Raw genomic sequence first — 55,604 nt, forward strand, 5'->3', positions numbered from 1 at the left:
AATCCCCGAGCCCACCGCAAAGCCCTTTTCCCCCGCGCCCACCCTCGCGCCCGAAGCGGCGCCGCGCGGCGAGGTGATCCTGTTCGTGGACACCTTCTGCCACCATTTCGACCCGGAGATCGCGGAGGCCGCGCAGACGGTGCTGGAAACCGCCGGCTACCGGGTGCGCATGGCCCGCCCCGCCGCCACCGACGCCGAGCCCCACCGGCCCTTGTGCTGCGGGCGCACCTATCTCACCACCGGCATGGTGGAGAAGGCGCGCGGCGAGGCGAAGCGCGTGCTGGCGGCCTTCCGCGACGAGATCGCGGCCAAGACACCCATCATCGGGCTCGAACCCTCCTGCCTCTTGTCGCTCCGCGACGAGCTCTACAGCCTGGGGCTGGGACCGGAGGTGGGCGACCTCGGCAAGCAGCTCTATCTGCTGGAGGAGTTTCTCGCCCGCGAGCATCAGAACAAGGGTCTGCGGCTGGAACTGAAGACCCTTGACCTGCCCAAGGCGCTGCTGCACGGCCATTGCCACCAGAAGGCGTTCGGGGTGATGAAGGCGACCCGCAAGGTGCTCGCCTGGATCCCCGGCTTTTCCTACGACATCGTGGAAACCAGTTGCTGCGGCATGGCCGGCAGCTTCGGCCTGGAGGCCGAGCATTACAAGGCATCCATGCAGATGGCCGAGCTGAAGCTGCTACCCTCCGTACGCGCGGCAACCGCCGATACACCGTTGATCGCCAATGGCTTTTCCTGCCGCCACCAGATCGAGCACGGCACCGGCCGCAAGGCACGCCACATCGCGCTGTTGCTGCGCGACGCTCTCGCCGCCCCGGTGCGCTGAGGCCCGGTCCGTCAGGCCGAAAGCACCGCCCGCGTCTCGGGAAGGCCCCGCGCTCCAGCCCGGCGACAGCCGCCACCGCCTCCCGCGCGGTCGCCAGCACATGCCGCGCCTTGTCCAGAAACACGCGCCCGGCCGCCGTGAGGCGTACCTGCCGGGTGGTGCGCAGCAGGAGTTGAGCGCCCAGCTCCACCTCCAGCGCCCGCACCGAATTGGACAGGGCCGATTGCACGATATTGATCGCCGCGCCGCACGCGTGAAGTGCTGTTCCTCCGCCACCGCGACAAAATGCTGAAGCTGCCGCAGCTCCATGGCCGACCACGTACCCAAGTGCATTCATATATAATAGAAATGAATGCCATCTTCATATTCCATTGGAAAGATTAATTGATCCGGCCCATGGTGCGCAAGCTTTCGAGCGGCAGCCCGCTCGCACAGGAGACATCCCGAAAGGAAAGCGCCATGCAGGTCGGGTTCATCGGATTGGGCCAGATGGGGGCGGGCATGGCCCGGAACCTCCTGAAGGCCGGGCACGCCGTCACCGTCTACAACCGCACCCCCGCCAAGGCCGACGCGCTGGTGGCGGAAGGCGCGGCGCGCGCGGCCACGGTGGCCGATGCCTGCCGGGGCGAGGCGGTCGTCACCATGCTCGCCAACGATCAGGCGGCGGAAGAGGTGGTGTTCGGCCCGCATGGTCTGCTTGCCACCCTGCCCAGGGGCGCCCTGCACGTCTCCGCCAGCACCATCGGCGTCGAGCTGTCCGAGCGCCTCGCGGCGGCCCACGGGGCGGCCGGGCAACTCTATGTGTCCGCCCCCGTGTTTGGGCGGCCGGATGTGGCGGCGGCGGGCCATTTGTTCGTGGTGGCGGCCGGCGCGGCCAGCGCCATTGCCGCCGCGGGGCCGCTGCTGGACGCGGTGGGCCAGCGCACCTTCACGGTGTCGGACATCCCCGCCCGCGCCAACCTCGTCAAGCTCTCCGGCAATTTTCTCATCGCCTGCGTCATCGAATCCCTTGGGGAGGCGCTGGCCCTGGTGGGCAAGGCGGGGATCGACAAGACCCAGTATCTGGACTTGCTCACGTCCACCCTGTTCGGCGCGCCGGTCTACAAGAATTACGGCCGGCTGCTGGCCGAGCCCGGCGATGCGCCGGTGGGCTTTGCCGCCCCGCTCGGTCTCAAGGACATCAAGCTTGCTTTGTCGGCCGCCGAGGCCTTGGGCGTGCCCCTGCCGCTGGCCAGCCTGCTGCGCGACCGGTTCGTGACCCTGCTTGCCACCGGCGGCGCGGACCAGGACTGGTCCGCCATCGGCCGGCTCGCCGCGCGCGATTCCGGCCAATCCTGAATCCACCTCGACCCAGGAGGAGAAATCCCATGGAACAGATCGAAATCGGCGCATCGGGCTTGAAGACGTCGCGCATCGGCCTTGGCACCTGGGCCATCGGCGGGTGGATGTGGGGCGGCTCCGACGAAAACGACGCCATCGCCACCATCCGCTCCGCCGTGGAACGGGGCATCACCCTCATCGACACCGCCCCGGTCTACGGCTTCGGCCATGCTGAGGAGATCGTCGGCAAGGCGCTCGCTGGCGGCCTGCGCGACAAGGTGCAGATCGCGACCAAGGTGGGCCTCGCCTGGAAAGACGGCAAGGTGTTCCGCGACAGCCGCCCGGCCCGCCTCCGCCAGGAGATCGAAGACTCCCTGCGCCGGCTCAAGACGGACGCGATCGACCTCTACCAGGTGCACTGGCCCGATCTCGAAACCCCGTTCGAGGACACGGCGCGGGTGCTGGCGGAGCTGAAGCGCGAGGGGAAGATCCGCGCGGTCGGCGTCTCCAATTATGCCCCGGCCCAGATGGATGCCTTCCGCGCCGTGACCCAGCTCGACGCGGTGCAGCCGCCCTATAATCTGTTCGAACGGGAGATCGAAGCCGACGTTCTGCCCTATGCGGCGCGCACCGGCCTCACCGTGCTGAGCTACGGCGCCCTCTGCCGGGGCCTGCTTTCGGGCCGCATGACCGCCACCACCACCTTCGAGGGCGACGACCTGCGCAAGGTGGACCCGAAGTTCACCGCCCCGCGCTTCCCGCACTATCTCAAGGCGGTGGAGGAGCTGAAGGCACTGGCCGCGGCGCGTTACGGCAAGTCGGTGCTGGCGCTGGCCCTGCGCTGGGTCCTGGACCAGGGGCCGACCATCGCACTGTGGGGCGCGCGCCATCCCGGCCAGCTCGATCCCGTGGGCGAGGTGGACGGCTTCCATATCGACGCCGATACCAAGGCCGAAATCGACGCCATCCTCACCCGCACCGTGACCGCCCCCATCTCGCCGGCCTTCATGGCCCCGCCGGTCAAGCGCCCACCCGAAGCGGCGTGAACCGCGCGGTGGCGGACGCATCCGCCGCCGTTCAGGCACGCGGCGATCCCGCCGTACAGCCCCACGCGGTCAACCACGCCGTCCCCCGCGCTTTCAACCGCGCGCGGCGGGCGGCCGCGGGAAGCCGCCGGGCTCCTGCAGGCGCCCCATGTGGGCAAGCTCGTCGAGAACGCCCTCGGCCAGGGCCGCAACCGTCGGCGTGGCGGCCGGCTGCGGCGGCGCCAACACGTCGCGCTCCTGCGGCGTCGCCGCGACATAGCGGGCGAGCTGGCGAAGGGCCGCCTCATCCTCCGCCGCGACCGACCGGCCCGGCAGCGCCGAGAAGGCGGTGATGCGATCGCACAGGCGCTCGGCACCGGCGACGATGGGAAACCAGGCGCCGGCCTCGGTGCAGGCCGGGGGTGGCTCCATCATGGCTGTGCGCAGCCCCGTGCGCATGTCGGCGAGGCGGCCATAGATCCGGCGGCGGTGGTCGGAAAGACCGATCGACGGACCCGACCCCGGCCTGAGCCCGCAAGCCGCCAGCAGATAGTCGGCCAGCAGCGCCTTGGCGCCGTGGAAGCTCCGGGCCAGGCGCCGGCCGCGGGCGCGCGGCCACAGGAAATAGCCGAACACCAGCACGATCGCCCCGCCGATGAAGGTGTCGAGGACGCGCTGCGCCGCATAGTCCATGTTCCGCGGGCCGGGCTCGATGATGTCCACCAGCAGCAGCACCAGCGGCGCCAGCACCACCGCTTGCAGCACATAGGAACGGCGCATGGTCCAGGGCAGCACCGCCGCCAGCGCCGCGATGACGAGGATGACCGGCTGGCCCTTCGGTAGCAGCACCAGCACCGCGGCGCCGAAGGCCGCGCCACCGATGGTGCCCACGCAGCGCAGCACCGCCCGCGCGAACACCGAGCCGAGGTCCGGCTTCATGACCAGGCTGACGGTGAGCGGAATCCAGAACCAGTGGCTCTGCCGGTCCACCCAATGGGCCGCATAGGCAAGGCCCATGCATAGGCCCAGCGCGAGCGCGGCGCGCAGATTGTCCCAACCCGGCGCGAGACGGTCGAGGGTCCGGCCGAGGGTCATGCCCAGCCTTCCGCCGGCGCGGACGCTCCCGCGTGCCGCGTCCGACGGCGGCGACGACTCGGCCACGGCGCGCATGGTCGCGGTGACGGCGCGCACGGTATCGGCCACCGGATCGCGCGCCCCTTCGGGCGGCGCCCCCTCTGGCGCGCGGCCATGGGCGACGGCGGCGGCGAGCGCGTCGAGCCGCGCGACGGCGGCCCGCAGGGTCTCCCGATCCGGACACCACAGGATGGCAGCAAAGAGCGTGTCGCAGCCCTGAAGCAGGGCGGCAAGGCGATCCGCCTCCCCATCGTGGCCGCCGTTGCTGGAGCGGGATTCAAGCATCAAGGCGGCGAGCGCGGAAAGGCCGTCCGTCACCTTCTGGCGGGCCGCCTCCACCGTGCCGCCCGCGGCCGCGGCGTCGCCCTGCGCCCGCACATCGGCCAGCCGCGCCAGGGCGCCGATGAGCGCGGCCTGCGCCTGCCGCTGCGGCCTTTGCGGAAAGAGCAGCGCTTCCACCGCCAGCACCGCCATGTAGAACGCCATGCCGACGAGATAGAGCACGCTCAGCCACCAATAGGGCCCGATGCCCGGCACGCCGATGGCAATGGAGGCGACCAACAGCGCCTGCATGGAGCCAAGGGACCAGATCGCCCCGTAGCCGCTGAGGACACCGCCCAGAAAGCCCAACGCCGCCATGGCCGCCACCGTGACGCCCCAGGGCAGGCCCGCGAGTCCGCCGGCCAGATAGCCGAGCGCCCCGATGAGGCCGGACAGCGCGAGCTGGCGGAAGACGAAGCGATAGCTGCCCGCCGGCTCGCCCGCCGCCATCATCAGCGTGCCCATGGAAATCCACATGCCGGTGATGATCGCGTCGCAGGCATAACCCACCGAGAACGGCGCCCCGACGCAGAACGCCGCGCGAACGGCGCGTCCCCAGGGCCAGGGCGCCGGCTTCATCCGCGCCAGCTCCCGCAGCCAGGTGCTGGGGTGGGACAGGCCGCTTTCCGGCGTGGCCTGCCGCGCCGCCGCTTCCGCCGTCTCCGCGCGCATTCACACTCTCCGCAATGAGGATCAGCGTGGCCCCATGGCCGGGCGCCCCGTGCGCCATTGCGCTTATACCAAGGGTCCGCGCCGCCGGCGCATCAGCCATTGGTCAAGGCCATGGATGAGACCATGACCGGGACCGGCCGCGCGGCGGGCCACAGCAAAAAGGCCCTGCGGTGCAGGCACCGGCAGGGCCTTTTTTTCACGCGCGGGAGCTTATTCCGCCGCGCTCACATAGAGCGCGCCGCCCTCGGCCAGGAACTCCTGCGACTTCTCCCGCATGCCCTGCTCGCGCGCCTCGGCGGACAGGGTGTCGTCCGCGCCTTCCATGGCGCGGACCTCGGCGCGCAGCTCCTGGGTGATCTTCATGGAGCAGAACTTCGGTCCGCACATGGAGCAGAAATGCGCCACCTTGTGCGCATCCTTGGGCAGGGTCTCGTCGTGGAACTTCTGCGCCGTATCCGGGTCGAGGCCAAGGTGGAACTGGTCCTGCCAGCGGAAGTCGAAGCGCGCCCGGCTCACCGCGTCGTCGCGGATCTGCGCGGCGGGGTGGCCCTTGGCGAGGTCGGCGGCGTGGGCCGCGATCTTGTAGGTGATGACGCCGGTTTTCACGTCGTCGCGGTCGGGCAGGCCCAGATGCTCCTTCGGCGTCACATAGCAGAGCATGGCGCAGCCGAACCAGCCGATCATGGCCGCGCCGATGCCCGAGGTGATGTGGTCGTAGCCGGGGGCGATGTCGGTGGTGAGCGGGCCAAGCGTGTAGAAGGGCGCCTCGCCGCAGGCCTTCAACTGCTTGTCCATATTGGCCTTGATCTTGTGCATCGGCACATGGCCCGGACCTTCGATCATCACCTGGCAGCCCTTGTCCCAGGCGACCTTCGCGAGTTCGCCCAGGGTCTCCAGCTCGGCGAACTGGGCGGCGTCGTTGGCGTCGGCGATGGAGCCGGGGCGCAGGCCGTCGCCCAGCGAGAACGACACGTCATAGGCCCGCATGATGTCGCAGATCTCGTCGAACCGCTCGTAGAGGAACGATTCGCGATGCCCGGCGAGGCACCAGCGCGCCATGATGGAGCCGCCGCGGCTGACGATGCCGGTGACGCGGCGCGCGGTGAGCGGCACATAAGCGAGGCGCACGCCGGCATGGATGGTGAAATAGTCGATGCCCTGCTCGGCCTGCTCGATGAGGGTGTCCTTGAACACCTCCCAATCGAGCTTGAGCGGGTCGCCGCCCACCTTCTCCAGCGCCTGGTAGATCGGCACGGTGCCGATCGGAACCGGCGAATTGCGCACGATCCACGAACGGATGTTGTGGATGTTGCGGCCGGTGGAGAGGTCCATCACCGTGTCCGCGCCCCAGCGGATGGACCACACCATCTTTTCCACTTCCTCGGCGGCGGAGGAGGTGACGGCCGAATTGCCGATGTTGGCGTTGATCTTCACCAGGAAGTTGCGGCCGATCACCATCGGCTCCAACTCGGTATGGTTGATGTTGGCCGGGATAATGGCGCGGCCCCGCGCGATCTCGGCGCGCACGAACTCGGGGGTGACGAAGGGCGGGATCTCGGCGCCGAAGCTCTCGCCATCGGCCAGCGCCCCGTCGGCCCGCTCCAGCTTCTCGGCGCGGCCGAGATTCTCGCGGGCGGCGGCGAAGATCATCTCTTCGGTGATGATGCCGGCGCGGGCAAATTCGTACTGGGTCGCCATCTGCCCCGGCGCGGCGCGGCGGATGGGCCGGACGGCCGGGCACGCCGCGACCAGCCGATCCCCGGCAAAGCCGTTGTCCTCGGGCTTCACCTCACGCGGGACGATGGCTTCGAACCCGCGCTTGGCCACCCACGCCTCGCGCTGGCCGGAAATGCCCGCCTCAAGGTCGATCGCCGGCGCGCACTCAGTGTAGAGGCCCGACGAATCATAGACATGGACCGGCGCCTCGGCCGGATCCGACAGCGCGATCTCGCGCACCGGCACCGCCATGCCGGCCTGTCCGGGAACCTCGATATAGACCTTGCGGGACCCCACGATGGGTCCGGTGGTGACGGTCCTGGGACCGCCCGCGCTCATTTGGCTGGGATCGACGGCTGTGTTCATGGCGCATCCTCTCGGGCTGACGAGCGGTCAGAATTCGCGTTTCGGAACTCTTGATCCGGTCTCGCCTGAGGCGGATTGGGGGCAGCTTGCGCCACTGCGATCGCGCATCCGCGTGCCGCAGGTTCCCGTCCCTCCGCCGGTATGAGCCGGATCAGGTTCAAGGGTCAGGGCCGCGCGCCCACTCTCAGCCCCCGCTCTGGGGCCCCCCTCGGAACATGCCGACTGTCCGCGTCGCGCGCGCCTTTGTCAATCGGCGCCGTGGGGAAACAGGCGCCCCACACCGCGCCGCGTTTGCGCTATAGGGACGCCCGACGCGGCAGAGCCGCCCCGCGAGGACATGAGGCATGGACGTCAAGACATTCGATGTGCCCGACGTGAAGCTGGTGACGCCGAAGCGCTTCGGCGACCACCGCGGCTTCTTCAGCCAGACCTGGACCGACCGGGAGTTCCGCGCCGAGGTGGCCGACATGGGCTTCGTCCAGGACAACCACTCCCTGTCGGTCCCCAAGGGCACCCTGCGCGGCCTGCATTACCAGAAGCCTCCCACCGCCCAGGGCAAGCTGGTGCGGGTGGTGCGCGGCGCCATCTTCGACGTGGCGGTGGATATCCGCCATGGCTCGCCCGCCTTCGGCCGCCACGTGGCGGTGACGCTCGATGCCGCCACCGGCGCGCAATTGTGGGTGCCGCCGGGCTTCCTGCACGGCTTCTGCACCTTGGAGGACAATTGCGAGGTGGTCTACAAGGTCACCGATTACTACAGCCCGGCCGATGACGGCGGTGTCGCCTGGGACGATCCCGACATCGCCATCGCCTGGCCCGTGGCGCCATCCGCCGCGGTGCTCTCCGACAAGGACACGAAGCACCCGCGGCTGAAGGATCTGCCCGCCTATTTCCAGTATCGCTGAAGCCTCAACGGGCAAACAGGAGGATGCCGGCGGCGAGCACCAGCTCGCCCACCAGCACCCCGGCGAACACCGAGCGGCGCAGCAGCGCGAACCCCGCGACGCCGCCCGCCACCGCCCCGAGCCGCACCAGCAGCGGCACCGCCACCAGGGGCGCGGCGGGGGCGAACAACAGCCGCGCCACCACCGCGGCCAGAAGCGCGGTCGCCACCGCCTTCACCCAATGGAACACCTCGCTGCCCGCCTCCACCCGGCGGCCGGCGAGCACCGCCAGCGAGCGCCACACCTCGGTCGGCAGGAACCCCACCAGCACGACGATGAGCACCGCCGCCCCTTCCGTCAGGGTCGGGATCATGGGCGCCTCCGATGCCAACGGCCGACGGCATAGGCCAGCGAACCGCCGCCCACCCCGGCCACCAAAAGGTCGAGCCCGCCGTCGAGCTGCACCGCGAACGGCATGATGAGGAAGCCGGCCGCGAGCGCCAGCCAGTCGGTGACCGCGGTGGCGTTGCGCACCATCAGCACCGAGAACGACAGCGGCGTCAAAAACAGCAGCACCGCCGCCAGCGGCCCCGAAAGGCTGCTCGCCATGAGATAGCCCACCACCGTGCCGCTCATGCTCACGCCGATCAGCATGTTGCCGAGGCCGAGGGTGAACGGCACCCGCGCTTCACCCGGCAGATGGGGCAGCAGGCGCAACCCCTCCACCCAAAGCGTCATGGCGACATAATGGGCGCACAAAAGCTCGAAGAAGGTGCTGCGGCGCCCCCCGCGCATATAGGGCGCCACCGAGACCACCATGGGCAGCAGCCGCATGGACGACAGACCGATGGCAAAGGCGAGCGCCGGCAAAGCGGTGCCGGCCACCAGCCCGCCCACCAGGATCACCTGCGCCGGCAGCGCCCAGATGAGCAGCGTCGAGAGCACCCCCGCGCCGAGCGGAAAGCCCACCCCCTGCAACAGGGCGCCAAAGCCCGTGTAGCTGGCGAACAGCACCAGCGCCGGTACCGAAATGCCATGGCGCGCGCCATGCACGAACCATCCGGGCCAGGAGCGCCTGGGTCCGGAACGCCTGGGTCCGGAGCGCCCGGGTCCGGCGACGGGAGGGGAAGGCGTGCGCTGGGACATGAAACGGTCGAACCAAAATCAGGGGAGCCGACAACAGTGTTGATAAGGCCGCCATACCATCCATGCAATGGAGCGGACGATCTCTCGTTCGCGGTCCGAGCCGGAGCGCTTTCCCGCGGCGGCGGGGTGCTGTAGGCAGGGTGGCGCATGCGGGAACCCATTGCGGGCGCCCCAACGCACCGTCATCCTTCCGGACCCGTTCCGAATCGGTCGCCTGCCCGTGCTCCGTCTCGACATTCCGTATGGCGACCCGTTCGCCGCCTTCCACGCCTTCGCCGACGTGCCCTTCTGCGCGTTCCTCGACAGCGCCGCCGCCGGTGATCCGCGCGCCCGCTTCTCCTATATCGCGCTTGATCCCTTCCGCGTCATCACCGCTGATGGGTCCGGAGTGCGGGTGGACGGGCAGCCGGTGGCCGGCACCCCGTTCGAGGTTCTGGCGCGCCAGCTCGCCGACCACGGCGCCCCGCGCGACGGAGCCACCGGCGCCGGAGCGATGCCGGTTCCGTTCCGGGGCGGTGCCGTGGGGTTTCTCGGCTATGAGCTCGGGCGCCACCTGGAACGGCTGCCCGCGCCCCGGAGCGGCCAACCGGCGGTGCCGGAAATGGCCGTGGGCCTTTATGATCTCGTGCTCGCCTTCGATCACGCCGCAGGCCGGGCCATGCTGTTCTCCTCCGGCCTGCCGGCGAGCAATCCGGCGGATCGCGCGCGCCGGGCCGAGCAGCGGGCGACCATGGTGCTTGATCGCCTCTCCCACGCGCCAGCCGCGGCGCCCGCGCCCGACTGGACCGTCACCGGCCGCTTCGCCCCCGACCAGCCGCGCGCGGCGGTGGAAGCCTCGGTCGCCCGCGTGATCGAATACATCCGCGCCGGCGACATCTTCCAGGCCAACCTGACCCAGCAGATGCGCGCCCCCATGCCCGAAGGTCTTTCCGACCTTCAGCTCTACGGGCGCCTGAGGTCTGTGAGCCCGGCCCCGTTCGCGGCTTTCCTGCGCTGCGGTGCGGATCTCTCGGTGCTCAGCGCCTCGCCGGAACGCTTCCTGAGCCTTGATGCCACCGGCCGGGTGGAGACGCGCCCCATCAAGGGGACCCGTCGCCGCTCGGCCGACCCCGAGACCGATGCCGCGCTGGCGCAGGCGCTGCTTGCCTCGGTGAAGGACCGGGCCGAAAATCTGATGATCGTGGACCTCATGCGCAACGATCTCAGCCGCGTGAGCAAGGTCGGCAGCGTCAAGGTGCCGGTGCTGTGCGCCCTGGAGACCTTCACCAGCGTGCACCATCTGGTGTCGGTGGTGGAAAGCCGGCTCAACGACGGACTGGGTCCGGTGGACCTCCTCACCGCCTGCTTCCCCGGCGGCTCCATCACCGGCGCGCCGAAGATCCGCGCCATGGAGATCATCCACGAGCTGGAGCCCTTCCCGCGCGGGGTCTATTGCGGCTCCGTGGCCTGGATCGGCTTCGACGGCGCCATGGATTCCTCCATCGTCATCCGCACCATCACCCGCGCCGGCGACACCCTGCTCGCCCATGCGGGCGGCGGCATCGTGGCCGATTCCGACCCCGCCGACGAATATGAGGAAAGCCTCGTCAAGCTTGCGCCCATGCTGCGCGCCTTGTCCGGAGACGGCCGATGAAGCTCTCACTCAACGGCACGCTTCTGGAGCCCGAAGCGGCCCGCATCGCCCCCGGCGATCGCGGGTTCACCCTGGGCGACGGCCTGTTCGAGACCCTCAGGGTGCGCGAGGGCGCCATCCGGCGCCTCAACGCCCATCTCGCCCGGCTGGCCCGCGGCGCCGAGGTGATCGGCCTGCCGCTGCCGCCCCTCGACCTCGCCGCCGCCCTGGAAGAGGTGCGCGCCGCCAACGCCCTTTCCGACGCGGTGCTGCGCCTCACCCTCACCCGCGGCGAAGGTCCGCGCGGCGTGCTGCCGCCGGCCGCGCCCCATCCCACGCTGCTCATCACGGCCGCGCCCATGGCGCCGACGGCCCCGCCCGCGCGGCTCATCATCACCACCCGCACCCGGCGCAACGAGCGCTCCCCGCTGGCGGGGGTGAAGTCCCTCAACTATCTGGACAACATCCTCGCCCGCCAGGAGGCCGCCGCGGCCGGCGCGGACGATGCCGTGCTGCTGAACACCCGCGACCGCGTGGCGGAAACATCGATCGCCAATCTGTTCGCCGTGATCGACGGACGCCTGTTGACGCCGCCCCTCGCCGATGGCGCCCTGCCGGGGGTGATGCGCGCGGCCGTGCTGGCCCTAGAGGGCGCGGAGCAGTCGCTTTCGGTGGACGACCTCGACCGCGCCGGGGAGATGTTCCTGTCGTCGAGCCTCGGCCTGCGGCCGGTGGCCACGCTGGCCGGGCGCCCGCTGGCCAGCGTGGCCACGGCGCGGCGCCTGACGGCCGCGCTGGGCGAGGCATGACCCCCGCCCCAGGCCCGCGCGTACGCCTGCGCGACTGGCGGCGGGACGACCGCGATGCCCTGTGGCGCATGCAATCCGATCCGCAGGTGATGGAATTCCTGATGCCGGTGCCCGATCGCGCGGCCAGCGACGCGGTGGCGGACCGCATCGAACGGCATCTTGCCGCCCATGGGTTCGGCCTGTGGGTGGTGGACGTGCCGGGCGTGACGGACTTCGCGGGCTATGCGGGTCTCGTCCATGTGCCATATGAGGCGCCTTTCACGCCCGCCGTGGAAATCGGCTGGCGCTTCCTGCGCGCCCATTGGGGCCAGGGCTATGCCACCGAAGCCGCCCGCCAGTGTCTCGCCTTCGGCTTCGAGGCGCTGGGGCTCGACGCGATCGTGGCGATCACGGTGCCGGCCAATCGCCGCTCTCGGGCGGTGATGGAGCGGCTCGGCATGACCCGCGTCGCGGGCGGTGATTTCGATCTGCCACCCATTCCCGAAGGCCACCCGCTGCGCCGGCAGGTGCTCTACCGCATCAGCCGCAGCCGTCACGCCGGCGATTGAGCCGCCGCTCTACGACCTGCCCCATCTGCCGAAGTCCAGCTTGTCCGGAATGCGGAGGGCGCGCCGGCGGTGGCGCTCCTTGATATCGGCGATATCGTCCAGCATGGCGCGCAGCCGATCGAGGGCACGCAGCTCATCCGCGTCAAGCTCTCGCTCGGGCCGAAAATGGGTCAGCAGCACCACCAGGGCGTCGCTGATGCGACCGATCTGCGTGCCATAGCTGGCAACGTTTTCGAGCACCTCTTGCTCGACCTCCGGCGCCTTGGATTGCCCGAGGTTGATGTTGATGAGGCCGATCTGGCTGCCAAGCGCCGCCAGATTGGTGCTGAACAGACGGAAAAACTGGGTGACGTCCCCTGACAGGGGAAGCTTGAAGGTCGCCATCTGAGCCACTCCGACAACTGACTCGCGAACTGTCTCAGAATGACCGCCGGATGCAACCAAAGAACGCACGACAGCACGCCACACGCGCACCAGCCGTCCGCGCCGCGATCCTTCAGCGCCACCACATGAAAAAAGGCGGCCGAAGCCGCCTCTCTCAATCTCATGCCGTCGCGGGCCTGCGATCAGACCTTCACCAGCGGCAACTTGGGACCAGACTTCGGTCCGGACTTGGAGGCCGGCCCCGGCTTGGAAGCCGGTCCGGACTTCGGCCCCGCCTTGGCGCCGGGCTTGGCGGCCTTGGCGGCGGCGGTCGGCTTGCGGCGAGCGGCGCGCTTGGCCTCTTCCGCGATCTTCTCCGGCTTGGGCGTGACCGGCCCTTCCGGGAATTGGAAGCCGAGCTTGGAGTCCCGTCCCTCGCCTTCCACCACCACCCGCACATGCCCCCCGTGCTTCAGGGCACCAAACAGCACCATGTCGGCAAGCGGCGTCTTGATGTGCTCCTGGATCACCCGCGCCATGGGGCGGGCACCCATCTGCTCGTCATAGCCACGCTCCACCAGCCAGCGGCTCGCCTCCTCGGAGAGCTCGATGGTGACGTTGCGGTCCGCAAGCTGTGCCTCAAGTTGCAGCACGAACTTTTCCACCACCTGGGCGATGACGTCCGTGGTGAGGTGAGCGAACGGGATCACCGCGTCGAGCCGGTTGCGGAATTCCGGCGCGAAGGTGCGGTTGATGGCCTCGGTGTCGTCGCCCTCCCGCTTCTGGCGGGTGAAGCCGTAGGCCGGCTTCGACAGATCGGCCGCGCCCGCATTGGTGGTCATGATGAGGATCACGTTGCGGAAGTCGATCTGCTTGCCGTTGTGGTCCGTCAGCTTCCCGTGGTCCATCACCTGGAGCAGGATGTTGAAGAGGTCCGGATGGGCCTTTTCGATCTCGTCCAGCAGCAGCACGCAGTGGGGGCTCTGGTCCACGCCGTCGGTCAGAAGGCCGCCCTGGTCGAAGCCCACATAGCCGGGAGGGGCGCCGATGAGGCGGCTCACGGTGTGGCGCTCCATATATTCCGACATGTCGAAGCGCAGCAGTGGCACACCGAGCGTGGAGGCAAGCTGCTTGGCCACTTCCGTCTTGCCGACGCCGGTGGGGCCGGAGAACAGATAGTTGCCGATCGGCTTCTCGGGCTCGCGCAGACCGGCACGGGCCAGCTTGATCGACGCGGCCAGGGACTCGATGGCCCTGTCCTGGCCGAACACCACCCGCTTCAGCGTGGTTTCGAGGTTGGCGAGCAGCTCCGCATCGTCCTTGGAGACGGACTTCGGCGGAATCCGCGCCATGGTCGCGATGGTGGCCTCGATCTCCTTGAGACCGATGGTCTTCTTGCGCTTGGCCTCGGGCAGCAGCATCTGCGCCGCGCCGCTCTCGTCGATCACGTCGATGGCCTTGTCGGGCAGCTTGCGATCATGAATGTAGCGGGCGGACAGCTCCACCGCGGCCTTGATGGCCTCGTTGGTGTAGCGCAGCTTGTGGTAGTCCTCGAAGCAGGGCTTCAGACCCTTCAGGATCTCGATGGCGTCGGCCACGGTGGGCTCGGCCACGTCGATCTTCTGGAAGCGGCGGACCAGCGCCCGGTCCTTCTCGAAATACTGGCGGTATTCCTTATAGGTGGTCGAGCCCATGCAGCGCAGCGAGCCCGAGGCCAGCGCCGGCTTTAGGAGGTTGGACGCATCCATGGCGCCGCCCGAGGTCGCACCGGCACCGATGACCGTGTGGATCTCGTCGATGAACATGATCGCGTTGGGATAGGCCTCGATCTCCTTCACCACCTGCTTGAGACGCTCCTCGAAGTCGCCGCGATAGCGGGTGCCGGCGAGCAGAGCGCCCATGTCCAGGGCAAACACGGTGGCGGTGGCGAGCACCTCGGGCACGGTGCCGTCATTGATGCGCTTGGCGAGGCCTTCAGCGATGGCGGTCTTGCCCACGCCCGGCTCACCCACGAACAGCGGGTTGTTCTTCTGCCGGCGGCAGAGCACCTGGATCGTGCGCTGGATCTCGGAATCGCGACCGATCAGCGGATCGATCTTGCCTTCGTGCGCCTTCTTGTTGAGGTTCACGCAATAGGCTTCGAGCGCATCGGTCTTCTTCTGCTTGTCGTCGCCGGCCTTGGTCTCGGTCTCCTCCTCGGCGCCGCGCACCGGGCGGCTCTCGGACATGCCGGACCGCTTGGCGATGCCGTGGGAGATGTAATTGACCGCGTCATACCGCGTCATGTCCTGCTCTTGCAGGAAATATGCGGCATGGCTCTCGCGCTCGGCGAAGATGGCGACCAGCACGTTCGCGCCCGTCACCTCCTCCCGGCCCGAGGACTGCACATGGATCACCGCGCGCTGAATGACGCGCTGGAAGCCGGCGGTGGGCTTGGAATCGTCCGAGCCGGCCTGCACCAAGTTCTCAAGTTCAGAATCAACATATTCAACGAGGTTGCGCCGCAGCTTGTCCATGTCGACGTTGCACGCCCGCATGACTGCGGCGGCGTCCTGGTCGTCGACGAGGGAGAGCAGCAAATGCTCCAGCGTGGCGTATTCGTGATGACGTTCGTTGGCGAGGGCCAGTGCGCGATGAAGCGACTGCTCGAGGCTGCGAGAAAATGTAGGCATCGACACCTCTTTCGCGCATCACCCGCGGATCCGCGGAAGGGCCGCAGACCTCGAAGGCATGTGCACCATTCACACAAACTTCGTACTGGTTGCCGCAGCGCGCAAGCCCCCGATGGACCCGGAAACATCACCACTTTGAAATCGGCGCCTGTAACCTCCCGCCCCAGCTTGAATTTTGCCGCCTTGAGACTTTCGCGGAGCGCTATTTTTTTTCCATCACGCACTGAAGCGGATGCTGGTGCTTGCGAGCGAAGTCCATGACTTGCGTCACTTTGGTCTCCGCCACCTCATAGGTGAACACCCCGCATTCGCCGACTCCATGGTGGTGGACATGGAGCATGATGCGGTTGGCCTCGTCCGTGTTCTTGTTGAAGAACCGCTGCAACACGTGCACCACGAATTCCATGGGCGTGTAATCATCGTTGAGCAGCAGAACCCGGTACAGGCTGGGCCGCTTGGTCTGGGCCCGCGTGCGGGTGATGACCGCCGTGCCACTGCCGTCCCGCCGGGTGGTGTCCGGCCCCGCCATGAATGTCGGCGGGAGAGAAGAAAATCGTTCCTGCATCATGTCCGTCGCGAGCATGTCCGTCGCGCCCTGGACCGCGGCGCCGGCGTGAAATCCGGGCCTGGGCGCAAATCCGTATAACCAAAAAATGGTCGGTTCGGCGTCAGTATACAGGAGGTCACGCCGTTCCCGCCACGCCCTTGCCGTGGCGCCGACACACGAGCGCGGCGACCAACCGCCGCCCTGCGGTATGTCGTTATGAAAAAGGCCCGACGCAAGGTCGGGCCTTTTGGACTTTCGTCCCGCAACGTCACGGGCAGATGGAACGTCGGGGCCTCAGCCACGAAAAAAAGATCAGCGCGCAACCTTGCTGAAGGCGCTCTCGAACGGCTTGTAGGTCTCCTTGGCCAGCTCGGTGTACAGTTCGCCGAGCTTGGTGGCCTGGGCCACGGCACCTTCGTAAGCGGACTTCAGGTAGGACTGCTGGATTTCCACAGCCTGATCGATGGTCTTGGCGCCGAGCAGCTTCTCCAGCGCGGCGGTGCCCTGCTCGAACGAGCTCTTGCTGTAATCCGCCACTTCCACGGCAATCGCCTGCGCGCTCTTGGAGAGCAGGCTGAAGCTCTTGAGGGCGTTCTCGATGTTGTCCTTGCTGAGCTGCTGGAGCTCTTCTGCGCTCTGCACCATGGGATTCCTCATTCCACTAGCCGGTGAAACACCGGATCTGCCGTTGCCGAGTGAGCGGAATGTGAACTCCGCCCGATCAAAGAATATGCACCGCAACATGGATGTCAAGAAATATTGTGCAGTGCACAAACACCCAGACGCGGCCTGATTCACGCCTTGGTAACTCCGCCTTCTTAGGCTTCTTCCCTGGTCGCTTTCCCCGTTGCCGTCGCGCCGAGGCCTGCCTCGCGCAAGGCAGAAGCGCATGGCGTCGGAGCGGGGCCCTGGCCAGTGCAGCGACCGATCAGACGGGGCAACAAGTCCATGCGTACAGCTTCCGCGAGCCTTTCGCTCCTGACCAAAGGTCTTGCCGTGGCCTTTCTTGCCGGCTTCGTCCTGACGACGACGGCCGCCGACGCCAAGCCACGCAAGTCCGCGCAGACGGAACGCTCCAAGAGCTCCAGCAAGACGAAGAAGGCCGCCGCCACCCGCACCATCGTCCAGGATGATGGTGGACGGTGGCATTACGGCTCCTCGGCCATCGTCGTGGATGCCAACACCGGCCGCGTTCTCTACGAGGACGACGCGGACGCGCTGCGGCATCCTGCCTCTGTCACCAAGGTGATGACCCTCTACCTGCTGTTCGAGCAGATCGAGGCCGGCCGCCTCAAGCTGTCGAGCGATCTGCCGGTGTCGGCGAAAGCGGCCGCGCAGTCCCCCACCAAGCTCGGCCTGCGCCCCGGCTCCACCCTCGAGGTGGAAGATGCCATCAAGGGCATCGTCACCCGTTCCGCCAATGATGCGGCGGTGGTGATCGCCGAAGCGCTCGGCGGCACCGAGAGCAATTTCGCCGAGATGATGACGCAGAAGGCGCGCGCGCTCGGCATGAGCCGCACCACGTTCCGCAACGCCTCGGGCCTGCCCAATCCCAACCAGGTGACCACGGCCCGTGACCTCTCGGTCCTCGGCCGCGCCATCCAGGACCGTTTCCCCAAGGAATACCGGTACTTCGCCACGCGCACCTTCTATTTCCGCGGCGAGGCCATCGGCAACCACAACCGGCTCGTCGGCTCGGTGGAAGGGGTGGACGGCATCAAGACCGGCTACACCCAGGCCTCGGGCTTCAATCTGCTCACCTCCCTGAAGCGCGACGATCGCTACATGGTGGCGGTGGTTCTGGGCGGGCGCTCCGCCGGCTCCCGCGATGCGCGCATGCGCTCGCTGCTGGCCGAGACTCTTCCGCGGGCCTATGCCGGCGCGCGCACCGCGCCCAAGATCACCGAGGATGACGACGGCCCGATCGCCATGGTCGCGCCCTTGTCCGCGCCGCTGCCCAGGGCCGCCGATCGCGAGGCCATTCCCGTCCACGACGTGGCGCCCCTGCCCAAGCCGCAATATGCCGTGCTGGCCCCCGAACCCGCCACCACAGCCTCCATTCCCACCACCGGCAGCGTGAAGAGCGGATCGGTGGCGCCGATCCGTCCGGTGGCGGTGAAGACCGTGTCCATCCAGCGTCCCGTCGCGGCCTCTGCCGCCGCCCCTGCGGTGTCCGCCGCCGCGTCCGCCACCGCGGCGGCGCGCGGCTTCAGCAACTCCGCCGGCGTGCTCGGCTACATGGAGCCCACCGCGCCAGCCCCGGCGGCGCAGGCGGTTACCACCGCCGCCCAAGGTCGCGCCCGCCAGCCGGCCCCCAAGCCGCAAACCGTCGCCGACGGGTCCGGCGAGAAGGACGCCTCCCGCTACGCCCCCCCGCCCCGGCCGACCACCATGGCCGAACGCGCGGCCCACGTGGTGGCCCAAGAAACACCGATGTCGGCACCGATGTCGGCGCAGGCGCCGGCCCGCGCCGCGCAGCCCGTCGCCGAGAAGCCGATCCGCACCGCCTCCATCGCCCCGGTGGCCATTCCGGAACGCAGCGAGAAGCCGGCGACCGCGCGCAGCGGCTGGGGCATCCAGATCGGCGCATTCGGCGCGGAAAAGGAAGCACGCGCCAAGCTCGACCTCGCCCAGAACAAGGCCCATTCCGTCCTCGGCGGAGCCGATCCGTACACGGAGAAGACGGTGAAAGGCTCCACGGCCCTTTATCGCGCCCGTTTCACCGGCCTCGACGAGAAAAGCGCAAAGGCAGCCTGTCGTTTACTCCAGCGTAACGCGTTCGCCTGCATGACTATCAAGAATTGAGGACAGGCAGGAGCGAGCTTTAGCCATGTTTGCGCAGGATCATATCCTTGGCTTGATTGATCCGCGCCGCCAGGTAACTGGAACCACCGGCGTCGGGGTGAAGCTTTTTCATGAGGGCGCGATGGGCCGAGCGCACCTGCGCGGGGTCAGCTCCCGGTTGAAGCCCAAGGACCTGGTAGGCTTCCTCTTCGGTCATCGCGCCGCCGCCCGCCGCCGCGCCGCCGATGTTCCCCCGACCCGCATCGCCCTCAGCGTGTTCACGCCAAGCGGGCGCCCGGCGGTCGAGATAAGCTTCGAGTAGGCTCAAGGACTGCGCGTCGCACACGGCGCGCAGCGACACGAGGGTGGGCACGTCAAGGTCGTCGAGTGCCTTGCCCGCGTGGGCGCCCGCGACCACCCGCCCGGTCAGAATGCCCGTGGCATGGTCAAGCTCCATCTCGAACAGGGCCGAGCGCACCTGCGAGGCCTGGGGCGCCCGGCGGCTGCGGAACAGGTTGCCGAGAAAGCCGCCCACCCCGCCGGGATCGAGACGGCCCAGCAAGGCAAGGCCCACCGCCGCCAGCGGCACCGCCGCCCCGATCCGCCCCAGCAACAGCGCGCCGACCGCGCCCAGCAGCGCCGCATAGGCGAGGGTGCGCATCAAGATCTCCACCAGCGCCTTCGGATCGGCCTTGGTCCAGACCTTGAGGCCATAGAGGCCGATGGCCAGCAGCAGCGCGCCGGCAATGAGACTGATCACACCTGTCTCCTCGTCACCTGTCGGGATCCTGAAACCCCGTTCCGCCGCATCGAAAACGCGGTGCGCCCGCATCCGCCCTCACCGGCGGGGCCACGCTCCGCCCCGGCCGCACGATGGATAGCAGGGCCCGGCATCCACCGCGACCGGGCATCCGGCCCGCCGATCGGCCGCGCGCACGGGCCAAGGCGCCCCGTCGGCTGCTGCTCGTCCTCACCGCCCGCCGAGGGCTAGCAGCAGCTGCCGCGCCCCGCTGTCGCGCCGCGCCTCCAGGGCCACGCGGCCGCCCGCCGCATAGGCCGCCACCGCCGACAGCAGGGTCCGCAACTGATCGCCCGCCCGGACGTCGAAGCGGCAATAGGCGCCGCCGGTGATCTCCGCCAAGGCTCGGAAGGTGCGCTCGACCTCGCGGTTCGCGCCCTCCTGGAACATGAACAGACGCACGCCGCGCAAGGCGAGCTGCCCGGCGGCCGCATGAAGGGCATCGGCGTCTTCCTCCAGGGCATCGCCCACGAACACCGCCGCCTTGAGCCCGCTGCGCTCCGCCTCCCGCACCAGATGGGCGAGCACGCGGTGAATCTGGGTGAGCCCCCCTTCACAGGCGATCCGGCTCATGAGTCGATGCAGCGTCCGCGCCTCACCCACGAACGGCGAAGCGCGACATTCGCTCATGCCGCGATAATAGACGATCTGCATGTCGAGCCCGCCGTGGGCCGCGGCGGCCGCGAACATGTCGGCCTGGAGCTCGCACGCCAGCGACCAGGTCGGCTGGCGGGAGGCGGTGGCGTCCAGGGCGAAGGCCAGCCGCCCGCGCCCCTCCCCGGCCCGCGCCGGAGCCACGGTGCGCACCGCATCGAGGAAGCGCGCGATGTCGGCATTGCTGGAAGGCGCCGCCGGAGGCTGCGGGCCGCCTGTGGTCGCCATCTCGCCTGGGTTGGCACCCTTGGTCTTGTCGTCGGCACGTGCCATGGGGCCCTTCATCTCGGGAGCCGGATCCGCTCCGATCGCGTGGCGCTCGTTAGGGAACCGATGTCCCCCGCATCACCACACAGAGATAGACCGCGCGCGCGGGGGAACCAAGGCCGCGCCCCGCGCCTTCAGCACGCCCCTTTTCTCCCGAGCCCGCAAGTTCTAGGGTCCGGCCCGCGCAAAACGCGAGGAGTCGCGGAACGATGACCAGCAAGCCCGTGGTGGTGGAAACGGTTCGGGAACTGAAGGCGCTCACCAGCGCGTTCCGGTCGGAGAAGGCGCGCATCGCCCTCGTGCCGACCATGGGGGCCCTCCATGCGGGCCATATGGCGCTGGTGCGCCGAGCCCAGGAAGTGGCGGAAAAGGTGGTGGTGTCCATCTTCGTGAACCCCACCCAATTCGGTCCCACCGAGGATTTCTCGCGCTATCCGCGCACATTCGACGCCGATTTCGAAAAGCTCTCCGAGCTGGGGGCCGACGCGATCTATGCCCCAGACGCCGCGGAAATGTATCCGCGGGGCTTTTCCACCCGCATCACCATGTCCGGCCCGGCGGACGGGCTGGAGAGCGATTTCCGCCCGCAATTCTTTGCCGGCGTCGCCACCGTGGTGGGCAAGCTCTTCATCCGCTGCGCGCCGGATTTCGCCGCCTTCGGCGAGAAGGATTACCAGCAACTCAAGGTGGTGACGCGCCTGTCGAAGGATCTCGACCTCGGGGTCGAGATCGTGCCGGTGCCCACCACCCGCGAGCCGGACGGCCTCGCGCTCTCGTCGCGCAACGCCTATCTCAGCGCCGAGGAACGGGCGATCGCGCCCGTCATCTACACGGCGCTGAAGAGCGCCGCCCTCAACATCCGCGGCGGCGCCACCCCCGTCGACGCGGCGCAGAAGGCCGCCGACACCATCACAGCCAAGGGCCTGAAGGTGGACTATGTGGCCGCCCGCCACGCCGAAACCCTCGCCCCGCTCTCCGGTGCCGAGGGCGAGCCGATCCGTCTGCTGGCAGCGGCCTGGCTGGGCGGGACGCGGCTCATCGACAATATCGGAGTGTGAGGCAGGGCAGCGGCGGGGTCGCGCCCCGCCGCTCAATGCAGGATCTGGCTCAAGAACAGCTTGGTCCGCTCATGCTGCGGGTTGGAGAAGAAGGCGTTCGGCTCGTTCATCTCGATGATCTGGCCGGCGTCCATGAAGATCACCCGGTTGGCCACCTGCCGGGCGAAGCCCATCTCATGGGTCACGCACAGCATGGTCATGCCGTCCTGGGCCAGCTCCACCATGGTGTCGAGCACCTCCTTCACCATCTCCGGATCGAGCGCGGACGTGGGCTCGTCGAACAGCATGATGCGCGGGCGCATGCACAGGGCGCGGGCGATGGCCACGCGCTGCTGCTGACCGCCGGAGAGCTGGCCCGGATACTTGTGGGCCTGATGGGGGATCTTCACCTTTTCAAGGAAGTGCATGGCCACCTCCTCCGCCTCCTTCTTCGGCATCTTGCGCACCCACATGGGGGCCAGCGTGCAATTCTCCAGAATGGTGAGATGAGGGAAAAGGTTGAAGTGCTGGAAGCACATGCCCACCTCGCGCCGCACTTCGTCGATGCGCTTGAGGTCGTCGGTCAGCTCGATGCCGTCGACGACGATGCGCCCCTTCTGATGCTCCTCCAGCCGGTTGATGCAGCGGATGAGGGTGGACTTGCCGGACCCGGAGGGGCCGCAGATGACCAGCCGCTCGCCCCGCTCCACGGTGAGGTTCACATCCCGAAGCACATGAAACTGGCCATACCATTTGTTCACGCCGACCATCTCGACGGCCAGCTTGGGGGCGCCGGCCTCGGCCTGGGCGATCACGGGATCGATGCTCATGACCTTCAACCCTTTCAATGGTGGCGCGCGCGGTCGAGGCGCTTTTCAAGCGCCATCGAGTACCGGGACATGCCAAAGCAGAAGACGAAATAGACGATGCCGGCGAAGCCGAAGCCCGTGAACAGGGTGGTCGGCGTCGCCCAATTGGGATCGGTGAAGGCCGCGCGCATGGCGCCGAGCAGATCGAAGATGGAGACGATCAGCACCAGCGTCGTGTCCTTGAACAGGCCGATGAAGTTGTTGACAATGCCGGGAATGACCAGCTTCAACGCCTGCGGCAGCACCACGAGGCGCATCTTGAGGCTGCCCGGCAGGCCGAGCGCCATGGCGCCTTCATATTGCCCCTTCGGGATCGCCTGCAGGCCGCCGCGCACCACCTCCGCCATGTAGGCCGAGGCGAACAGCGCGACACCCACCACCGCCCGCAGCAACCCGTCGATGGTGAGTTGGCCCGGCAGGAACAAGGGCAGCATATAGGTGGCGAAGAACAGCACCGTGATGAGCGGCACGCCGCGCCAGAACTCGATGAAGAGAATGGAACAGATCTTCACCAGCGGCAGATGGGAGCGCCGCCCGAGGGCCAAGAGGATGCCGAACGGCAGCGAGGCGGTGATGCCGGTCACCGCGATCACCAGCGTGACCAGCAGGCCGCCCCACAGGCGCGTTTCCACCGGCTGGAGGCCCACGTCGATATCCGCCGCCAGCAGCACCGCGCCGAGTATGCCAAGCGCCGACAGGGTATTGCGCGCCGCGCCCAGCCCCGCGCCGGGACCGGCCACGAACCGCGCCAGCGCCGCCGCGCCGAGCGCCAGCAGCGCGCTCGAGACAACGAAATCGGCCCAGAACGCCACCGAAAGCCCCGCCACCGTGGCGCCGATGGGAAACAGGCCATCGAAGCCGAGATAGCCGAGCAGAAACCGCTTCAGGCCGAAATTGCCACCGGTGAGCAGAACGAACGCCACCACCGGATAGACACCGAAGAACAAAATGGCGTTGAGGCGCTTGTAGGGCACCTTCTGGATCAGCAGCGGCAGCAGCAGCACCGCGCCCAGGGCATAGACCACATTCACCCGCCAGCGCTCGTCCGCCGGGTAGAAACCATAGGTCAGCTGGTTGATCTTGGCCCAGATGAAGGGCCAGCACGCCCCCACGGGATGGCCCACATCCGCCGGCAGGCAGGCTTTGCGGTCCGTGCCTTCCCAGACCGCATCAATGAGGAAGAACTGCACCAGCGGTGGGATCACCGCGAACACCAGCCAGATTCCGAACAGGGTCAGCAGCACCTGCGGCACAGAGCCGAACAGGTGCGCCCGCGCCCAGCGCACCGGCCCTCGATCGGACACCGGCGGCGGCGCCGGCTCCAGCAATACGGAGGAAACGAAGACATGGGGAGACAAGGTCTGGTCGCTCATGGCCTCACCGCTCCACCAGCGCCACGCGCTTGTTGTACCAGCCCATGATGAGGGAGGTGACGATCGAGATGACGAGGTAGACCGCCATGGTCATGGCGATGATCTCGATGGCCTGGCCGGTCTGGTTCAGGGTCGTTCCGGCGAATATGGCGAACAGGTCCGGATACCCCACGGCAACGCCCAGCGACGAGTTCTTGGTCAGGTTCAGATATTGGCTGGTGAGCGGCGGCACGATCACCCGCATGGCCTGGGGAATGACCACCAGACGCAGCGTCGGCCCGCCCCGCAGCCCCAGCGAATGGGCGGCCTCGGTCTGCCCCTTGGAGACCGCGAGGATGCCCGAGCGCACGATTTCCGCGATGAAGCCGGCGGTGTAGGTGGACAAAGCCAGCAGCAGCGCCACGAACTCGGGCATGACGCTCAACCCGCCGACGAAATTGAAGCCGCGCAGCTCCGGCGTCTCAATGTGGAGCGGGAAACCGGTGGCCGCCGCCGCCAGCAGCGGCAGCACCACGATGAGGGCGAGCCCGCTCCAGAACACCGGGAATGGGCGCCCGGTGGCCTCGCGCCGTTTCCTGGCCCAGCGGGCGAGCACGAAGCTGGCCACCAGCGCCACCAGGACCGCGATCAGGATCGCGCCCGACCCCTCGCCGAACACCGGACGCGGCAGGATCAGGCCGCGATTGTTGACATAGACGTCCGGCGCCCCCACGGCCGCCGCGAGCCCGGAGAATGGCGTGGCCAGCACGCCGAGGCCGATGGCGGAAAGGCCGGAGGCGATGCCGGAGAAAATGGGTTGCAGACCAAGGCCCCAGCTCTGCCGCGGGGAGGGCAGCGTGGCCAGCACCGCCAAATACCAGAACAGGATCTGGAACAGGGGCGGCAGATTGCGCGTCACCTCCACATAGGCCGAGGCCAGGGCCTTGATGACCACGTTCCGCGACAGCCGCGCGACGCCCATCAGAAAGCCGAGGATGGTGGCGAGAATGACGCCGAGGAAGGCCACCAGCAGCGTATTGAGCAGCCCGACCAGGAACGCCCGGCCGTAGCTCATGTTTTCATTATAGGGAATCAGCGACTGGCTGATGGCGAACCCGGCCCGGTCATCCAGGAAGGAGAAGCCGGACGCGATGCCGAGGCGCGACAGGTTCGCCTCCGCATTGGCGTAGAACGACCAGGCGAGCCAGACGAGAACAAGGCCAAGCGCAATCTGGATCACCGAGCTTCTGAGCTTGGGGTCCGTCCACGACCAGCGGCGCCCGCGCACGGCACCGCGATCGGAAAGGCGAGCATCCGACATGAAACCCCTCGGAGGTTCGGAAGCCTCGCAGGCCCCCTTATTTTATTTTGGGCGGGAACGGGCCATGGCCCGTTCCGCTTTTCGTTTTCAGGACACGCGCGCCCGCAACGGCGCGGCCGGCGTCAGCGCACCGGCATGCCGTATTGGATGCCGCCCTTGTTCCACAAGTTGTTAAGCCCGCGCTCAAGGCCGAGCGGGGTCGAGGGACCAAGGTTACGGTCGTAGATCTCGCCGTAATTGCCGGTGGCCTTCACGATCCGCACCGCCCAGTCGGCGGTGAGCCCGATGCCTTCGCCATACTTGCCGTCGGTGCCCAGCAGGCGCTTTACTTCCGGATTGGGTGAGGACAGCATTTCGTCGACGTTCTTCTGGTTCACCCCCAGTTCTTCAGCGTCGAGCAAAGCGAAATAGGTCCACTTCACGAGGTCGAACCACTGGTCGTCGCCATGGCGCACCAGCGGACCCAGGGGCTCCTTGGAAATGGTCTCCGGCAGCACGATATGGTCGGCCGGATTGGTCAGCTTCAGACGCACCGCCGCGAGCTGCGAGCGGTCCGAGGTGAACACGTCGCAGCGGCCGGACTCATAGGCCTTCACGGTCTCGTCGAGGGTACCGAAGGCGATGACCTCGCGATACTTCATGCCGTTGGCGCGGAAGTAATCGGACACGTTGAGCTCGTTGGAGGTGCCGGTCTGCACGCAGACCGAGGCGCCATCGAGCTCCTTGGACCCCTTCAGGCCGAGCGACTTGCGCACCAGGAAGCCCTGGCCGTCATAATAGGTCACGCCGGCGAAGTTGAAGCCCAGCGTGGTGTCGCGCGACATGGTCCATGTGGTGTTGCGCGAGAGCACGTCGATGGCGCCCGAGGTCAGAGCCGTGAAACGGTCCTTGGCCGAGAGGGGGGTGAACTTGACCTTGTTGGGGTCATTGAAGATGGCTGCCGCGATGGCGCGGCAGAAATCCACGTCGAAGCCGCTCCACTCGTTCTTGTCGTTGGGCGTGGAGAAGCCCGGCAAGCCCTGAGACACGCCGCAGTTGAGGGCACCCCTGGTCTTCACGTCGTCGAGGGTGCCGGCGTGGGCGGCGCCGACCAGGGACAGAAATCCGGCAGCTGCGAGGAGGAAGCGTTTCACGGAAGGTTCCTTCTTTGGGATAACGCCCCGCCGGACCCGCGCACGAGGACAAATTCTCGACGCAACGCCCTGGGCCGTCTATCTCGCCCATCTCAGACCGATGTTGCGGTACGGTCAATAGAGACTCAGAGGTTATGCGGTAGCAGGAAATGGAGGCCGGCATGGCGGGTATGGAAGACGAGAGCAAAAACACAGGGATGGCGCCGGCAACCCAATTGGTGCATCTCGGTCGGGATCCGAAACGGTTCGACGGCTTCGTCAACACACCGGTGGTACGCGGCTCCACCGTCCTCTCGCCGACCTATGATGACCTCATCCACCATCGCGGGCGCTACAGCTACGGCCGGCGCGGCAATCCCACCACCGAAGGGCTGGAGACGGCATTGAAGGCGCTGGAGGGCGGCGACGGCGTGGTGCTGACGCCGTCGGGCCTGTCGGCGGTGTCCATTGCCTTATTGTCGGTGCTCGGCACCGGCGACCATCTGCTCATGGTGGACACCGCCTATCGCCCCACCCGCACTGTCTGCGACACGGTGCTGAAGCGCCTGGGCGTTGAGACCACTTATTACGATCCGCTCATCGGTGCCGGCATAGAGGGCCTCATCCGCGACAACACCCGCGCCATCTTCCTCGAAGCCCCCGGCTCCCAGAGCTTCGAGATGCAGGATGTGCCCGCCATCGCGGCGGTGGCGCGGGCGCACGATATCGTCACGCTGATCGACAACACCTGGGCCACGCCGCTGTTCTTCAAGCCCCATTCGGCAGGGGTGGATATCTCCATCCAGGCCGGCACCAAATATATCGGCGGCCATGCCGACCTGAACCTCGGCACCATTTCGGCGATCGGCCCCGCCTGGAAGAAGGTGATCGCCACCCACGGCAACCTCGGCATCACCATCTCGCCCGACGACGCCGCCCTGGGCGCGCGCGGACTACGCACCCTGGGCGTGCGGCTCGCCCACCACCAGCGCGCCGCGCTGGACATGGCGACATGGCTTCAGCAGCGTCCCGAAGTGTCGCGGGTGCTGCATCCGGCGCTGCCGTCGGACCCCGGCCACACCATCTGGAAACGCGACTTCCGCGGCGCCTCGGGCCTGTTCAGCATGATCCTGAAACCGGTGCCCGAGCGAGCGCTTGCGGCCTTTTTCGATACCCTCACCCTGTTTGGCATGGGCTATTCCTGGGGCGGCTACGAAAGCCTCGCCATTCCGTTCGACTGCCGCGACTATCGCACCGCCACCACCTGGGAGGTGGAAGGGCCGGCGGTGCGCCTCCATATCGGGCTGGACGATGTCGACGACCTGAAGGCCGATCTCTGTCGTGCCTTCGCGGCGATGGCCGACGCCGCCACCTGAGGGCGGACCTGTTGGAAAGGCGCCTCGGCTATCGGCCGAGGCACGTCCGGGCAACCGCCTCCGACTTTAGCCGAACCTTCACCAGTGCCCTGGCATGAAGCGACTTCGTTTCCGCAACTCAACCCACGTCCGGCACGCCCCCGTGTCGGACGACGGAACCCCAGAGCCGTCCCATGATCGTGCGTGAGCGTCCGGGCCTGATCCGCCTGTTCCTGATCCTGAAGGGCTCGGTGCTCCAGCGCATCTTTCCTCAGGTGATGGTGGTGATGGCGCTGTCGGCCCTGGTGGTGCTGCTCCACGGGCGACAGCCGGGCATCGTCCCCTCCTTCAGCGGCGCGCCGTTCGCCCTGCTGGGCATTGCGCTGTCGGTGTTTCTCGGCTTCTCCAACAACGCCTGCTACGACCGGTGGTGGGAGGCCCGCAAGGCCTGGGGCGTGCTGATCGCCGCCACCCGCGACCTCGCCCGCCGGAGCCTCCTACTCGAACGGCGGGGGGAAGAGGCCCGGCAGGCCCGGCGGCGCCTGGTGGCGCTCGCCATCGCCTTCGGCCATGCTCTGGTGGGCCACCTGCGGCCCGGTGCCGCCGCCGCGGACTTGGGCCGCACCGTGCCGCCCGATCTGATGGCCGCGGTCGCGGCCAGCCGCAATGCGCCGGATCTGCTGCTGCGCGCCATGGGGGCGGAGCTGGCCGACCTGCGCGAGACCGACCGCCTGAGCGACATCGAGTTTCGCGCCCTCGACGACACGGTCACATGGATGACCGACATGCTCACCACCTGCGAGCGCATCAAGGGTACGCCGGTGCCGTTCGGCTACCTGCTGCTGCTCCACCGCACCGCCTATCTGTTCTGCTTCCTGCTGCCGTTCGGCTTCGCCGACGTGCTCGGCTGGGCCACCCCGCTCGCCACGGCGCTGGTGGCCTACACCTTCTTCGGCCTCGACGCCCTGGGCAGCGAGCTGGAGGAGCCCTTCGGCACCTTGTCCAACGACCTGCCCATCGCCGCCCTCGCCACCCAGATCGAGATCGGCCTGCGCGACGCCATGGGCGAAACCGACCTGCCGGCGACGCCGCAGCCGGTGGACCATATCCTGCTGTAGCGCGCCCGCCGCCCGGTTGGGCGTTGACGCGCGTTCCTCACGCGGCAACGCCGCGTCGCCAGCCTATGGCCTAAAGCTGACAGCCGCTCGCCGCCGTGAGCCCGTTGGGCTGGCCCCACTCGTTCTGCGGCACGTTGGTAAAGGGTCCGCCATAGACCTGCTTCAGCATCTTGAAGGACGAGGCCTGCCGCGTGTCCGGATCGAAATCGATGATCCAGAAATAATCATAGGTCGCGCTCGGCCAATTGCTCAGGGCTTCGGTGAAGCGCGCCAGGTCGAACAGGTCGTAGAGGGTCGACGATGCCTCGGGGCGGGCATCGTCCTTGGCGACGGCGGCCGCGGCATGGGCCGGCCCCTCGGCCGCCTCCTTCGCGGCCGCCTCGGCCTTTTCCGGGCCGGTCTTCTTGGCGTGGCCCGAGGTCGTCTTGGCGATGTGGTCGTGCTCCCACGTCACCACCACGGTAGCGCCATCCCAGCGCGGATCGGTGAGCAGGTCGCGGGCGAACTGCTGGGTCTGCGCGTTCAGCAGATCCGCGCTGAGGGTGCCGGATGCATCCGGCAACGCCGCATAAGTAATGACCGGCTGTCCCCAGGACCGGGCCGAGGGCGTGATCGTTTCCAGGGTATGTAGCGTCATGGCGAAAAACGCCTTCGGCACCTCGCCCGGACGGAACAGGCTGGCCGTTGCGTCGCGGCCGAGATGCTGAGCGGCGAGCGCCTGCGCCCGCTCCATGCCCACCGCGCAGAGCCGATAGGCATCCTGCTTCTCGCCATGGCGCAGCAGGATGATCCGCGCGGGGAGCGCAGCCGCCTCCCCTATCGTCAGGGCCATCACCACGACGCCGAGGCCCGCCGCCATCCAACCTGTCCGCCCCATCATCCCATCCCCCAAGCCGGTTTCCATCTCCTTGTGAGCGAAGCACATTCGCGCCCGCCGCGCCAAGGCCAGGGCGCCGCCTGCGACGGTGCGGCGCGCGAAAAAGCGCAATTATGACGTTGGGGAATGGCGCGCGTGCGCCGGAACCGGACCTCGCGCGGCGACGACACAATGGCGTTTCCGCATCACGCGAAACGCGTGCGGCCCATCGCGGGGCCTTCACACCCTCGTGCGAACATGCTTCAAGGCAGGATCAAGTTCGGGTTCGTGGAGCTGAGCCATGCTCACAATCAGGTTGGAAGCCAGCGCGCACACCATGATGCTGCTGGTGGGTCTCGGCTGCCTCACCACGGTGGCGCTGGCGCAGACCGCGTCCCGGCCCCATGTGGTCATTACTCCGAATGTCATTCAGTTGCCGGTGATTCCCCAGGGCAATTACCTGGATCCGGGGCCGGGGCCGGCGATCAAGCCGGACGTGAAGATCGGCAGGGGCGAGAACACCGACTATGTGTTCCCGCCCGACCTGTCGGGCGGCTACGGCTCCGGCCCGCCCGGCGATCCCACCAACAACGGCTCCTGGAGCCCGCTCGACGGCGACACGCCGAGCTTCTGAGCCCCGTGCGCGGAGCCCACTCCCCGCCGGACCCATTCGACCAAAGGGCCGCGAGCACCGCTCGGCGGCCCTTTTTCTTGCCCCGACGCGGGCATGGGCCGTGGCATTGGACACATCGGGCCGGACAAAAGAAAAACGGCGGGGAAGCCCCCGCCGTTTCTCGTACCTGCAAGCCTGAAGCGCGAATCAGCGCTTCGAGAACTGGAACGACCGACGCGCCTTGGCCCGGCCGTACTTCTTGCGCTCGACCACGCGGCTGTCGCGGGTGAGGAAGCCGCCCTTCTTGAGGGGGCCGCGCAGCTCGGGCTCGTAATAGGTGAGCGCCTTGGACAGGCCATGGCGCACCGCGCCAGCCTGGCCGGACAGGCCACCGCCGGCGACCGTGCACACCACGTCGTACTGACCTTCGCGGGCCGCGGCCTGGAACGGCTGGTTGATCATGAGGCGCAGCACCGGACGGGCGAAATACACCTCGATGTCGCGATCATTCACCGTGATCTTGCCGGTGCCGGGACGGATCCACACGCGGGCGACCGCGTCCTTGCGCTTGCCGGTGGCATAGGCGCGACCGAACTTGTCCAGCTTCTGGACATGGACGGGAGCGGACACCTCGATGGCGAGGTCGGCGCCGCCGAGGGCTTCGAGGGACTGGAGAACCTCGGCCATGTCAGTTCCTCACGTTCTTACGGTTGAGAGCCGCCACGTCGAGCGCGACGGGCTGCTGGGCCTCATGGGGGTGAGCCGGGCCCTTGTAGACACGCAGGTTGCCGAGGATCTTGCGGCCGAGCGGGCCACGGGCGAGCATGCGCTCCACCGCCTTCTCGATGACACGCTCCGGGAAGCGGCCTTCGAGCACGAACTTGGCGGTGCGCTCCTTGATCCCACCCGGGAAGCCGGTGTGGTGATAATAGACCTTCTGGTCCTTCTTGCGCCCGGTGAACACCGCCTTCTCCGCGTTCACGACGATGATGTTGTCACCGCAGTCCACGTGGGGGGTGTAGATGGGCAGGTGCTTGCCCTTGAGGCGCATGGCGATGATGCTGGCGAGACGACCCACAACAAGGCCGCTGGCGTCGATCACCACCCACTTCTTTTCGATATCGGCGGGCTTGGCCGAATACGTCTTCATGGGATCGATTTCCGATTGTGACAGCTGGAGCGGACCCAGATGGGAACCCGCGACGCGCTCCGGCAATGAAGCGCGCTTGTATCCGAGCCCCAAAACCACGTCAACGCCGCAGCGCGCCATTTTCTCATTACAAAACAATACGTTATTATTTTGGTATTTCAACACCATCTAAAAGTGGCTGATATCACAGAAAGTTGGGGCCGGTTCCTCTCCGCATGGGCACGGCCTCCGCGTGAAACGGCGGACACCCGCGCCCGGCGGGTCAGCCCATGGCTGGCCGCTCGGGGATGGAATAGGTGGCCACGCAGTGGGCCACGAGGTCGTCGTCGCCCGCGCCCCTGAGGCCCACGTCGCCCACCGCGAGCCGCTTGCCCAGCTTGATGAGCCGCGCATCCGCGAAGATCGCGCCGGGCGCCGGCTTGCGCAGGAAATTGATGGACAGGTTGGTGGTCACCGCCAGCGCCACCGGACCGATCTGCGCCAGCAGGGCCACATAGACGGCAATATCCGCCAGCGCCATCAGCGCCGGGCCGGAAACCGTGCCGCCCGGCCGCAGATGCTCCTCGGCGGCATCGAGGCGGATGGTGGCGGTCCGCGGACCGATGGTTTCGATATGGTGCGGCTTGCCGGGTCCGAACGCCTGGGGAAACGCCCCATGCAGGAACGTCTCCAGCGCCGCGATGGTCATCACCGGCGTGGCTTTGCCGCCCTCGATCGTCATGGGTGTCCTCCCGTTGCTTGTCATTGTTCGGCTTTCGCCGTTTGGCTGTCATTGTCCGGTGCCCGGCTCGCGCCTCCGGAGCCTTGTGCATAGAATGGCGCGCCACAAGATCAAGCCGCCCGCATCCCCGGAGGAGTGCCCCCGTGACTGCCCATCCCGCCCCCACCGCCGACAGCCCGCTCCTGAAGACCGAGGTGGCCGACGGCATCGCCACCCTCACCCTCGCCCGTCCGCAATCGCGCAACAGCCTGTCGGAAGCCATGATGGCGGCGCTCACCGGCGCCCTCGCCGACATCGCCGGCAACACGGCGGTGCGCGCGGTGGTGCTCGCGGCGGAAGGCCCGGTGTTCTCCGCCGGCCACGACCTCAAGGAGCTCCAGGGTCATCGGGACGATGCCGATCGGGGCCGGGCCTATTTCGAGGATGTGCTGAAGCGCTGCTCCACCTTGATGACCGCCCTCGTCCGCCTGCCGCAGCCGGTGATCGCGGCGGTGGAGGGCATGGCCACCGCCGCCGGCTGCCAGTTGGTGGCGAGCTGCGACCTGGCGGTGGCGGGGGCGCAGGCGCGCTTCTGCACGCCCGGCGTCAATATCGGCCTGTTCTGCCATACGCCGATGGTGGCGCTGTCGCGCAACGTCTCGCGCAAACACGCCATGGAAATGCTGCTGCTCGGCGCATGGGTGGAGGCCGAGGACGCGCTGCGCATGGGCCTCGTGAACCGGGTGGTGGAAAAGGGCTCGGCGGTCGCGGCCGCCACCGCCCTCGCCCACCGAATCGCCGAGAAATCCCAGGTTCCGGTAAAGCTCGGCAAGGCTGCCTTCCACGCCCAGATCGAAATGGGCCTCGACGAGGCCTATGCCTATGCCTCCCGCGTGATGACCGAAAACATGCTCGCGCGGGATGCGGAAGAAGGCATGTCCGCCGTTCTCGCCAAGCGCGCGCCGAGCTGGGAAGACCGCTGAACGGCACCGTGATCGCCACCGGCGGCACCTTTAACCTTCTCTCAACCATAAACAGGCTCTGCTATCGTCACGAAGCTGGCGCCTCTTGCGCTGGCCAGAGCGGGACCAGCAGCGCATGGCCTCGAATGTCGCCGAGATCGCGATGAACGTCACAGGCGCGGCCCCCGCCCGCGCCCGTCGCGTGAGCGGCTTCGCCGTGGGGGCGGCGGCGCTCGCGGCCCTGTCTCTTCTGAGTGCCCTGCCGCTGCGCTTCACCGCCAGCGCGGAACTCGCCTTCAACATGGCGATCCAGCCGCCTGCCGCAGCGGTGCGGGGCATCGCCCAGGTGCTCGGCTCGCGGGAACTTGCGCGCGACGCCATCGAAAGGCTCGCCCCCGCAGACGTGGCACGCCTTGCCACCGACAGCCTGTTTGCCGCCGCCGCAGGCGATGCCGCGGCCCTGACCGAACAGGCGGCCCGCCGCGTGGTCCAGGACGTTTCGGTCACGCCGATCAACGGCGGGCGCGGATATGACATCGCCGTCTCCGCCGCGACCCCGGCGCTCGCCGCCCGACTCGCCGACGCCTATGTGGCGGCGGCGCTGCGCCTCGATGCCCGCCCGGCGCCAGACGCGGTGTCGCCGCTCCCCGGCCTTAGCGGCGGTGCCGGCGCCGCCGCGCCCATGTTGCCGGATGTGCCGGGGCCTCTGCCCTTCACCCTGCTCGCGGCCGCCCTCGCGACCTTTCTCCTCGGGCGCCGGCAGCACCATCGCGAACCCCTGCCCCAGGGCCTTGTCGACCGCGCGGCGCTGCCACTGCAGCTTGATTCACCCCATCGCATCACCTGGCTCGACGGTCCGGCCGCCAGCGGCCTTGCGCTTGATGAGGCCGTGGCCCACCTGCTGGCCCATGCCGTCACCGGGTCCCAGGCGTCGGAGCCCGGGCGCGGACGGCTCGTGTGCGTGACCTCGGATGGGCTCGACGAGGCCGCCAGCCGCTGCGCCCGGACCCTCGCCCGCCGGCTGGGCGACGACGCCGGCGTGGTGCTGGTGGTGCTCGACCAGAGCGTGGACAAGGCCGGCCTGCTCGACCTCGGCTGCGAGGCCGCCGACCCTGGTGTCCGCGAGCTGCTGGTGGGACGCGCGCGATTTGGCGAAACCCTGCACCGCGATCCCCACTCCCGCGCCCATGTCATTCCGCCCGGCCATCTGCCGCCGGGCTGGAGCTCGGCCACCGGCACCGACGCGCCCGGCCCGGCCGATGAGCCCGCGGACGCGGCGCGACTCGGCGCCGTGCTCGATGCCTTGCGGCAGACCTATGATTATGTGGTGGTGGCCAATCCGCCGCTGGACCCCAACGATGCGACCCTGGCCGAAAGCGAGCCCCTGGTGGTGTGCCTCACCGCCGATACCGCCCCGGCCACCGCCGCGGTGGAGAGCTTCGATGCGCTCGCAGCCATGCGCTTCTCACGCATCGTGATGCTGCGCTTCGCCACCGGTGAGGTGCTGCCCCCCGCCGAGGCGGAAGACATCCTGCCGCCCCAGGTCGCGCCGGCGTCCCCCGCGCGCGGGCCCGAGACACACCCTCCGGTGCGGCGGCCGAGCCGACCCGAACCGCAGGCCGAGGAACCGCAGATCTGGCGCGGCGCCGCCTGAAACCGCGCGCGGCGCCCGTCACCCTCGGCCCCTTCCCGTGGACGCCCCCACCCGCGGGCCGCGCCCCGGAAGACGTCCTCCGGGGCGTTCCAGGCACGTCCTGTCAAGCCTTGGGGCGGTCGGGGCGCTCCATCCACCAGATGAGGGCGCCGGCGGGGATCACCCAGAGCGTGCCGAGCAGCACATAGCAAACCGTCTGCGCCGCCCAGTGCAGCTCAGTCACCCGCCCTTGCGCGATCACCATCGCGCCAAGCGCCCATACCACCACCAGAGCCAGCAGCAGCACCGTGCCGATGAGCTTGCGGATGCGCTGGGGCATCATGGTTGTTCTCCCCTTTCGCCGCGCCTTGTGGCGCCGGGCAGGAGCCCTCTATAACGGATCGGCCGCGAGAGCCACGACAGAATGACCCGCCGGCAGGGAGAGAACGCCATGCGGGATGCGACCCGGCCCGCCATCGCGGCGGCACCGCCAGCGGTCTTCGCCCCCGGCGGCCCGCGCGCCGCAGGGGCCGTGCGCCTTTGGCTTTACGTGGTGGCAGCGCTCATCGTCGCCATGGTGGGGGTGGGCGGCGCCACCCGGCTCACCGAATCCGGCCTTTCCATCACCCAATGGAAGCCGGTGACGGGCGTGGTTCCGCCCCTCTCGCCGGCGGAATGGCAGGCGGAGTTCGAGCGCTACAAGGCCATTCCCCAATATGAGATCCTCAATCGGGGCATGGGGCTGGACGGCTTCAAGCGTATCTATTGGTGGGAATGGACCCATCGCCTGCTCGGCCGGCTCGTGGGCGCGGTGGTCCTGCTGCCGCTGCTGTATTTCGCGGCCACCGGCGCGGTGCGCGGATGGCTGCTCGCCTGCTGTCTCGGCCTGTTCGCCCTCGGCGGCCTTCAGGGGGCAGTGGGCTGGTGGATGGTCGCCTCGGGCCTCAGCGCACGCACCTCCGTCAGCCCCTACCGGCTCGCGATCCACCTGACCCTTGCCGGCCTGATCCTGAGCGCCACGGTAATGGTGGCGCGCACGCTCGCACCACCGGCCGCACCATCGGCGGCACCGCCCGACATGGGGATGCGCCTGCGCGCCACCGCCGTCGCCCTGCCGATACTGGTGCTGGTGCAGATTTTCGCCGGAGGACTGGTGGCCGGGCTCGACGCCGGCATGGCCTTCAACACCTGGCCGCTCATGGACGGCGCGCTCATCCCCGCGCCCGACCAGCTCGGCGCGATGCGGCCCTGGTGGCGAAACCTGTTCGAGAACGCGCTCACGGTGCAGTTCGATCACCGCATGATCGCTTATGCCCTTTGGGCCGCGAGCCTCCTCCACGCCCTCGATGCCCGCCGCACCCATGGGGCGCGGGGGGCTTGCCTGTTATTCGCCGTGGTAAGCGCCCAAGCGATGCTGGGTATTGCCACCCTGCTGCTCGCGGTGCCGCTCGGCGTCGCGCTCGCGCACCAGTTCGGTGCCACCGTGGTGCTGATCGCGGCCACGCTGCATGCGGCGGACATGACGCAGGCGACCGGCATGGCACGGCGCGCGCCGTACCTCAGCGCAGAAGGAAGGCCACCACCGGCGCCATCATCACGTTGAACAGGCCCGCCAGCACCATCACGAGACCGGCGATGGAGCCCTCTTCGCCGCCGATCTGGTGCGCCTTGGCGACGCCAGCGCCGTGCGCGCCCATGCCGAACAGAGCGCCCCGCGCCAGCGACGAGCGTAGCGGCATCACCTTCAGCAGCAGTTCGCCCAGCGCCGCCCCGCACACTCCGGTGAGGATCACGAACACCGCCGTCAGGTCCGGCAGGCCGCCGATGTCGTCGGAGACCGCCATGGCGAACGGCGTGGATGTGGAACGCGGCATCAGCGAGAGCTGCACGGTGGACGACAGCCCCAGCCAGGAGGCCATGAAGAAGGCCGCCACCATGGCGATGGAGCTGCCCACCAGCACGCCGAGCAACAGCACCGGCCAGTGCCGGCGGATGACCGCCCGCTGCTCGTAAATGGGAATGGCGAAGGCCACGGTCGCCGGCCCCAGCATCAGCACCAGCCAATGGGTGGAGCGGATGTATTCCGCATAGCCCGCGTTGAGGCTCACCGCCACCAGCCCGACCATGACCGGCGTCAACAACAGCGGCGAGGTCCACCAGAAGCGCCACCGCCGGGCGATGAAGCGGGCCACCAGATAGCAGCCGATGGTCACCGCGGACCAGAAGAGGGTCGCCTCGACCGCGTCAAGCGCCGGCATGGCGCGCCTCCCGCCGGGCGCGCCAGCGGTAGCAAAGGTCCACCGTGAGCGCGGTTCCGCCCATGACGAGCACGGTGCCCACCAGGATCACCGCCACGATCTTGAGCCCGAGCAGGCCCACGAATTCGTGATGATCGAGCACCGCCATCACCGCCGGCACGAAGAACAGAAGCATCTCGGCAATCAGCCAGGACGCGCCGCGCCGCACGGCGATGGGGCGGATCCAGCCGCTGGCGAGCAGCGCCAGCACCACCGCCATGCCGATGATGCCGCCGGGAAGAGGCACATGGGCGAGGCGCACCACCGCTTCGCCCAGCATCCAGAACAGCGCCAGAACAGCGATCTGCAACAGGCCGGAATGATGAAGCGCGGTGCGGAATAGAACAGAGCTGCGCCGGAATGCGCGCGCCGGATCAGGCATTTTGGTAAACATGGGGGGCACCTCCAGTGCCGTCACCCTCAAGATAGGCGCACCCCCTCTATAATGAAAATGAATTGACTGAATTTAATCCATTCCATATGGGAATTGAATGGAACTGCGGACCCTGAGAGCCTTCGTCGAAGTGGTGCGCCAGGGCGGCTTTTCCCAGGCGGCCAAGGTGGTGTTCGCCACCCAGCCCACCATTTCGAAAGCGGTGAAGCAGCTGGAGGAGGAATTGGGCGTGCCGGTGCTGGACCGCATCGGCCACAAGAGCATGCTCACCGCCGCCGGCGAGATCGTCTATCGCCGGGCCCTCGCCATGCTGGCCGAGCGGGACGATCTGATCGCCGAATTGGCCGACCTGCGCGGCCTCAAGACCGGCACGCTGCGCCTGGGGCTGCCGCCGCTTGGGGCGAGCACCTTGTTCGCCCCCCTGTTCGCCATCTACCGCGCGCGCTATCCGGGCATCGAGATCCGCCTGACCGAGCAGGGGTCCAAGCGGCTGGAAGAAATCGTGCTGGCGGGCGAGGTGGAGTTGGCCGCCTCGCTCCTGCCCACGGCGGACGACTTCGACTTCCAGCCCGTGCGCTGCGAACCGCTGATGGCGGTGATGTCCACACAACACCCCCTCGCGGGCCAACGGACGACCGGCATCGCGGCCCTGGCGGCCTCGCCCTTCATCCTGTTCGAACAGGGGTTCGCGCTCAACAAGGTGCTGCTGGAGGCCTGCGAGCGCAACGGGTTCTCACCCACGGTCGCGGCCCGCAGCGGGCAGATCGATTTCATCGTGGAGCTGGTGGCGGCGCGCCTCGGCGTCGCGTTCCTGCCGCAGACCATCGCGGCGCTCAGGCGCACGTCGGCGGTGTCCTTGGTGCAGCTCGACGAGCCCCACACCCAATGGCACATGGCGCTCGTCTGGCGGCGCGGGGGCTATCTGTCCCGCGCCGCGCGGGCCTGGGTGGATCTCACGCGGGAAGTCTACGGCGCCGCGCCGGACGGAACCGGCGCGGAACCCCGCTTGCCGCATCCGCCGGCAGGGTGAAACCCTTGGCCTCGGCGCAGGTGCGCCATGGCCTCAGGACCAGCGCACCTCGACGATCTCGAAGGAGCGGGCACCCTTGGGCGTCACCACCTCGACGGAGGAGCCCTTCTTCTTGCCGATGAGGGCGCGGGCGACGGGCGAGGAAATGGAGATACGGCCCGCCTTGGCATCAGCCTCGCTGTCGCCGACGATCTGCCACACCTTTTCTTCCTCGGTGTCCTCATCCACCAGAGTCACCGTGGCGCCGAACTTCACCACATCGCCCGAGAGCTTGGACACGTCGATCACCTCGGCGCGGGACAGCTTGTCCTCGAGCTCGGCGACGCGGCCCTCATTGAGCGATTGCAGCTCCTTGGCGGCGTGATACTCGGCATTCTCGGACAGGTCGCCATGGGCGCGCGCTTCTGAAATCGCGGCGATGATGCGCGGGCGCTCCACCTGCTGGCGATGCTTCAACTCCTGCTCGAGGGCCGCATAGCCCCCGACGGTCATCGGAATCTTCTCCATGGGTCCTTTCAAGACCTCCCGAAACTGATGCGTGCGAGACACCGCGGCCTGCGGTTCGTCGCCCTTGAAAATCACCGTGCCCGCGCAACGCGGAACTCTGCGGCACGGCCCGAGATCCCCCGCCGGCCCGACGCCGACCATCCCGGCCGGCGACACGCAGCCGACCGGCCAGACTGAAAGGGACCAAACGACAAGAATGCGCGGACGCCGAAACGCCCGCGCTGCTGAACCTGCCCGTCAATCCCTCAGGCGACCGAGGGTTTGCCCGACGCCCGAGGATCGTGGTCGGCGTGGAAATAGTCCTGGAGCGGGCGCACCTTCAGGTCGCCCCCCACATAGGCCTTGATCCCCTCGGCCGCCGCGACGGCTCCGGACAGCGTGGTGTAATACGGCACTTTCTGCAAGAGGGCTGCGCGCCGGAGCGAGCGGCTATCCGCAAGAGCCTGCGCCCCTTCGGTGGTATTGAACACCAATTGCACCTCGCCGTTCTTGATGGCGTCGACGATGTGCGGGCGGCCTTCCAGCACCTTGTTGATCTTGGTGGCGGCAATGCCGTGCTCCACCAGGAAACGCTGGGTGCCGGAGGTGGCGATCACCTTGAAGCCCAGGCCCTGGAGCATCTGAACCGATGGCAGGATCCGGGCCTTGTCCTGCTCCCTCAAGGAGATGAACACGGTTCCCGACTTCGGCACCTTGGTGCCGCCACCGAGCTGGCTCTTGGCGAAGGCCACGCCGAAATCGGTATCGAGCCCCATCACTTCGCCCGTGGACCGCATCTCCGGGCCGAGCACGGTGTCGACGCCGGGGAAGCGCGCGAAGGGGAACACCGCCTCCTTGATGGCGATGTGGTCGAACTTCGGCGTCTTGAGGCCGAACGATGCGATCTTTTCCCCCGTCATCACGCGCGCGGCGAGCTTGGCGATGGGCAGTCCGATCACCTTGGCCACGAACGGCACCGTGCGCGAGGCGCGCGGGTTCACCTCCAGGACATAGACGTCGTCGTCCTTGATGGCATACTGCACGTTCATGAGGCCGCCGACACCCAGCGCCAGGGCCATGGCCGAGGTCTGCTTCTCCAGCTCGGCGAGAATCTCCGGGCTCAGCGAATAGGGCGGCAGCGAGCAGGCGCTGTCACCGGAATGGATGCCCGCCTCCTCAATATGCTCCATGATGCCGGCGATGAACACGTCGGTGCCGTCGCACAGCGCGTCCACGTCCACCTCGATGGCATCCGACAGATAGCGATCGAACAGCAGCGGGTTCTTGCCGAGCACCGTGTTGATCTGGCCGGTTTTGTCGTTGGGATAGCGGGCCTTGATCTCCTGCGGCACGAGGCCGGGCAGGGTCTCCAGCAGGTAGTCGCCGAGCTGGCTCTCTTCCCGGATGATCTGCATGGCCCGCCCGCCCAGCACATAGGAGGGGCGCACCACCATGGGATAGCCGAGATCGGACGCCACCAGCCGTGCCTGTTCCACCGAATAGGCGATGCCGTTGGCGGGCTGGCGGATGTTGAGGCGCTCCAGCAGGTGCTTGAAGCGGTCGCGGTCCTCCGCGAGGTCGATGGCATCCGGCGAGGTGCCGAGGATCGGCACATTCGCATCCGCCAGCGCCTTGGCGAGCTTCAGCGGGGTCTGGCCGCCGAACTGCACGATCACGCCCTTCAGCGTGCCGTTGGTGCGCTCGCGCTCGATCAGCTCCAGCACGTCCTCGGCGGTCAGCGGTTCGAAATAGAGCCGGTCCGAGGTGTCGTAATCGGTGGAGACGGTCTCCGGGTTGCAGTTGACCATGATGGCCTCGTAGCCCACGTCCTTGAGGGCGAAGGCCGCATGGCAGCAGCAATAGTCGAACTCGATGCCCTGGCCGATGCGGTTCGGCCCGCCGCCCAGGATGACGACCTTCTCGCGGTCCGATGGCCGCGACTCGTCCGCCAGCGCGCCGGCGAAGGGGGTCTCATAGGTCGAGTACATGTAGGCGGTCGGCGAGGCGAACTCGGCGGCGCAGGTGTCGATGCGCTTGTAGACCGGATGCACGTCGAGCGCGCGGCGCTGCGCCCGCACGTCGGCTTCGGTGCGGCTGGCGAGGGTGGCGAGCCGCGCGTCCGAAAAGCCCATGCCCTTCAGCTTGCGGAAGGCGCCCGCGGTCGCCGGCAGGCCCAGCCGGCGGATCTTGCCCTCGGCCTCGACGATGCCGCGGATTTCCGCCAGGAACCAGCGATCGATCTTGCAGGCGGCGTGGATCTGGTCATCCGACATGCCGAGCCGCATGGCCTGGGCCACATAGAGCAGGCGATCCGGCGTCGGGGTACCGAGCGCGGCGCGGATGGCGTTCTTGTCGTCGCCCTGACCCAGGCCCTCGATCTCGATGTCATCGAGGCCGGTCAGCCCGGTTTCCAGGGAGCGCAAGGCCTTCTGCAGCGATTCCTGGAAGGTACGGCCGATGGCCATGGCCTCGCCCACCGACTTCATGGCGGTGGTGAGCACCGGGTCGGCGCCGGGGAACTTCTCGAACGCGAAGCGCGGCACCTTCGTCACCACATAGTCGATGGTGGGCTCGAAGGATGCCGGCGTCGCGCCGCCGGTGATGTCGTTCTCGATCTCGTCCAGGGTGTAGCCCACGGCGAGGCGCGCGGCGACCTTGGCGATGGGAAAGCCGGTGGCCTTCGACGCCAGCGCCGAGGACCGCGACACCCGCGGGTTCATCTCGATGACGATGAGGCGGCCATCCTCGGGATTCACCGCGAACTGCACGTTGGAGCCGCCGGTCTCCACCCCGATCTCGCGCAGCACCGCCAGCGAGGCGTCGCGCATGATCTGGTATTCCTTGTCGGTCAACGTCAAGGCCGGCGCGACGGTGATCGAATCACCGGTATGCACGCCCATCGGGTCGATATTCTCGATGGAGCAGATGATGATGCAGTTGTCCGCTTTGTCGCGGACCACTTCCATCTCATACTCTTTCCAGCCGAGCACACTCTCTTCGATGAGCACTTCGCTAGTCGGCGAGGCGTCGATGCCACGCTCCACGATCTCGATGAACTCGGCTTTGTTGTAGGCGATGCCGCCGCCGGTGCCGCCCATGGTGAAGGACGGGCGGATGATGGCCGGCAGGCCCACCTCCTCCAGGGCATCGAGCGCCTGGGCCAGGGTCTTGATCTGGCGCGAGCGGGGCGTCTCAAGGCCGATCTTGGTCATGGCCTCGCGGAACAGCTCGCGGTCCTCGGCCTTGTCGATGGCCTCGGCGGTGGCGCCGATCATCTCGACGTCGAACGTCTCCAGCGTGCCCATCTTCTTGAGCGACAGCGCGCAGTTCAGCGCGGTCTGGCCGCCCATGGTCGGCAACAGCGCGAAGCCCTTGGAGCGATCGCCGCGCTCCTTCTCGATGATCTTGGCGACGATTTCGGCGGTGATGGGCTCGATATAGGTCGCGTCCGCCATGTCCGGATCGGTCATGATGGTCGCCGGGTTCGAGTTCACCAGGACGACCCGGTACCCCTCCTCTTTCAGCGCCTTCACCGCCTGGGTGCCGGAATAATCGAACTCGCACGCCTGGCCGATGACGATCGGGCCGGCGCCGATGATGAGGATGGTTTCGAGATCTGTGCGTTTCGGCATGTCTCTCTGGCGCTCTGGCTCACCTTGGCCCCTGGCATGCACTTGTCCCCTGCCGACGGGCGGCGAGGGAAAAGGCTTCAGGCGCAAAAAAAGGGCCGCGGGTCGCGCGCCCCCTACAGGATCATCTCCGTCACCCGCGGATACGGCACGCAAGCGCGACGACACGAGGACGATAGATGCGGCTAAAGCCGGCGTGACGCGCAAAAAATCGCGCGTGCCGGCTCACTGATGGACTTCCTTAGACCATAATTTCCGGCGACGGAAGACGCCTTCCCCTCTGCCGCCCGCAAAGGAGCGTTGCAAGGTGTTCACAAGTCGGATGACCAAGATCCGCAAAGCGGTTCTACGTTACCGCCCGCTCGTACTTCAGATCGGCGCGTTCGCCTGGGTGGGCCTTGTCGCCACGGGTGCCCACTTCGCCACGCTCGCGCTGGTGGTGGAGCAGGATATGGCAGGTCCGGTCGCCGGCTCGGTCATGGGGTCGGTAGTGGGGGCAATCGTATCCTACACGTTGAACCGACTGTTCACCTTCGATTCGACCCGCTCCCATGCCGGAGCGGTGCCGCGATTCGCGGTGGTGGCGCTGGGCGCGTTCGCGCTCAACGCCCTCATCATGGAGGTGCTGGTGCACGGCCTTGACGTGTACTACTTGGCGGCGCAGGTGGTGGCCACGGGCATCACCCTGGTGTGGACCTTCACCGGCTACCGCGTCTGGGCCTTCGCCGACCGCTCCCTGCACCGCGCCTAGGGGCGCGGCGCGCGCCGGTCTTCAGCGATAGTTGATCCAGAACACGCCGACGGTGGGATTGGCCGCGCGCACGCTCGCATCCGTAGACGACAGGCGGCGCGGGCCGGACACCTTGCCCTGGGCAGCGTTGCTCACGGTCGCCGGCAGCGCGAGTTGCACGCCGGGCCGGCAGCCCCCGCCGATGTTGGCGAGGCGCCCGCCCTGCCAGTCGGCCACCACGCCGCCGGCCGCCCCGCCGAAGCCCTGGATGCGGAACGGGCCGCCGTTCGCCTTCTCAAGGTCGGCGATGGTGGAGCCGATGCCGATGCCGTTCACCGTCCAGGTGCTCTCCTCGGTGAAGGAGATCCGGCGGGGGCCGGCGAGAGCGCCGGGATCCTTGAACGAGATTTCCATGGCCAGCGCCGGATCGTTCGGCAGCAGCACCACGCCGGGCGACGAATTGCCGTCGGGCGAGGTGACGGTGCCGGTGACCACATTGGCTTGTCCGAAGTCCGCCGCCAGATTGATGGCGGTGGAATTGGGCGCGAACGGGCCGGTGCACTGGAACTGGCGCGGTCCGGCCGTGGGCTTCGGCACCGCGACGATGGTCTCGGAATAATCGCCGAAGGCATCGGTCTGCTTGACGACGCCGGTGCCCCAGCTATCCGGGGAGCCCTGGCAGGCGGCAAGCGCGACGGCCAGCGCCGTCAGCGCGGCAGCGGACATGAAAGTGGTGCGACGCAGCGACATGACAGCCTCCAGCAACCCGATGACGCGGACGGAGCACGCAACGCGCCTCCGGCGGACGCCGGAACCGTTGCCCCCTTGGGCCGTGGCGCGCCCCCAACCGGCGGCCTCGACCTTCCGCGTTTGCAGGCACCCGCACCCGCTTCCACCCATAGCTTGTCACGCCATGGGCCGCCAGAGGGCGGAGCCGTCATAACGGCTTCACGGTAAAGAGGTTTCCCTCCCCTGGAACTCTAGGGGTACCACCATGAACGAGATGCCGACGAACGCGGCCCTTTCCCCGGCCAGATCCGTTCAGGATTATATCGACGAGACCCCCATCTGGCCCGATGGCACCAGCGTGGGCGCGGCCCCCATGACCACCATGCAATGGCGCATCTGGTGGCTCGCGGCGGCCGGAAAGTTCTTCGAGGGCCTGGTGGTATTCATGACCGGCGTCGCCATGCCGCTGATGTCGCGCGAGTTCGGCATGAACGCCTTCCAGCACGGTCTCGTGGGGGCGGCGAGCCTCGCCGGCATCCTCATCGGCGCGCTGCTGCTGGGCGGGCTGGCCGATCAGTTCGGCCGCAAGGTGATGTTCATCGTGGAGATGGTGATCTTCATCATCTTCCTGGCGCTGCTCTCGATCAGCCCGTCGTTCGGCTGGACCGTCGCCTTCCTGTTCGGCATGGGCGTGGCGCTCGGCTGCGACTACCCCACCGCCCATCTGGTGATCTCGGAGAGCATCCCCACCTCCGCGCGCGGTCGGCTGGTGCTCGGCGCCTTCGGCTTCCAGGCGGTGGGCGCACTCACCGGCACCCTGGTGGGCTATCTGGTGTTGTCCAACCTCGCGGACGTGAGCGGCTGGCGCCTCATGTATGCCGTGGCCATTCTGCCCGCCCTGGCGGTGGTGGTCGGCCGCTTCTTCGTGACCGAAAGCGCCTCCTGGCTGATGGTGCACGGGCGTCATTCGGAAGCCGAGCACGAAGCCCACAAGCTGCTGAAGCGCAAGCCGCAATATCCCAAGCACATCAAGCTTGAGAGCAAGCACAAGCCCCACAGCAAGGAAGACCGGCACCCCTCGGCGCTGTTCAGCGCCCGCAACCGGCGCGCCACCATCCTGGCGGCGGTGCCCTGGTTCCTCCAGGATCTCGGCACCTACGGCATCGGCATCTTCACGCCCACCATCCTGGCCGCCGCCCTGGGGGTCGCCGCCACTCATGGCCAGGATCTGACCGACCTCATCGCCGATGACGAACTCGCGGCCGAGGGCGCCGCCGCCATCGACCTCCTGCTCATCCTCGGCGTCGGCGCCGCCGTGCTGCTGGCCGACCGGGTGGGGCGCATCCCACTGCAGATCCTCGGCTTCCTTGGCTGCGCCGGGGGCCTGCTGATCGCCGCCTTGTCCACCTATTACACCGACGGGCCGCGGATCACCCTCATCTTCGCCGGCTTCATGCTGTTCAACTTCATGACCAACCTCGGCCCCAACGCGCAGACCTATCTCCTGGCCGGCGAGGTGTTTCCCACCCACATTCGCGGCATGGGGGCAGGCTTTGCGGCGGCGTTCGCGAAAATGGGCGCGGTGCTGACCGCGTTCCTGTTCCCGATCCTGCTGGTCGATCTCGGCACGGCGACCCTGCTCTACATCCTGGCCGGCACCTCGGTGCTGGGCGCGGTGCTCACCTACGCCTTCCGCATTGAAACCAAGGGCCGCAGCCTGGACGAGATCGGGCTTTAGGTCACCGGAGCGGAAGCCCAGCCCGAGGTGGTCACAGCGGGGCGAGCGTCGGCGCCCGGTGCCACCAGGCTTCCACCTCGGCCATTTCGGCCGGCACCACCTGGGCCATATCCCCGGCGAAATGGGTCCAATCCGCCGCCACCGACGGCGACACCGAGGTGAGAATGGAGAACTCCGCCGCCACCGCGGCGTAGAAGGCCGACGTCAGGCCTCGCCCCTCCGCCTCCTGGCGGCCGAACTTGGAGAGGATCACCACCGTGTCGCGCCCGGCGCCGCCGCCGGCGAGGCGTTCGGTGATGGCGTTCTCCACCCCGGCGCAGGCGGCCGCGAGCCCCTCGGGATCAAGGCTGCACCCCGCTGATCCCGGGCCGAGGTCCTGGTGCAGGCGGTTGGTGGCGCCGGTGACAAGGTCGAGCAGCATCACATCCTGATGGGCGACGCCAGGCACCATGTCTTCCACCACGCCCAGCACATGGGCCCCCTCGGCCTTGAGGCGGCGGGCCGCCTCCACCAGGAGCGACTGGATCACCTCCCGGTCCGCGCCCTGCACGGCAAGGATCATGGGTCGATTCGATGCGTCCACCATGGCAATCTTCCAGACCCGCGACAGGTGGGCTGCCGCGCTGTGTAGTTCGCATATATATCGAACCATAACAGACGGCGCCCCGCCTTTGCCAGCCGGGATCGACAGGCCTCACGCCGGACTCATCCTTGCCACAGATGCGACTTAAGTCGGCCTCCCGATCGCACGGAGACTGACCCCTTGAGAGCGCTCCATCTCCCCCTCGCGGCTTCGGTCGCGACCGTCCTGGTCTGTACCGGCATTGCCCAGGCCGCGACCCCCAAGCGCGACGAGATGATGCTTCACCTGGACCCGGCCACGCGCATCGAGCAGCGCTGCAACGCGCGGGCCATGGGCATGATCGAGCGCGAGCACCACGGCATGCGCCCCGACGAGCTGGTGGCCTATGCCTTCGCCGACACCACGGTGGGCGGCGACAGCGTCGTGGCGCCCGGCGCGGCGGTGCGCAGCGCCGGCCATTGGTATCGCCTCTCCTATCGCTGCCACGCCAGCGCCGACGGCATGGACATCAAGGACCTGAGCTACGCGCTCGGGGCCGAGGTGCCGCGCGCCGATTGGTCGGCGCATGATCTGGTGCCCTGAGGGGCGGGCGGTGGCGGCGGTCAATGCAGCGTTTCGGTGTAGACGAACTTCGGCATGCGCCAGCCATAGTGCAGGGCGAGAAGCCGCAGGCCGAGGCCGATCAGCATCACCCCGACCATCAGCAGATCATGGGACACGCCAAGCTGCGCGCCGCCCACATAGAGCCCGCCGGTGATGATCGACACGGTGCCGTAGAGCTCGGCCCGGAACAGCAACGGGACATCGGCGCACAGCACATCCCGCAGCACGCCGCCCACGCACCCGGTGATCAACCCCGAGGCGATGACGATCACCACCGGCATGCCCAGCCCCATGGCCACGTTGCAGCCGATGATGGTGAACACCACCAGCCCCACCGCATCCAGGAACAGGAACAGATAGCGCAGGTGGTGCATGTAGCGGGCGATGACGACGGTCGCCAGCGCCGCGCCCGAGGTGATGAGCAGATAGGACGGATGCTCAATCCACGACAGGGGATGGCGCCCCAGCAGCACATCGCGCACCGAACCGCCGCCCAGCGCCGTGACCGAGCCGAGCAGGCACACGCCCACCCAGTCCATCTCCCGCCGCCCGGCCGCCAAGGCCGCCGTCATCGCCTCGGCGACGATGGCGACAATGTAGAGAACCTTGAAGACCAGCGCCGTTTCCATGCCCCCGCCCCTTGGCTTGTTCCGCGAGAGGGTATCTCCGGTGCAAAGAAACGCCGTACCGCACGCGCGGCTTTGCGTTCAGGCCCCATCTTGGCGTTCAGGCTCGTTCTCGGCGTCCAGGCCCGTTCTTGCCGCCGACGGAAAGGTCCCAGCTCCGACATACCCCAGGGGCGAAATAGCATAGTGTCAGGACGGGAGGCGAGCGCCGGCGCCCCGCTGGCGCTCGCCAGACCGAAGAAGAAGGCGTGTGCCATGACTGAACCGCAGCCGCAGGATGGACCCCGGACCACCTCCCGGAACAGGACGGACGCGACCCCCGCCACGCCCCGCCAGGCGGTGGCGCGTCCGGTCGCGGCCACAGGCCTCGGCGCAATGGGCCTGGGCGCCGTGGGGCTGAGCTCCATGGGCGCGCTCGCCATCGGAGCGCTTGCCGTGGGCGCGGTAGCACTGGGGGCCCTCGCCATCGGACGGCTCGCGGTGGGGCGCGCGCGCATCGGCCGCGCGCGGGTCCGCCGCCTGGAAATCGATACACTGGTGGTGGGCGAGATCATTCGCCGCCCGCGCCCGCAGCCGACAGCATCATCCGCGGCGGCCGATCAGCCCTTGCGCCGGCCGCCCTTGCGATAGCCCTTGGTGCCCGGATCGGGCCTCGGGCCGGGGCGGAAGCTGTCTTCGGAAAGGGGGACGGCGCGGTCGGTGCCGGGTCCCATGTCGTCGAGCGAGGGCTTGTGCGCCCGCCCGGCGCGGGGCGCCGCATAGGGGGCCTGCTTCTCGGCCAGGCCCTCCAAGGCCGCTTCCAGCTCGGTCCGCGCCTTGGACGATCGCGCCGGTGGCGCGGCGGCGCTGGGGGCGCGCGTGGCTGGCGCCTCCCGGTCTCCGGCGGGCGCCAGGGGCGTCTCCGGCGCCGCCTTCCGCGCGGTCCGTCCACCCGGCGCGGGCGCCTTTTCGGACAGGGCCTTGCCACGCGTTCCCCGGCCTTGCACAGCTTTCGCCCCGGCTGGGGCTCCAGCCGCCTTGGCGGCATCCGGCGGCAGATTGGCGGCGCGACCGTATTTGCGCGGCCCTTTGAAACCGCCGGTCTTGTCGTCCACCGCCTCCTGACGGGCGAGCGGGTCGTCGGCCACCGCCAGCTCGGTGGCCTCCAGCCGGCGGATCTCGTCGCGCAGGCGGGCGGCGGTCTCGAAGTCGAGATCGGCGGCGGCGGTGCGCATCTTCTTTTCCAGGTCGGCGATGACGGCCTTGAGGTTGTGACCGAAGGCAGCCCCCTCCTCCATCAGCCCCGTGTCCACCTGCACGTGGTCGCGCTCGTAGACCGAGTTGAGGATGTCGCCGATGGCCTTCTTCACGCTCTCGGGCGTGATGCCGTGCTCGACATTATAGGCGACCTGCTTCTCCCGGCGCCGTGTGGTCTCGGCCATGGCGCGGCTCATGGAGCCGGTGATGTTGTCGGCATAAAGGATGACCCGCCCGTCCACGTTGCGGGCGGCGCGGCCGATGGTCTGCACCAGCGAGGTTTCGGACCGCAGGAAGCCTTCCTTGTCCGCGTCCAGGATGGCCACGAGCCCGCACTCGGGAATGTCAAGGCCCTCGCGCAGCAGGTTGATGCCGATCAGCGCGTCGAATGCGCCGAGCCGCAGGTCGCGGATGATCTCGATGCGCTCGATGGTGTCGATGTCGGAGTGCATGTAGCGCACCCGGATGCCGTTCTCGTGCAGATATTCGGTGAGGTCCTCGGCCATGCGCTTGGTGAGCACGGTGACGAGGGTGCGGTAGCCCTTGGCGCTGGCGGCGCGGATCTCGCCCAGAAGGTCGTCCACCTGGGTGCGGGCGGGACGCACCTCCACCGGCGGATCGACCAGCCCGGTGGGTCGGATCACCTGCTCCACGAACACGCCGCCGGTCTGGTCCATCTCCCAATGGCCGGGGGTGGCCGAGACATGGACGGTCTGCGGCCGCATCGCCTCCCATTCCTCGAACCGCAGCGGGCGGTTGTCCATGCAGCTCGGCAGGCGGAAGCCGTATTCGGCCAGCGTCGCCTTACGCCGGAAGTCGCCGCGATACATGGCGCCGATCTGCGGCACCGTCACATGGCTCTCGTCGATGAAGACCAGGGAATTGTCCGGCACATATTCGAACAGGGTCGGCGGCGGCTCGCCGGGCTTGCGGCCTGTCAGCCAGCGCGAATAATTCTCGATGCCGGCGCAGGAGCCGGTGGCCTCCATCATTTCGAGGTCGTAGCGGGTGCGCTGCTCCAGACGCTGGGCCTCCAGCAGGCGGCCCATCTTGTACAGCTCCTCCAGCCGCACCTTCAGCTCGGCCTTGATGCCGGTGATGGCCTGGATGAGGGTCGGGCGCGGCGTCACATAATGCGAGGCGGCGTAGACGCGCACGCTTTTCATGTCGCCGCTCTTGGTGCCGGTGAGCGGGTCGAACTCCTGGATGCTCTCGATCTCGTCGCCGAACAAGGAGACGCGCCAGGCGCGATCCTCATAATGGGCGGGGAAGATTTCCACCACGTCGCCACGCACGCGGAAGGTGCCGCGCGCGAAATCGGCCTGGATGCGCTTGTATTGCAGGGCCACGAGGTCGGCGAGAAGCGCGCGCTGGTCGATGCGCTCGCCCACCTTCAGGTCGAAGGTCATGGCCGAATAGGTTTCCACCGAGCCGATACCGTAGATGCACGACACCGACGCCACGATAATGACGTCGTCCCGCTCCAGCAGCGCGCGGGTGGCGGCATGGCGCATACGGTCGATCTGCTCGTTGATGGAGGATTCCTTCTCGATATAGGTATCGGTCCGGGGCACATAGGCTTCCGGCTGATAGTAATCGTAATAGGAAACGAAATATTCCACCGCATTGTCGGGGAAGAAGCTCTTGAACTCGCCGTAGAGCTGCGCCGCCAGCGTCTTGTTCGGGGCCAGCACGATGGCCGGGCGCTGCAATTGCTCGATCACCTTGGCCATGGTGAAGGTCTTGCCGGAGCCGGTGACCCCGAGCAGCACCTGATCGCGCTCCCCCGCCTGCGCCTGGGCGCACAATTCCTTGATGGCCTGGGGCTGGTCGCCGGAGGGCTTGAACTCGCTCTTCATCACGAACGAGACCCCCCCCTCGGATTTCTCGGGCCGCGGCGGACGGTGGGGCACCCAGGCGGCCTGCCCGTTGATCTCGGGCCGCCCCTCCTCGATCAGCCGCGACAACGCCTGCACGGTCGCGGAGGCGCCGCTGGCCTCGAAATCCATGGGCAGGTCGCCCGGCGCCAAGCCGAGGGACTGCGCGAGGGCGGGGTCGAGCGCCTGGGCGGGCGCCGGCTCGAAGGCGCGCTGCGAGCGCTCACCGAGCTTTCCGGGACGGGATGCTTTGGCCATGCCGCCAATATGGGCGGCGCGGGCGCATCCGAAAAGCCCCCGTCGCACGCTTCCGCGCGTCAACGCCCCGAACGCCCGCCGTCCAGACACCTGCCTTGCGATTGCCCGAAGCCCAGCCTAGGCAAACGCCCCCGTCCCTCTCACTTTGGCCCGTCCATGCCTTTCCTATCGTCCCTGCTGCCCCCGCAGATCGCGCCCCTGGTGCTGCTCCTGGCCTCCAACGTCTTCATGACGTTCGCCTGGTATGGGCATCTGAAATACAAGTCGGCGCCGCTCGTGCTGGCCATTGTCGCCAGCTGGGGCATCGCCTTCTTTGAATATTGCCTGGCCGTGCCGGCCAACCGGCTGGGGTCGCAGATCTATTCCACGGCCCAGCTCAAGACCATGCAGGAGGTCATCACCCTCATCGTCTTCGCCGGCTTCTCCGTGCTCTACCTGAAAGAGCCGCTCGGCTGGAACCATCTGGTGGGCTTCGCCTTCATTGCCGCGGGCGCCTACTTTATCTTCCACAAATTCTGATCCACCGCCGCCGGACGCGGCGCGGCGGCGGGAACGACCCGCAGAATCCGCCCCAGGTCGGAATCGGTCGCGAGCCACAGCGCCCCATCCGGCCCCAGGCGCACGTCGCGCACGCGCTCGCCCATGGGCAACCGCTCCTCGCCCATCACGAGGCCGTCGCGCACCTTCACTTCCACCAGGGCCTCCCCGGCCAAGGCGCCGACGAAGAGCTGCCCTTGGAAGGCCGGAAACAGAGTGCCCTCATAGAAGGCGGCCCCCGACGGCGCGATGGAGGGGTCCCAGTAGAACAGGGGCTGCTCCATGCCGGTCTTGGCGCTGCCCACGCCAATCTTCTCCCCGGAATAATGCCGCCCATAGCCGATCACCGGCCATCCATAGTTGAGGCCGGGCTGCGGGCGGTTGACCTCGTCGCCGCCGCGCGGACCGTGCTCCACCGTCCACAGGCGACCGGTGCCAGGCTCGATGGCCGCACCCTGCACGTTGCGGTGTCCGTAGGAATAGATCTCCGGCCGCGCGCCGGTGACACGGACGAAGGGATTGTCCTTGGGGATCGATCCATCCGCGTTGATGCGGACGATCTTGCCAAGGGTCGAGGACAGGTCCTGCGCCCGCTCCTTCAGGTCGAACCGCTCACCCAGCGTCACGAACAAGGTGCCGTCGGGCGCGAAGGCGAGCCGGGAGCCGAAATGGTTGCTCCCGGACCACGCCGGCTGCTGGCGGAAGATGACGGTGACGTCACTCAGCGCATCCGCCTCCGGGCTGAGCCTGGCGCGGGCCACGGCGGTCGCGAGCCCATCCGGCCGCCGCTCGGCGAAGCTGAGATAGATCAGGCGGTTGTCGAAGAAGGCGGGATCAAGGGCGACGTCGAGCAAGCCGCCCTGCCCCACCGCGGCCACCGCGGGCACGCCGCGCACCGGCGGGGCCACGACCCCGTTCCGTTCCACCACGCGGAGCCGTCCCGGCCGCTCGGTGACGAGCAGCCGCCCGTCAGGCAGAAAAGCCATGCCCCAGGGATGGTCCAACCCGGAGGCAAACGCCTCCACCCGCACCATCTCGCCACCGAACCGCACCGGCTTCTCCGGCAGGGCCCAGGCGGGCGCAGCCGCCGCGCACACGGCGAGCCACAGGATGAAAACGACGAGCCGGCGCAGGACGGCTGCAACCTCGGCGCGGCGCGCCAGGAATTCGCGTGAGACAGAGTGCTTCACCGCCCGCCTCCACATGCCAGAAATTGATTTCACGACAGACTGTTAAATACTTTTTGTCCCACATCAAGGTTCAGGTGCCCCTGCGCGATAGATTGCCGGGATTCACATGGGAGTCTCTCTGTGCTTCATATCGACCTGCCGACCCGCACCCAGATCGAAAAACTTGCCGCGTATCGTGGTGCGCCGGCCGTTTCCATTTATCTGCGGACCACTCCCAACACGCAAGAAACCAAAGCGGACCGCATCGAGCTCAAGAACCTCTTGAAGACCGCCGTGGCGGAGCTTGAGGCGGCCGACGCCGCCAAGCGCAGCGTCTGGCCGATCCAGGAAGGCATCGAGGCGCTGGTGGAGGATGACGCCTTCTGGGTCACCCAGGCCAACAGCCTCGCCATCTTCGCCACCGCGAACGGGATTCGCACCTTCCGCCTGCCCAACAAGCTGCAGAATGGCGTCGAGGTCTCGGACCGCTTCCACATCGCGCCCCTCATCCGCTCGGTGACCTTCGCGCACGAAGCCTATGTGCTCGCCATCGGCGTCGGCCGCACGCGCCTCGTGGAGGTCTCCGCGGACCTGCCGCCCCACCATGTCACCGTCCCCGGCCTGCCGCACAATTTCAGCGACGCGCTGGGACGCCCCAGCCACCTGGAGCGCGACACCGGCATGCGCAGCGGTGAGGGCACCAGCGAAAGCGCCCTGCTCACCCGCTACGCCCGCATCGTCGACCAGGCCCTGCGCCCGGTCCTCACCGGCGACGAGCGGCCCCTCATCGTCGCGGCGGCGGAGCCCATGGCCTCCGTCTACAAGGCCATCTCCAGCTATCCCCATGTGACCGAGCAGGTGATCTCCGGCAGCGCCGACGACACCGCCGACCATGTGCTCGCGGACGCCGCCCGCAAGGTGCTGGACGAAGTCTATGCCGCCGAAATCCAGCGCTTCGGCGCCCTCTATGCCGCGCGCGAGGCCCAGGGTCGCGCCACCGCCGATGTCGCCCAGGCCGCCCGGGCCGCCACCTTCGGCGCCGTGGACACCCTGATGGTGAACATGGATGCAAGCCAGAGCGGCCGCGTGGGCGAGGAGGACGGCGCGGTCAGCTTCGATGCCACCCCGGACGCCGTGAACTATGGAGTGGTGGACGAGATCGCCCGCCGCACCCTGCAGGCCGGAGGCCGGGTGCTTTCGGTGCGCCATGCTGATCTGCCGGGCCAGGGCGACCTCGCCGCCATCCTGCGCTACCCGATCTGATCGGCTCCGGGCCGGGGCCTGAAGGTCAAGGCCCGCAGATCAACCTAGCCGAGCGGCGGCGCGGTGACACATGAAGAAAGGCGCCGGAGAGTTTCCGGCGCCTTTCTTTTTCAACCGAGCAATTCCCACCATGCGGGATGCAGGCCGGCGATCATCGCCCGCCGGGCTTGCGGGCGCGCACCCGCACCGCCTGCGCCGTCATCCGCACCGTCGCCCCCATGCCGAGCAACAGCACGCCGGCGGCCACCGCCACCGCGCCCACGGTCGCCGCGTGGTCGGCAACGCCCTCCACGAGAAAGCCCGCCGCCGCCGCGTGCCCGGAGGACAGGACGAAAGCGACCACGCCGATGGCCAGCATCAAGGCGATGGTGAGGGCGGCCTGCGCGAAGGCATCCCCCGCCTTGTGGGCACGCACGGCGCGCGCCAGCGTGTCCGGATCGGCCGGCGAGAAGGCCGCGGAATCGCCGAACCAAGTCTCGCCCCGCGCAGATGCTTCCGGTTCCGCGCGCACACGCGGGCCGGCGGCGGGGCGGGCGATCGAGATGCCCATATCGGCGGCGAGGGACTTCATCATGACACTCTCACGCGAATCGATACGGTGGCACTGCCACATTCAGGCCGGCGAATCAGTCCTTCCGGCACGATTCAAGGTGGTCGCGGACTATGGCCGCGCCACGGCGGCACCCCGGTAAACCATGGCGACATCATGACAATCACTCACGGCTGCGCGAGTTCTCCCCGCTCTGCCGCCGCGACAGATGGGCGCCATGCCATGTCCACATGGCCGGGATCGGCCGCCACCCGGCCGAGCCAGCCGCGCACCCGCGGGAAAGCCGCGAGGCTGAACTCGCCCTCCTCCGCCACATGGGTGTGGGCATAAAGAGCAAGGTCGGCGATGGTGAATCGGTCGGCGGCGAAGAAATCCGTGTGGGCGAGATGACGCTCCATCACCGCCAGCGCCGCATAACCCTCCTCCATCCAGCGATCGACGTCATGGGTGCGCAGATCCCGCCCGCCGCGCACCTGGGTGAGCCAGAAGCGCGCGGCGGCGATGCCGGGCTCGTGGCTGTTCTGCTCGAAGAACATCCAGCGCAGGGTTTCCGCCCGCTCGAAGGCATCGTCGGGCAAGAAGCGCGTGCCTTCCGCGAGATAGAAGAGAATGGCGTTCGATTCGGCGAGCAGGCGGCCATCCGCCTCCAGCAACGGCACCCGCCCTTCCGGGTTCAGGGCCAGAAACTCGGGGGTGCGGTGCTCGCCGGCGAAAATGTCCACCTCGGCGAGTTCGAACGGTCGGCCGAGCTTCGCCAGCATCAGCCGGACTTTGTAGGAATTGCCCGACGATTGCGTGGAATAGAGCTTCAGCATCCACCCGTCCCCCTCATCGCCCCTCGGGCATGTGGCGTTCGCGACCGCCGGCCGCAAGATCTCGGCCGGAGCGCGCGGATTCATCACGCGCGGACACACGTTTCATTCATCATCATCGCTTGTTCCGGGGCGGCGGCTGAACTAGTGTCCGCGCGCGCCGGCTGAACCCGCGGCGCTCAATTCGTGCCAAACCTTTGCGCCTTAAGGCCGCCGCGGATCCGCCGCTGCGGACGGGCGCGTCCGGAGCAACCGGCCATGAGCCTGATTTCGTCCGCCCTGAAGCGTATCAACCCCTCCCCCACCATCGCCATCTCCAACAAGGCGCGGGAGCTGAAAGCAGCGGGACGGGACATCATCGCGCTGTCCGCGGGTGAGCCGGATTTCGACACCCCCGACAACATCAAGGAAGCGGCCATCGCCGCCATCCGCCGCGGCGAGACCAAGTACACCGCCGTGGACGGCATCCCGCAGCTGAAGGCGGCCATCGTCCGCAAGTTCAAGCGCGACA

Annotated in this window: 53 protein-coding genes, 1 pseudogene and 1 riboswitch (1 of these 55 running past the window's edge); of the genes and pseudogenes, 23 read left to right on the plus strand and 31 right to left on the minus strand. The window is 68.0% G+C overall.

All coding sequences use genetic code 11. The annotated features are described in order from the left end of the window. Nucleotides 1–829, plus strand: an 829-nt coding sequence (locus HUW53_RS15905) for a (Fe-S)-binding protein (RefSeq protein ID WP_336885718.1), incomplete at its 5' end; no start/stop codon positions are given. 181 nt (nt 830–1,010) lie between these two features. On the opposite strand, the pseudogene HUW53_RS22120 reads toward HUW53_RS15905, so the two are convergent. Further along, nucleotides 1,011–1,166: pseudogene (locus tag HUW53_RS22120) on the minus strand (hypothetical protein); the annotation flags it as partial. A gap of 59 nt (nt 1,167–1,225) precedes the next feature. Between HUW53_RS22120 and HUW53_RS15915 the strand changes: the two are divergent. Further along, nucleotides 1,226–2,167 carry an NAD(P)-dependent oxidoreductase gene (locus tag HUW53_RS15915; protein WP_272904273.1) on the plus strand — a complete coding sequence of 314 codons (942 nt, stop codon included), beginning with the start codon at nt 1,226–1,228 and terminating at the stop codon, nt 2,165–2,167. A gap of 29 nt (nt 2,168–2,196) precedes the next feature. After that, nucleotides 2,197–3,195, plus strand: a complete 999-nt coding sequence (locus HUW53_RS15920) for an aldo/keto reductase (RefSeq protein ID WP_237346748.1) — start codon at nt 2,197–2,199, stop codon at nt 3,193–3,195. Between the two features lie 93 nt (nt 3,196–3,288). On the opposite strand, the gene HUW53_RS15925 is transcribed toward HUW53_RS15920, so the two are convergent. Together HUW53_RS15925 and thiC are read right to left on the minus strand one after the other, a co-directional pair. Next, nucleotides 3,289–5,301, minus strand: coding sequence for an FUSC family protein (locus HUW53_RS15925; RefSeq protein WP_237346749.1), 2,013 nt, complete (start codon nt 5,299–5,301; stop codon nt 3,289–3,291). 210 nt (nt 5,302–5,511) lie between these two features. Further along, the gene (gene thiC / locus HUW53_RS15930; RefSeq protein WP_272904274.1) at nt 5,512–7,383 is read right to left on the minus strand and encodes a phosphomethylpyrimidine synthase ThiC; all 1,872 of its coding nucleotides are present in this window, start codon (nt 7,381–7,383) and stop codon (nt 5,512–5,514) included. A 111-nt stretch (nt 7,384–7,494) separates the two neighbouring features. Continuing rightward, nucleotides 7,495–7,602, minus strand: a riboswitch (TPP riboswitch). A gap of 125 nt (nt 7,603–7,727) precedes the next feature. Between thiC and rfbC the strand changes: the two genes are divergently transcribed. Beyond that, nucleotides 7,728–8,288 carry a dTDP-4-dehydrorhamnose 3,5-epimerase gene (gene rfbC, locus HUW53_RS15935; protein WP_237346750.1) on the plus strand — a complete coding sequence of 187 codons (561 nt, stop codon included), beginning with the start codon at nt 7,728–7,730 and terminating at the stop codon, nt 8,286–8,288. A gap of 4 nt (nt 8,289–8,292) precedes the next feature. Here the strand turns inward: rfbC and HUW53_RS15940 are convergent, their stop codons facing one another. Both HUW53_RS15940 and HUW53_RS15945 read right to left on the minus strand, forming a co-directional pair. Next, nucleotides 8,293–8,640, minus strand: a complete 348-nt coding sequence (locus HUW53_RS15940) for an AzlD domain-containing protein (RefSeq protein ID WP_237346751.1) — start codon at nt 8,638–8,640, stop codon at nt 8,293–8,295. Continuing rightward, on the minus strand, nt 8,637–9,320 hold the full coding sequence (locus HUW53_RS15945) for an AzlC family ABC transporter permease (RefSeq protein WP_237346752.1): 684 nt from the start codon (nt 9,318–9,320) through the stop codon (nt 8,637–8,639). Before HUW53_RS15945 ends, HUW53_RS15940 begins: the two co-directional genes overlap by 4 nt. A 313-nt stretch (nt 9,321–9,633) precedes the next feature. On the opposite strand from HUW53_RS15945, the gene pabB reads away from it, so the two are divergent. Genes pabB through HUW53_RS15960 form a run of 3 tightly spaced genes read left to right on the plus strand, consistent with a single transcriptional unit; the run spans nt 9,634 to nt 12,382 of the window. Continuing rightward, nucleotides 9,634–11,046, plus strand: coding sequence for an aminodeoxychorismate synthase component I (gene pabB, locus HUW53_RS15950; RefSeq protein ID WP_237346753.1), 1,413 nt, complete (start codon nt 9,634–9,636; stop codon nt 11,044–11,046). Continuing rightward, the gene (locus tag HUW53_RS15955) at nt 11,043–11,834 is read left to right on the plus strand and encodes an aminotransferase class IV (RefSeq protein WP_237346754.1); all 792 of its coding nucleotides are present in this window, start codon (nt 11,043–11,045) and stop codon (nt 11,832–11,834) included. Before pabB ends, HUW53_RS15955 begins: the two co-directional genes overlap by 4 nt. Next, the gene (locus tag HUW53_RS15960; protein WP_237346755.1) at nt 11,831–12,382 is read left to right on the plus strand and encodes a GNAT family N-acetyltransferase; all 552 of its coding nucleotides are present in this window, start codon (nt 11,831–11,833) and stop codon (nt 12,380–12,382) included. Before HUW53_RS15955 ends, HUW53_RS15960 begins: the two co-directional genes overlap by 4 nt. A gap of 9 nt (nt 12,383–12,391) precedes the next feature. Here HUW53_RS15960 and HUW53_RS15965 read toward each other — a convergent pair whose 3' ends face one another. From HUW53_RS15965 to HUW53_RS15980, 4 genes are all read right to left on the minus strand, one after another. Beyond that, nucleotides 12,392–12,766, minus strand: coding sequence for a hypothetical protein (locus HUW53_RS15965; protein ID WP_237346756.1), 375 nt, complete (start codon nt 12,764–12,766; stop codon nt 12,392–12,394). 182 nt (nt 12,767–12,948) lie between these two features. Next, a complete protein-coding gene (gene clpA, locus HUW53_RS15970; RefSeq protein ID WP_237346757.1) occupies nt 12,949–15,417 on the minus strand; it encodes an ATP-dependent Clp protease ATP-binding subunit ClpA in 2,469 nt (822 codons plus the stop codon). A gap of 202 nt (nt 15,418–15,619) precedes the next feature. After that, nucleotides 15,620–15,946, minus strand: coding sequence for an ATP-dependent Clp protease adapter ClpS (gene clpS, locus HUW53_RS15975; protein WP_237346817.1), 327 nt, complete (start codon nt 15,944–15,946; stop codon nt 15,620–15,622). A 330-nt stretch (nt 15,947–16,276) separates the two neighbouring features. After that, nucleotides 16,277–16,609 carry a phasin family protein gene (locus HUW53_RS15980; RefSeq protein ID WP_237346758.1) on the minus strand — a complete coding sequence of 111 codons (333 nt, stop codon included), beginning with the start codon at nt 16,607–16,609 and terminating at the stop codon, nt 16,277–16,279. A 303-nt stretch (nt 16,610–16,912) separates the two neighbouring features. Here HUW53_RS15980 and HUW53_RS15985 point away from each other — a divergent pair, with 303 nt between their 5' ends. Then, nucleotides 16,913–18,769 carry a D-alanyl-D-alanine carboxypeptidase gene (locus HUW53_RS15985; protein WP_237346759.1) on the plus strand — a complete coding sequence of 619 codons (1,857 nt, stop codon included), beginning with the start codon at nt 16,913–16,915 and terminating at the stop codon, nt 18,767–18,769. Nucleotides 18,770–18,788: 19 nt separating this feature from the next. Here the strand turns inward: HUW53_RS15985 and HUW53_RS15990 are convergent, their stop codons facing one another. Beyond that, nucleotides 18,789–19,508, minus strand: a complete 720-nt coding sequence (locus HUW53_RS15990) for a DnaJ domain-containing protein (protein WP_237346760.1) — start codon at nt 19,506–19,508, stop codon at nt 18,789–18,791. A 210-nt stretch (nt 19,509–19,718) separates the two neighbouring features. After that, a complete protein-coding gene (locus HUW53_RS15995; protein WP_237346761.1) occupies nt 19,719–20,474 on the minus strand; it encodes a VWA domain-containing protein in 756 nt (251 codons plus the stop codon). Between the two features lie 203 nt (nt 20,475–20,677). Between HUW53_RS15995 and panC the strand changes: the two genes are divergently transcribed. Continuing rightward, the gene (gene panC / locus HUW53_RS16000; RefSeq protein ID WP_237346762.1) at nt 20,678–21,526 is read left to right on the plus strand and encodes a pantoate--beta-alanine ligase; all 849 of its coding nucleotides are present in this window, start codon (nt 20,678–20,680) and stop codon (nt 21,524–21,526) included. A 32-nt stretch (nt 21,527–21,558) separates the two neighbouring features. On the opposite strand, the gene HUW53_RS16005 is transcribed toward panC, so the two are convergent. The 4 genes from HUW53_RS16005 to HUW53_RS16020 all read right to left on the minus strand — a co-directional run bounded on the left by HUW53_RS16005 (nt 21,559) and on the right by HUW53_RS16020 (nt 26,180). Next, nucleotides 21,559–22,335, minus strand: a complete 777-nt coding sequence (locus tag HUW53_RS16005; RefSeq protein ID WP_272904275.1) for an amino acid ABC transporter ATP-binding protein — start codon at nt 22,333–22,335, stop codon at nt 21,559–21,561. Between the two features lie 14 nt (nt 22,336–22,349). Next, a complete protein-coding gene (locus HUW53_RS16010) occupies nt 22,350–23,747 on the minus strand; it encodes an amino acid ABC transporter permease (RefSeq protein ID WP_237346763.1) in 1,398 nt (465 codons plus the stop codon). A gap of 4 nt (nt 23,748–23,751) precedes the next feature. Further along, nucleotides 23,752–25,047 (minus strand): amino acid ABC transporter permease, encoded by a 1,296-nt coding sequence (locus tag HUW53_RS16015; RefSeq protein WP_237346764.1) that lies wholly within the window; start codon nt 25,045–25,047, stop codon nt 23,752–23,754. 122 nt (nt 25,048–25,169) lie between these two features. After that, entirely contained in the window at nt 25,170–26,180 is a 1,011-nt protein-coding gene (locus tag HUW53_RS16020) for an amino acid ABC transporter substrate-binding protein (protein WP_237346765.1), read from the minus strand. 161 nt (nt 26,181–26,341) lie between these two features. Between HUW53_RS16020 and metC the strand changes: the two genes are divergently transcribed. Together metC and HUW53_RS16030 are read left to right on the plus strand one after the other, a co-directional pair. After that, on the plus strand, nt 26,342–27,535 hold the full coding sequence (gene metC / locus HUW53_RS16025) for a cystathionine beta-lyase (RefSeq protein WP_370877792.1): 1,194 nt from the start codon (nt 26,342–26,344) through the stop codon (nt 27,533–27,535). Between the two features lie 173 nt (nt 27,536–27,708). Next, entirely contained in the window at nt 27,709–28,632 is a 924-nt protein-coding gene (locus HUW53_RS16030; protein WP_237346766.1) for a bestrophin family protein, read from the plus strand. Between the two features lie 70 nt (nt 28,633–28,702). Here HUW53_RS16030 and HUW53_RS16035 read toward each other — a convergent pair whose 3' ends face one another. Continuing rightward, nucleotides 28,703–29,491, minus strand: a complete 789-nt coding sequence (locus tag HUW53_RS16035; protein WP_237346767.1) for a hypothetical protein — start codon at nt 29,489–29,491, stop codon at nt 28,703–28,705. A gap of 298 nt (nt 29,492–29,789) precedes the next feature. On the opposite strand from HUW53_RS16035, the gene HUW53_RS16040 reads away from it, so the two are divergent. Further along, nucleotides 29,790–30,122, plus strand: coding sequence for a hypothetical protein (locus HUW53_RS16040; protein ID WP_237346768.1), 333 nt, complete (start codon nt 29,790–29,792; stop codon nt 30,120–30,122). Between the two features lie 186 nt (nt 30,123–30,308). On the opposite strand, the gene rpsI is transcribed toward HUW53_RS16040, so the two are convergent. From rpsI to HUW53_RS16055, 3 genes are all read right to left on the minus strand, one after another. Continuing rightward, the gene (gene rpsI / locus HUW53_RS16045; RefSeq protein ID WP_237346769.1) at nt 30,309–30,788 is read right to left on the minus strand and encodes a 30S ribosomal protein S9; all 480 of its coding nucleotides are present in this window, start codon (nt 30,786–30,788) and stop codon (nt 30,309–30,311) included. 1 nt (nt 30,789) lies between these two features. Beyond that, entirely contained in the window at nt 30,790–31,251 is a 462-nt protein-coding gene (rplM, locus tag HUW53_RS16050) for a 50S ribosomal protein L13 (protein ID WP_237346770.1), read from the minus strand. Between the two features lie 262 nt (nt 31,252–31,513). Further along, nucleotides 31,514–31,972 (minus strand): PaaI family thioesterase, encoded by a 459-nt coding sequence (locus HUW53_RS16055; RefSeq protein WP_370877793.1) that lies wholly within the window; start codon nt 31,970–31,972, stop codon nt 31,514–31,516. A gap of 143 nt (nt 31,973–32,115) precedes the next feature. On the opposite strand from HUW53_RS16055, the gene HUW53_RS16060 reads away from it, so the two are divergent. Then, the gene (locus HUW53_RS16060; protein WP_237346771.1) at nt 32,116–32,934 is read left to right on the plus strand and encodes an enoyl-CoA hydratase; all 819 of its coding nucleotides are present in this window, start codon (nt 32,116–32,118) and stop codon (nt 32,932–32,934) included. A gap of 115 nt (nt 32,935–33,049) precedes the next feature. Beyond that, the gene (locus HUW53_RS16065; RefSeq protein WP_237346772.1) at nt 33,050–34,567 is read left to right on the plus strand and encodes a P-loop NTPase family protein; all 1,518 of its coding nucleotides are present in this window, start codon (nt 33,050–33,052) and stop codon (nt 34,565–34,567) included. A 103-nt stretch (nt 34,568–34,670) separates the two neighbouring features. On the opposite strand, the gene HUW53_RS16070 is transcribed toward HUW53_RS16065, so the two are convergent. Further along, entirely contained in the window at nt 34,671–34,889 is a 219-nt protein-coding gene (locus HUW53_RS16070; RefSeq protein ID WP_237346773.1) for a DUF2842 domain-containing protein, read from the minus strand. Between the two features lie 108 nt (nt 34,890–34,997). Here HUW53_RS16070 and HUW53_RS16075 point away from each other — a divergent pair, with 108 nt between their 5' ends. Then, nucleotides 34,998–36,149 (plus strand): COX15/CtaA family protein, encoded by a 1,152-nt coding sequence (locus HUW53_RS16075; RefSeq protein ID WP_237346774.1) that lies wholly within the window; start codon nt 34,998–35,000, stop codon nt 36,147–36,149. On the opposite strand, the gene HUW53_RS16080 is transcribed toward HUW53_RS16075, so the two are convergent. Both HUW53_RS16080 and HUW53_RS16085 read right to left on the minus strand, forming a co-directional pair. Then, entirely contained in the window at nt 36,106–36,804 is a 699-nt protein-coding gene (locus HUW53_RS16080; protein WP_237346775.1) for an LrgB family protein, read from the minus strand. The two genes, HUW53_RS16075 and HUW53_RS16080, sit on opposite strands and share 44 nt — an antisense overlap. After that, nucleotides 36,791–37,237: a CidA/LrgA family protein gene (locus HUW53_RS16085; RefSeq protein WP_237346776.1), complete on the minus strand. Its 447-nt coding sequence runs from the start codon at nt 37,235–37,237 to the stop codon at nt 36,791–36,793. Before HUW53_RS16085 ends, HUW53_RS16080 begins: the two co-directional genes overlap by 14 nt. A gap of 97 nt (nt 37,238–37,334) precedes the next feature. Here HUW53_RS16085 and HUW53_RS16090 point away from each other — a divergent pair, with 97 nt between their 5' ends. Continuing rightward, nucleotides 37,335–38,267 (plus strand): LysR family transcriptional regulator, encoded by a 933-nt coding sequence (locus HUW53_RS16090; protein WP_237346777.1) that lies wholly within the window; start codon nt 37,335–37,337, stop codon nt 38,265–38,267. A gap of 33 nt (nt 38,268–38,300) precedes the next feature. On the opposite strand, the gene greA is transcribed toward HUW53_RS16090, so the two are convergent. Beyond that, a complete protein-coding gene (greA, locus tag HUW53_RS16095) occupies nt 38,301–38,774 on the minus strand; it encodes a transcription elongation factor GreA (RefSeq protein ID WP_237346778.1) in 474 nt (157 codons plus the stop codon). Nucleotides 38,775–39,019: 245 nt separating this feature from the next. After that, entirely contained in the window at nt 39,020–42,385 is a 3,366-nt protein-coding gene (gene carB / locus HUW53_RS16100) for a carbamoyl-phosphate synthase large subunit (RefSeq protein WP_237346779.1), read from the minus strand. A gap of 319 nt (nt 42,386–42,704) precedes the next feature. Here carB and HUW53_RS16105 point away from each other — a divergent pair, with 319 nt between their 5' ends. Further along, on the plus strand, nt 42,705–43,133 hold the full coding sequence (locus HUW53_RS16105; RefSeq protein WP_237346780.1) for a GtrA family protein: 429 nt from the start codon (nt 42,705–42,707) through the stop codon (nt 43,131–43,133). Nucleotides 43,134–43,154: 21 nt separating this feature from the next. Here the strand turns inward: HUW53_RS16105 and HUW53_RS16110 are convergent, their stop codons facing one another. Then, nucleotides 43,155–43,862, minus strand: a complete 708-nt coding sequence (locus tag HUW53_RS16110) for a hypothetical protein (RefSeq protein ID WP_237346781.1) — start codon at nt 43,860–43,862, stop codon at nt 43,155–43,157. Between the two features lie 244 nt (nt 43,863–44,106). On the opposite strand from HUW53_RS16110, the gene HUW53_RS16115 reads away from it, so the two are divergent. Then, the gene (locus HUW53_RS16115) at nt 44,107–45,579 is read left to right on the plus strand and encodes an MFS transporter (RefSeq protein ID WP_237346782.1); all 1,473 of its coding nucleotides are present in this window, start codon (nt 44,107–44,109) and stop codon (nt 45,577–45,579) included. Nucleotides 45,580–45,610: 31 nt separating this feature from the next. Here HUW53_RS16115 and HUW53_RS16120 read toward each other — a convergent pair whose 3' ends face one another. After that, nucleotides 45,611–46,165, minus strand: coding sequence for a DUF2478 domain-containing protein (locus tag HUW53_RS16120; RefSeq protein WP_237346783.1), 555 nt, complete (start codon nt 46,163–46,165; stop codon nt 45,611–45,613). Nucleotides 46,166–46,342: 177 nt separating this feature from the next. On the opposite strand from HUW53_RS16120, the gene HUW53_RS16125 reads away from it, so the two are divergent. Continuing rightward, nucleotides 46,343–46,744 carry a DUF930 domain-containing protein gene (locus tag HUW53_RS16125; protein ID WP_237346784.1) on the plus strand — a complete coding sequence of 134 codons (402 nt, stop codon included), beginning with the start codon at nt 46,343–46,345 and terminating at the stop codon, nt 46,742–46,744. A 20-nt stretch (nt 46,745–46,764) separates the two neighbouring features. Here HUW53_RS16125 and HUW53_RS16130 read toward each other — a convergent pair whose 3' ends face one another. Further along, entirely contained in the window at nt 46,765–47,394 is a 630-nt protein-coding gene (locus HUW53_RS16130; RefSeq protein ID WP_237346785.1) for a trimeric intracellular cation channel family protein, read from the minus strand. A gap of 252 nt (nt 47,395–47,646) precedes the next feature. Between HUW53_RS16130 and HUW53_RS16135 the strand changes: the two genes are divergently transcribed. Next, nucleotides 47,647–48,021: a hypothetical protein gene (locus HUW53_RS16135; RefSeq protein WP_237346786.1), complete on the plus strand. Its 375-nt coding sequence runs from the start codon at nt 47,647–47,649 to the stop codon at nt 48,019–48,021. Here the strand turns inward: HUW53_RS16135 and uvrB are convergent. Continuing rightward, the gene (uvrB, locus tag HUW53_RS16140; RefSeq protein ID WP_237346787.1) at nt 47,991–50,762 is read right to left on the minus strand and encodes an excinuclease ABC subunit UvrB; all 2,772 of its coding nucleotides are present in this window, start codon (nt 50,760–50,762) and stop codon (nt 47,991–47,993) included. The genes HUW53_RS16135 and uvrB overlap by 31 nt on opposite strands. A gap of 156 nt (nt 50,763–50,918) precedes the next feature. On the opposite strand from uvrB, the gene HUW53_RS16145 reads away from it, so the two are divergent. Continuing rightward, on the plus strand, nt 50,919–51,281 hold the full coding sequence (locus tag HUW53_RS16145; RefSeq protein ID WP_237346788.1) for a DMT family protein: 363 nt from the start codon (nt 50,919–50,921) through the stop codon (nt 51,279–51,281). Here HUW53_RS16145 and HUW53_RS16150 read toward each other — a convergent pair. Next, nucleotides 51,257–52,489, minus strand: coding sequence for a PQQ-dependent sugar dehydrogenase (locus HUW53_RS16150; RefSeq protein WP_237346789.1), 1,233 nt, complete (start codon nt 52,487–52,489; stop codon nt 51,257–51,259). The genes HUW53_RS16145 and HUW53_RS16150 overlap by 25 nt on opposite strands. Nucleotides 52,490–52,609: 120 nt before the next feature. Here HUW53_RS16150 and HUW53_RS16155 point away from each other — a divergent pair, with 120 nt between their 5' ends. Continuing rightward, complete coding sequence (locus HUW53_RS16155; RefSeq protein WP_237346790.1) at nt 52,610–53,731, plus strand: baeRF11 domain-containing protein; 1,122 nt, start codon at nt 52,610–52,612, stop codon at nt 53,729–53,731. A 151-nt stretch (nt 53,732–53,882) separates the two neighbouring features. Here HUW53_RS16155 and HUW53_RS16160 read toward each other — a convergent pair whose 3' ends face one another. Continuing rightward, nucleotides 53,883–54,305 carry a hypothetical protein gene (locus HUW53_RS16160; RefSeq protein ID WP_237346791.1) on the minus strand — a complete coding sequence of 141 codons (423 nt, stop codon included), beginning with the start codon at nt 54,303–54,305 and terminating at the stop codon, nt 53,883–53,885. A 143-nt stretch (nt 54,306–54,448) separates the two neighbouring features. Next, nucleotides 54,449–55,096, minus strand: coding sequence for a glutathione S-transferase family protein (locus HUW53_RS16165; protein WP_237346792.1), 648 nt, complete (start codon nt 55,094–55,096; stop codon nt 54,449–54,451). Nucleotides 55,097–55,351: 255 nt separating this feature from the next. Here HUW53_RS16165 and HUW53_RS16170 point away from each other — a divergent pair, with 255 nt between their 5' ends. Next, nucleotides 55,352–55,604, plus strand: the beginning of a protein-coding gene (locus tag HUW53_RS16170; RefSeq protein WP_237346793.1) for a pyridoxal phosphate-dependent aminotransferase. The gene runs 950 nt beyond the window's last position; the window shows 253 of its 1,203 coding nt (coding positions 1–253); its start codon is at nt 55,352–55,354; its stop codon lies beyond the right edge, outside the window.

It is taken from the genome of Xanthobacter agilis, assembly GCF_021730435.1.
GTDB classification, from domain to species: Bacteria; Pseudomonadota; Alphaproteobacteria; order Rhizobiales; family Xanthobacteraceae; genus Xanthobacter; species Xanthobacter agilis.

Bases quoted from the DNA above. Each gene is read 5' to 3' on its own strand.
- HUW53_RS15915 (WP_272904273.1), top strand. From the start codon at position 1,226: ATGGTGCGCAAGCTTTCGAGCGGCAGCCCGCTCGCACAGGAGACATCC.
- HUW53_RS15920 (WP_237346748.1), top strand. From the start codon at position 2,197: ATGGAACAGATCGAAATCGGCGCATCGGGCTTGAAGACGTCGCGCATC.
- HUW53_RS15925 (WP_237346749.1), bottom strand. From the start codon at position 5,301: ATGCGCGCGGAGACGGCGGAAGCGGCGGCGCGGCAGGCCACGCCGGAA.
- thiC (WP_272904274.1), bottom strand. From the start codon at position 7,383: ATGAACACAGCCGTCGATCCCAGCCAAATGAGCGCGGGCGGTCCCAGG.
- rfbC (WP_237346750.1), top strand. From the start codon at position 7,728: ATGGACGTCAAGACATTCGATGTGCCCGACGTGAAGCTGGTGACGCCG.
- HUW53_RS15940 (WP_237346751.1), bottom strand. From the start codon at position 8,640: ATGATCCCGACCCTGACGGAAGGGGCGGCGGTGCTCATCGTCGTGCTG.
- HUW53_RS15955 (WP_237346754.1), top strand. From the start codon at position 11,043: ATGAAGCTCTCACTCAACGGCACGCTTCTGGAGCCCGAAGCGGCCCGC.
- HUW53_RS15960 (WP_237346755.1), top strand. From the start codon at position 11,831: ATGACCCCCGCCCCAGGCCCGCGCGTACGCCTGCGCGACTGGCGGCGG.
- HUW53_RS15965 (WP_237346756.1), bottom strand. From the start codon at position 12,766: ATGGCGACCTTCAAGCTTCCCCTGTCAGGGGACGTCACCCAGTTTTTC.
- clpA (WP_237346757.1), bottom strand. From the start codon at position 15,417: ATGCCTACATTTTCTCGCAGCCTCGAGCAGTCGCTTCATCGCGCACTG.
- clpS (WP_237346817.1), bottom strand. From the start codon at position 15,946: ATGGCGGGGCCGGACACCACCCGGCGGGACGGCAGTGGCACGGCGGTC.
- HUW53_RS15980 (WP_237346758.1), bottom strand. From the start codon at position 16,609: ATGGTGCAGAGCGCAGAAGAGCTCCAGCAGCTCAGCAAGGACAACATC.
- HUW53_RS15985 (WP_237346759.1), top strand. From the start codon at position 16,913: ATGCGTACAGCTTCCGCGAGCCTTTCGCTCCTGACCAAAGGTCTTGCC.
- HUW53_RS15995 (WP_237346761.1), bottom strand. From the start codon at position 20,474: ATGGCACGTGCCGACGACAAGACCAAGGGTGCCAACCCAGGCGAGATG.
- panC (WP_237346762.1), top strand. From the start codon at position 20,678: ATGACCAGCAAGCCCGTGGTGGTGGAAACGGTTCGGGAACTGAAGGCG.
- HUW53_RS16005 (WP_272904275.1), bottom strand. From the start codon at position 22,335: ATGAGCATCGATCCCGTGATCGCCCAGGCCGAGGCCGGCGCCCCCAAG.
- HUW53_RS16010 (WP_237346763.1), bottom strand. From the start codon at position 23,747: ATGAGCGACCAGACCTTGTCTCCCCATGTCTTCGTTTCCTCCGTATTG.
- HUW53_RS16015 (WP_237346764.1), bottom strand. From the start codon at position 25,047: ATGTCGGATGCTCGCCTTTCCGATCGCGGTGCCGTGCGCGGGCGCCGC.
- metC (WP_370877792.1), top strand. From the start codon at position 26,342: ATGGCGGGTATGGAAGACGAGAGCAAAAACACAGGGATGGCGCCGGCA.
- HUW53_RS16030 (WP_237346766.1), top strand. From the start codon at position 27,709: ATGATCGTGCGTGAGCGTCCGGGCCTGATCCGCCTGTTCCTGATCCTG.
- HUW53_RS16035 (WP_237346767.1), bottom strand. From the start codon at position 29,491: ATGGCGGCGGGCCTCGGCGTCGTGGTGATGGCCCTGACGATAGGGGAG.
- HUW53_RS16040 (WP_237346768.1), top strand. From the start codon at position 29,790: ATGCTCACAATCAGGTTGGAAGCCAGCGCGCACACCATGATGCTGCTG.
- rpsI (WP_237346769.1), bottom strand. From the start codon at position 30,788: ATGGCCGAGGTTCTCCAGTCCCTCGAAGCCCTCGGCGGCGCCGACCTC.
- rplM (WP_237346770.1), bottom strand. From the start codon at position 31,251: ATGAAGACGTATTCGGCCAAGCCCGCCGATATCGAAAAGAAGTGGGTG.
- HUW53_RS16055 (WP_370877793.1), bottom strand. From the start codon at position 31,972: ATGACGATCGAGGGCGGCAAAGCCACGCCGGTGATGACCATCGCGGCG.
- HUW53_RS16065 (WP_237346772.1), top strand. From the start codon at position 33,050: ATGGCCTCGAATGTCGCCGAGATCGCGATGAACGTCACAGGCGCGGCC.
- HUW53_RS16070 (WP_237346773.1), bottom strand. From the start codon at position 34,889: ATGATGCCCCAGCGCATCCGCAAGCTCATCGGCACGGTGCTGCTGCTG.
- HUW53_RS16075 (WP_237346774.1), top strand. From the start codon at position 34,998: ATGCGGGATGCGACCCGGCCCGCCATCGCGGCGGCACCGCCAGCGGTC.
- HUW53_RS16080 (WP_237346775.1), bottom strand. From the start codon at position 36,804: ATGCCGGCGCTTGACGCGGTCGAGGCGACCCTCTTCTGGTCCGCGGTG.
- HUW53_RS16085 (WP_237346776.1), bottom strand. From the start codon at position 37,237: ATGTTTACCAAAATGCCTGATCCGGCGCGCGCATTCCGGCGCAGCTCT.
- HUW53_RS16090 (WP_237346777.1), top strand. From the start codon at position 37,335: ATGGAACTGCGGACCCTGAGAGCCTTCGTCGAAGTGGTGCGCCAGGGC.
- greA (WP_237346778.1), bottom strand. From the start codon at position 38,774: ATGGAGAAGATTCCGATGACCGTCGGGGGCTATGCGGCCCTCGAGCAG.
- carB (WP_237346779.1), bottom strand. From the start codon at position 42,385: ATGCCGAAACGCACAGATCTCGAAACCATCCTCATCATCGGCGCCGGC.
- HUW53_RS16105 (WP_237346780.1), top strand. From the start codon at position 42,705: ATGACCAAGATCCGCAAAGCGGTTCTACGTTACCGCCCGCTCGTACTT.
- HUW53_RS16110 (WP_237346781.1), bottom strand. From the start codon at position 43,862: ATGTCGCTGCGTCGCACCACTTTCATGTCCGCTGCCGCGCTGACGGCG.
- HUW53_RS16115 (WP_237346782.1), top strand. From the start codon at position 44,107: ATGAACGAGATGCCGACGAACGCGGCCCTTTCCCCGGCCAGATCCGTT.
- HUW53_RS16120 (WP_237346783.1), bottom strand. From the start codon at position 46,165: ATGGTGGACGCATCGAATCGACCCATGATCCTTGCCGTGCAGGGCGCG.
- HUW53_RS16130 (WP_237346785.1), bottom strand. From the start codon at position 47,394: ATGGAAACGGCGCTGGTCTTCAAGGTTCTCTACATTGTCGCCATCGTC.
- HUW53_RS16135 (WP_237346786.1), top strand. From the start codon at position 47,647: ATGACTGAACCGCAGCCGCAGGATGGACCCCGGACCACCTCCCGGAAC.
- uvrB (WP_237346787.1), bottom strand. From the start codon at position 50,762: ATGGCCAAAGCATCCCGTCCCGGAAAGCTCGGTGAGCGCTCGCAGCGC.
- HUW53_RS16145 (WP_237346788.1), top strand. From the start codon at position 50,919: ATGCCTTTCCTATCGTCCCTGCTGCCCCCGCAGATCGCGCCCCTGGTG.
- HUW53_RS16160 (WP_237346791.1), bottom strand. From the start codon at position 54,305: ATGATGAAGTCCCTCGCCGCCGATATGGGCATCTCGATCGCCCGCCCC.
- HUW53_RS16165 (WP_237346792.1), bottom strand. From the start codon at position 55,096: ATGCTGAAGCTCTATTCCACGCAATCGTCGGGCAATTCCTACAAAGTC.